Below are 57,671 nucleotides of genomic sequence, written 5' to 3' on the forward strand. Positions count from 1 at the left end.
AGGAGGCGGAACGGCTCGCCCGGCGGCTGTCCGGTGCCTGACCCTCAGCACGGCGCGAGCGCGGGCACGGCGCAGGCGCGCTCGACCGCCTCCTCGAACCGGGAGCGCCAGCGCTCGGCGTCGTCGTGCAGCCGCGGGGTGAGCCCGCAGTCGCCGCCGAGCACGGCGACGAGCCGTCCCGCGATCCAGCCGGCCGCGGGCTCGGCGGGCGCGACGGTGAGCACCTGCAGGTAGCAGGCCGCCAGCTCCGCCCCGGCTCGTCGTCGGCGGGTCGCCTCGTTGGCCGTCCGGACCGCCGCGGCCAGCCGGTCGGCGTACGAGGCGGCGGCCGCCGGGGACGTCGTGGTCACGGCCCGCGCCGCGACCTCCAGCACGGTGGCGCGCTCCCGGGCGGGCGTCTCCGGATCCAGCAGGGCCAGCCGGCGGTGCAGCCGCGGCAGGGCGGCGCCGCCCTGCTCAAGTCCGGAACGGCACAGGGCCCGCACCTCCCGTCCGGCCAAGCCCTTCGTCTCGCGCTCGACGAGCATCAGCGCCGTACAGGTCGTCCTGCGCCGGTACCGGCGGCGGGCCTGCACGAGGTCGTGGCCGCGGGCGCGGGCCAGCGCCAGCAGCTCCGCCGGCCGCAGCCCGACCGGGCTGATCGGCGCGGGCAGCAGGCGGTCCCGAGTCAGGGCCAGCAGCGCCAGCGTCTCCGCGTTGCGGTGCACCAGCGCGGCCGCGGCGCGCAGCCACGGGTCTCCGACGGCCGGTGGCACGGGTTCCGCCGCGAGCAGAGCCCCCTGTGCGAGGAAGAGCGCGAGTCCCGTGCCGGGAAGGGGTTCGTCACCACGCATACCGAACGCCTTTCCGATCTCCCCGCCGGCGATGCCGGGTGCCCGCGAGGCACCCGGCCTGTGGGATCGAGCATGAGCCCGGCCGCCTGGCCGGAGCGCCCATTCCAACAAACGATCTGATCCTTAGAATCCCTGGTGAAGCAGGACCGCTCGGTGGACGCTTTCATTTTCCGGTGAACAGATCATGGGGGCGTCATGTGCGAGGAGCGCTTGGCGGAGATCGACGCTCTGCTGGCCGAGCTTCCGGAAGCGGAGAAGGGACTGCGTGCCCGTTTGCTGCTGGAGGAAGGCGTCCTGCGCGCCGATCTGATATTGCGTCTCCATCCCGACGATCACGCCGACCGCGCTCCCGCGACCGCCGGGTCCGTCGCGGCAGCGATCGACGCGCTGGCCGCCGGGACCGCCGAGACGGTCGACGGCCCCGGTTCCGGCCGCACGGCCGGGCTGCTGCGCCTCGGCGTCCTGCACTTCGTACGGTTCCATGCCTTCGACGGGCCTCCCGGGGACCTCGACCGCGCCGCGGCGGCCCTCGACGAGGTGGCGGACGCCCCGGACGCCACCGAACCCGAAGAGGCTCTGGCCGGGCTTCTCCTCGGCAACCTGCTCATCGCCCGGCACCTCCCCCGCGAGTTGCGGGCGGGCGCCGGCGAGGGTGGAGGGCCCGGGCTCAACGCCATGTTCCCGCTCTTCGCCGGCTTCACGTTCGACGCCGCCGCCGGCGGCTCCGACGTCGAGCGCGCGGTCGAACTCCTGGAGCGCCAGGCGTCGAGCGCCTTCTGGCCGCCGCAACTGCGCGCCACCGCCCGGGTGACGGCGCGCTGCGGCCGGATCCTGCTCGGCGACCTGGCCCAGGGCATCGCGTTGCTGGGCGACATGCTGACCGATCCGGACGCGCTGGCGATGCTGGGCGGCACGGCCGCCGAGCAGGACGCGCTCCGGATCTGGGTGGCCGCCGAGCAGGCGGCGCTGGACGGCCGGCCCGATCGGCTGGAGCCGGTGCTGGCCGAGGCCCGCCGCCTGCTCGGCCATCTGGACCCCGGCGCGCCGATGGCGGCGCCGCTGGCGCATCTGCTGGGCAGCCGGGCGCTCACGGCCGACGCGGCGGACGCGGCCGTCGCCCTCCTGTCACGCGCCTACGCCGAGACCGCCGCAGACCATCCGTTCCATCTGCTGATCCAGGACCTCTACAGCCGCGCAGCACTCCAGGCGGCGCTGGAGGACCCCGGCACGGCACCGGACTTCGCCGGTGTCGACGCAGCCGTCGAACCGGCGGAGCGGTTGCTGGCCGAGACCCTGGAACGCGGTGCCGACGCCCCCGACCTCGGGCGGGCCGAGCTGATGTCCGGAATCGGCCTGGCGCTGCGCTCCATCCGCGCCGGCGCCGAGGCGGACCGTCGCGCGGCGCTCGCCCGGCTCACCGAGGCGCTCGGCCACCTCCCCGAGGACGACCCGGTCCGTCCGGCCGGGGTCGCGATGGCCGGAGCACTGCTCGCCGAGGCCGGCATCGTCCACGGCGCGCTCCAGAACTCCGCCGCTGGACGGGCCTTCCTGGCGGACGCCGAACGGCTGCTCCAGGATCGAGCCGACGACTCACCCGAGGCGCTAGCGATGCTCGGTCCCGCCGTCGTCTTCATCGCCCAGGACGCCTGGGAGCGCGGCGACGCGGACGCGCTCCGCACCACGCTGGGGCAGGCCGCGAGCACACTCGACCGGCTGCCGGCGGGCCACCGTGCCCTGCCCCTGATGGAGGCGGTGGCAGCGCTCGTCCGGCTCCGGTTGGCGCAGAGCACCGGCGACGCGGACGAACTCCGCGCTGCCCTCGACGAGTTCTCGGCCGTCGCGGAGGGGGACGGTCCGGGCGACGAGGAACCGCTCCGCGAAGCGCTCGCGGGACTGGCCGCGTGCGCCGACATCGTCCGCGCCCTCCTCGACGGGGACACCGCACAACTCGAATCGGCGCTGGAGCGGCTCACCGGCACCGCAGGCACGGTGCACTTCGCCGCTACGCTGAGGGCTCCGCTGCTGGCGGCCCTGACACTGGCCCGGCTGGCCGGTGATCCCGCCGATCTGGAGGCCGTGCTCCGCCTGGCGCGGGAGGCGTTGGATCTGATGACGCCCGACTCGGGCACGGCCCTCGCCGGTGACCTGCTGGTCGCCGTCGCCGAGGCGCTGCGCGCCCACGGCCGCTCCCCCGCCGAGCGCGCCGAAGCCGTCGGCTTCGGGCTGCGCGCGCTGCGCGCCCGCGCCCGCGAGGTCCTCCTGCAGGTCGGAGCGGAGGACGGGATCGTCCGGGCCAGGGCCGCCGGCGTCCTCGCCCAGCGGATCGCCGCCTGGGCACTGGAGGACGGCCGCCTCGACGACGCGGTGGCCGCGCTCGAACTGGGCCGCGGGCAGGTCCGGCACGCCGCGCTGTCGTTCGGCACGATCCCGGACCGCCTCCGGTCCGCCGGGCGGCCCGACCTGGCCGACCGGCTCGCCGCGCACCCGCCGCGCCCGTTCGCGCACGTCCCGGCCCTCGACGAGGTCATCGGCGCGATGACCGGCGGCGCCCTGGCCGCCGACCTCCACCGCGAGGCGCTGGACGTCCTCGCCGATCGGCCCGAGACCGACCGGCTGCTGCCGCCTCCTGCGCTCGCCGATCTGCGCGCGGCCCTGGACGCGGCCGGCGCCGACGCGCTCGTGTACCTGCTCAGCGCGCCGGGGACGGGCTGGGCGCTCCTGGTCCCGGCGGACGAGGCGGCCGGGCCGAGCGCGATCCGGCTGCGGCCGCTCGCCGAGGAGGCGCTCGAACCGGTGCGGGCGTTCGCCGCCGCCCACGACGTGCGCCGCGGCGACCGGCCGGACGACGGCGCCTGGCACGGCGCCGTCGGCACCGTCTGCGACTGGGCCTGGCCCGGGCTGATGGAGGAGGTGCTGGCCGGCTGCGCGGGCGCGGCGGGCGGCCGGATCCCGCGGATCGTCCTCGCGCCGACCGGGATGCTCGGCCTCGTCCCCTGGCACGCGGCCCGGTACGCGACGGACGGCGGGCCGCGCCACCTCTGCCAGGACGCCGTCGTCTCCTACGCCGCGTCAGGGCGGCAGCTCGTCGCGGGCGCGGCGGCGCGCCGGCCGGCGTCGGCCCCGCGGACGGTGCTGGTGGGAGACCCCGACGACAGTCCCGGACGGGATCTCCGGGACGCGGAGACCGAGGTGCTGGAACTGCGCCGCGCCTTCTATCCCGGTGCGCGGGTGTTCGGGCAGGTGGACGTCCCGGACGGGGAGCGGGCCTCGGTGCCGGCCGTCCGCGCCGCGCTCCGGACCGCGACGCGGGTGCACTGCGCCTCCCACGCGGTCGCGCTCGAAAACCCGACGGACTCGGCGATCCTGCTCGCCCCCGACGGCACGGGCGACGGCCGGCTGCGGGTGGCGGGGCTGCTCGACCCGCTGGAACCCGGTTGCCCGCACTGCGCCCTGCTGGTGCTGAGCTCGTGCGAGTCGGACCTGGCCGCGGCCCACTACGACGAGGCGCTCACCCTCGCCACCGCGTTCCTGGTGGCGGGAGTGTCGGAGGTCATCGGCTCGCGGTGGCTGGTCGGCGACCAGGCCACGGCGGTGATGATGTTCGTGCTGCACGAGGAGATGGCCTACGGACTGCCCCCCGCGGACGCGCTCAACGCGGCGCAGCAGTGGATGGCCGACCCCGGGCGCTGCGTGGAGCGGCTCCCTCCGGCGCTGCGGAGCCTGCTCGCCTGGCAGCGGGCGCCGCTGGACTCGCCCGGGCACTGGGCGGCCTTCACCCACCAGGGGCTCCCCGCCGCGACGGCCGGCTAGAGCCGCCGCGCGATGCGGCCGGCCGCGCCCTTCCAAGAATCCGGAAACGGCGTTGGAACGACTCGAAGCCTTCCAAGAAGTGCCGCATAATTTGGAACAATCCCTCGCCGCACGACCGGGGAATCATGCCTCGGCAATGGATGCGTCGAGTATTCTCAATTGAAATTGCCTATCGGTGCCCGGGACGATGATGTTCTGTTGGAAAAGCCTTGCGAGAACCGCCGGAGACGCCGAGTTCGATGGGGACGCGGAGCTGCTCGCGCTGCTTCCGCCCCGCTCGCCGGTCTCCGGGCCGTTCCGCTTTCCCGCCGTCGCCGAGTGGATCGGGCCGCGCACCGGCCCGATGTTCGCCGATCCGCCTCCCGCCATCTCGCCGGACGTCCCGCGCCTGCCCCCTCGGGTGACGGCCGGGCCGCGGTTCATCGCGCGTCCCTTCGGACGCCGGCTTCTGGACGAATCCGCTCTCCAGGCCCGCCGGGCGGGGCTTGGCACGCACGACAAGGAGCACGGCGATGGCTGAGCCGACACCCCGCGGCCGAGCACCGCACACCGATCCCCGCGGGAGCGGGCCGCCCCCGCGGATCCGCACGCCGCTGATCTGGTTCTCCGGCGCCGATCCGGAGATCCTGGCGAAGTCCCCGGGGGACCGGGCGCGCTACACCGGCATGGGCAGCGCGGTGCTGTTCACCGCCGCGATGGGCGGCCTGTCGATGTGCGTCGCGATGCGGATGGCCCTGCACCTGCCGCTCGCCGCCGCGGTGCCGGTCGCCGCCGGATGGTTCCTCGGTATCGCCGGCCTGGACCGCTGGCTGGTCAGCTCGATGGACAAGCCGTCCGGCGACACGGACGACTCGGACACCTGGGACGCGCCGGCCCCGGCACGCCACCCCGCCTGGCTCGCCGTCCCGCGGCTCGTCCTGGCGATGCTGTTCGGCCTGGTGATCTCGACCCCCCTCACGCTGCTGATCTTCGACTCGGAGATCAAGCCGGAGATCCAGAAGATCCACCAGCAGGAGTGGGACGAGCACACCCACGTGACGCAGACCGGCTCGTCCGGCGTGACGATCAAGAATCTGCAGGCGCGGAAGGCGCAACTGCAGGAGGTCGTCAACAGCGGGGGAAGGAGCGGCGACCCCGCGGTCAGCAACGGTGACGTGCTCGCCTACGACAGGCAGCTGGGCGACCTGCAGCACCGGTACGACGGTGAGATGATGAAGGCGGCCTGCGAGAGCGACGGCGAGAACAAGGGCGGCGACTGCTCCGGCACCTCCGGCAGGAGCGGCTGCGCGAGCCTGTGCCAGTCCCACCGGAGCGCCGCGGCGCGGCTGCGCTCGCAGATGGAGGGCATCAAGAAGCAGCGCGCGGCCCTCGTGAGCCGCCTCCGGCGCCAGGACACCGCCACCGTCAAGGAGCGCCTCGACCAGGCCACCCGGGACCTCGGCAAGGTCGACCAGCAGTTGACCGCGCTCCAGCAGGGCCAGGCCGACATCGACGCGAAGTGGCGCAAGGAGAACCAGGACAACGAGGGCCTCCTGATCCGCATGGAGGCGCTGGACCGGGCGGCCAAGGGGCACGGGACGCTGCAGGCGTCCAGGGCCGTGCTGTTCCTCTTCTTCACCGCGATCGAGTGCCTGCCGGTCATCGTCAAGCTGATGATGAGCGGCGGGGCCTACGAGGCGCTGGCCCGGGAGCGCAGGAAGCGCGACGAGGTCAACGGCAAGCGCGAGATGAAGGTCCGCGACCGCGTCGACGCCCAGCGGTACGAGGACGAGATGTACCACGCCGACCGGCTGCGGGCGGCGCGGCGGTCCATCATCGACGATCTCGTCGAGGAGACCTCGGTGCTGGAGAAGGACGTCGCCCGGCGGCTCCTGCACTGGTGGCACCTGCGGGCGACGGGCCGGCTGCCGGCCCCGCCGGCCCAGGCCCTGCCCGGTGGGCCGTCACCCGCGCCGCCGCTCGCGCCGCAGGCCGCCGACATGTTCCGGCCCGCGGCGCCTCCGGGCCCGGCCCCCGCGAGCCCGGCGCCGTTCGCCCCCCAGGCCTACCCTCCGCCGCCGTCCGGGCGGGCGGAGCACTCACCGAGCACCATCCAGGTGCCGTCCACGAACGCCCCGGCGTCCGACGCCGGGCAGGGCGCCGCTCCGGGCATCGGCGGGCTGCCGCACATGGACGTGGTCCCCTCCGGGGCGGGGGCGCCGGGTTCCGCTCCGGCCGCCGGGACGCCGGGCGGCCGCGGAGCGGCGACACCGGACCATGAGAACGGCCGGCGCCGCGGAGGCAACTGAGACCCGGATCCGAGCAGGAAGGCGGCGCGCTGACGCCATGGACGAGACGCACGAGATGCTGAACATCGCGGAGACCTGCACCGGCACGCGGGCCCTCGGCCCCGGGCTGCGGGCGGTCGCCTGGACCCAGGGCTGCCCGTTCCGGTGCCGGGGCTGCCTCGCGCCGGACTGGATCGAACAGAGGCCGGCGCGGGCGATGACGCCCGCAGGCCTCGCCGCGGAGCTGCTGACCGACCCGGACGTCACCGGGCTCACGTTCTCCGGCGGCGAGCCGATGGAGCAGGCCGCCGGGCTCGCCGAGACGGCCCGGCTCGCCCGTGCGGACCGCGACCTGACGCTGGTCTGCTTCACCGGATACCGCCTGGAGGACCTGCGCGGCAGGCCCGGCCCGGAGGCGCTGCTGGCGCAGGTGGACGTGCTGATCGACGGCCGGTACGTGGACGTCCTCGACGACGACCGGGGGATGCGCGGCAGCTCGAACCAGCGCGTCCACCGGCTCACCGGGCGGATGGCCGGATTCGACTTCGCGACCGGCGCGCGCCGCGCCGAGATCAGGCTGCGGACCGCCGACGCCCTGCTCGTCGGCGTGCCGTCCGAGACCGTACGGGGCGCCTGGCGGCGGATCGGGCGCCCATGAGCTGCACCGGCCACATCGCGAGAGGACTCACCGTGAGCGGAGCCAAGACGATCAGCGTCGACCAGGGCGCCTGGCGGCAGGCCCAGCGGGCCGCCAAGGACCTCGCGCAGGTTCGCCGCGACATGCCGCGGCTGCTCGACAACGTCCGGCAGCAGACGCGGGCGGACCTCGATCGCGCCGTGTCCGCGGTGAACCGCCGCCAGGACCGGACGGACCGCACGCTGCGGGCGCTGAGCGACCACACCCGCGACCTCGAACGGCGCACCAGCGCGCGGCTCCGCGAGCAGGCGGGCCAGATCCGCGCGGTGAAGGCGGAGACCAAGCGGCTCGGCCGCGAGATCGACCGGGAGCGGGCGGAGCGGCGCCGCGAGATCGGCATGCTCGACGCGCGCATCACCGACATCACCGAACGCCGCGACCGGGCGTCCCGGCAGGCGCTCGCGCTGTTCGAGGACGCCAAGACCATGGCGGCCGCCATCGGGGAGCTGCCGCACGAGCGCTTCGCGCCCGGCCGCCTCCGGAAGCTGGAGCAGCGGCTCGCGCAGACCGTCTCCACCCTCAACGAGCAGGACCCCGCGTTCTCGCTCAGCCTCGTGCACGACCTCTACTTCGACCTCAGCGACCTGCGCGTGGACGTCGAGGAGGCCGCGGCCGAGTGGAACCAGGCCCGCTTCCAGGCGCTGGAGGCGCTGCGCGCCGCCGACGGGGCCGCGGGCTCGAACGCGCGGGTCCCGATGCGCGGTACGGACGGCGCCGAGCTCCAGGGCGCCGACATGGACGTCGACTTCTGGACCGACGGGGAGCTGGTCGGGCTGCTCGACCGGATCCGCGCGCAGGCCGGTGTCGTCGTCGACGACGACTGCCCGCTGACCGTGGACCAGTTGCGCGAGATCGTGCAGCGGGACGCGCCCGCTTACGAGCAGGAGCTCACCGGCCTGCTGGAGCGCGCCTGGACCCGGGTGCTGGCGTCGCAGCAGCGCGCCAACACCGCGGAGGTCGCCATCGCCGCGTTCGAACAGCAGGGCTACAGGCTGGACGACGAGACATGGGAGGGCGAGGACTTCCGGGGCGCCCACTACAGCAAGATGGTGGCGCCGCTCGGCGGCAGCGAGATCGTCGTCGAGATCGCTCCGGACGGCGACGACGGCATGGCGATCAAGCTGCTGTCCTACGACCAGGACCCGTCCGAGACCCGCCGCCACCAGCGCACCGACGTCCTGCTGGGCGTCCTGCGCGAGTCCGGCATCCCGGTGGGCGCGCCGCGCGACCGCGGCACCGAGCCCACCCCCGCGGAGGGGGACCTGGACGCGATCCGCAGGCGGCAGCGGCGTGCCGGCTGAGGCTCCGGTCGTCGCCGCCCGGCTCGGCCCGCTGCACCGGGCGGCCAGGAACGGCGACCCGACCTTCCTGCTGTACGGGCCGGGGGTCCAGGACGTCTTCGTGGACGCCGCCCTGCGCCGCAGCGACCTGTCCCAGGCACTGCACGAGGCGCTGACCGCCGCGGGCTTCGGCCGGGTCGTGTTCTTCAACCTGGACACGATGCTGACCGTGCGCGCCGAGTCGTCACGGCTCGCCGGACGGGACGCGTCGCGGGCGCGCGGGGACGGGGAGGACGCCCCGGCGGCCCGCGGCGGCAAGCGCATCCGGGGACCGATGGGCTTCTACCAGGTGAGCACGCGTCCCGCGGCCGGCGACCGGGCGGCGCCCCCGCCGTCGCGGTCCGCGCCGGTGGCGATGACCGACGAGTCCGCCCTCGACGCGATCACCGGCCTGATGCGCGACGCGACGCTCCGCACGGCCATCGTCCTGGAGAACGTCGAGGTGCTGGAGCGGCATCTCAGCGGGCTCCGGCAGCTCGCCGTCTCGCTCGACTCGTGGCTCGGCGGCAGGCACGGCGCCGGCAACGCCTGCGTCCTCGTGTTCGTCAAGGAGCATCTCGCCGACGTCGAGCGGTTCGCCGCGCAGAGCCGGAACCTGCCCGGCCTCCTGCAGTCGGCGATCGCCGCGGAGAAGGGGCGCGGCTCGCCCGGCCTCATCGGGCCGCCGGAGGAGGCCGAGCTGGCCGGGCTGGTGCACCGGGCCAGGCTGCTGGAGAACCTGGAGATCGGTGACTGGAGCGCGCTGGCCCAGACGGTGCGGCTGATGGCGCGCGAGCGCGGCCCGCTGCGTGCCTGGGAGAACACGCTGGCCCGGCTCGCCGCCGACCGCGTCCCGCTCGACACCGCCCGGCTGCGCGCCGAGGGCCGGATCACCGGCCCCGACCTCGGCGCGGGCACCGTATGGGACCGCCTCGCGGAGCTGCGCGGCCTGGACACGGTGCGGGACGCCCTGGAGGGGCTGCGGTGGCGTCCGCCGCAGGGCAGGGAGAAGAGCGCCCTCCACATGGTGTTCACCGGCAACCCCGGCACCGGCAAGACCACGGTGGCGCGCCTGGTGGGGGACATCATGCTCGACCTCGGGCTGCTGCGCAGCGGTCACGTCGTCGAAGCCGACGCCGGCCGGCTGGTGGGGCAGTACGTCGGCGAGACCGCCGTGAAGACGAACCGCGTCATCGACGAGGCCCTCGACGGCGTGCTGTTCATCGACGAGGCGTACGGCCTGAGCGACCAGGCCGAGGGCGGCTTCGGCAGCGAGGCGATCACCGTGCTGCTGCAGCGGATGGAGAACGAGCGGGACCGGCTGGTGGTCATCGTCGCCGGCTACACGCGGGAGATCGGCGAGTTCCTGCGCACCAACCCGGGCCTGGCGAGCCGGTTCCCGCAGGAGTTCCGGCTGGAGTTCCCCGACTACGAACCAGGCGTCCTGCTGGAGATCGCACGGGCCGGGTTCAGCGACCTCGGGCTGAGCGCGGGCGAGGAGTTCGGACCGGCGCTCGAAGGGGTCGTCGCGCGGATGCACCGGCACCGTTCGGCCCGGTTCGGGAACGCGCGGGAGATGCGCGCCCTCGTGCAGGACACCGGTGCCCGCTGGGCCCGGCGGGTGCGCGACCAGCGGGACCTGCCGCTGCTCCCCGAGGACCTGCCGCCCGAGCACCTGCGGGCCGCCGGGGCACCGCCCCCGCTCGCCGACCTGCTCGGCCCGCTCGAGGCGATGACAGGGCTGCGGCAGGTGAAGGACGCGATCCGCGGCATGGTGCTCCGGCTGGAGCTGAACCGCAGGCGCGGCCAGGGCGAGATCGTCGCCCCGCACATGGCCTTCCTCGGCCCGCCCGGCACCGGCAAGACGACCGTGGCGCGGGAGATCGGCACCATCCTGCACCGCCTCGGGCTGCTGAGCCGCGGCCACGTCGTCGACGTCGGGCGCTCGAAGCTCGTCGGCGGTTACGTCGGGCAGTCCGCGATCCGCACCGAGGAGCGGATCGAGGAGGCCGACGGCGGGGTGCTGTTCATCGACGAGGCCTACAGCCTGGCGCAGGGCGGCGAGAACGACTTCGGGCGCGAGGTCATCGACACGCTCGTCCCGGCGATGGAGAACCGGCGCGGGCGCTTCGTGGTGATCCTGGCCGGCTACACCGCCGACATGCAGCGGATGATGGCGCTGAACCAGGGCCTGGCGTCCCGGGTGACGCTGCACGTGGAGTTCCCGCCGTACGAACGCGAGGAGCTGGTGGAGATCTTCACGGCGCTCGCCGGGTCCCGCGGCTACACGCTCGGCCCCGGCGTCACCGGGCGCTTGCGCACCTGGTTCGGCACGGCGATGGCGATGCCCGACTTCGGCAACGGCCGGGCCGCCCGGGTCCTGCTCGACGAGATCGAGACCCGGCTCGCCGAACGGGTCGCGGCCGCCCCGGACACCGACGCCGACCTGATCCTGCCCGAGGACGTGCCCGGTGACTGAAGCCCCTTCCGGCCCGCCAGGGACCGCCGTCCGCTGCCCCGTCTGCTGCCTGCCCGCGGGCACCGGCGACGCCTGCGGCGACTGCGGCTGGATGCTGCGGACCCCGTGGAGCCTCGGCGCGACCGACCGCGCGGACTTCGAGTCCCGCCTCGGCGCGGCGCGGCTCGCCGTGGACCTGCGGGCCGCGGCCCGGCTCGGCGGCGACTGGCGCGACCGCGCCGCGTTGCTGCGCGGCGTCCCCGACGACGCCGCCTGGGCCGCGGCGCGCGACGCCGTCCGGGTCGAGCACCGGCCCGCCGGACCGGTGCTGGCGGACGGGCTCGCCCGCCTCCCGCACGGCGAGCCGCTGGCCGTGATCGAGGTCACCGCCGACGGGGTGACGGCGAGGCTGGTGGACGAGCGGGCGCAGGCCGGGGAGCCCGTCCGGAGCCGCCGCTGGACGGAACTGCTGCCCATGCTCTCCGCCGACCCCGGCGAGCGGGAGTTCCAGCTCGCGGGCGGCACCCGCGGGATGGACCGGTCGGCCGTCGAACCGGAGCTGGCGGCGGCGCTGGCGACGTGGGCCGCCCCGCTGCCGCCCGCCCGGGCCGCGATCTGCCGGCTGCCCGGCCTCCCGCTGCCCGAGCTCGCCGCCGGGCTGCTCGCGGACGAGACCGCGGCCGAGCCCGGCGACCTCGCCGCACAGCTCGACGAGGTCGCCGCGGTACTGCCGATCCGCACCGGCTACGGCCTGCTCGTCGCCCACATCGGCCCCGCGCCCGAGCAGGTCACGCCCGCGCTGAGCGAGATGCTCGCGGCCGGCTCGCACCGCGGCGACGCCGCCACGCTGACCGTCTACCGGGCGCCGGGCACGAGCCCGCCGACCACCCTGGCCGTCTGCACGGTCGAGTCGCCGCCGCGGCTCGTCGCCGCCTGGCGGGCGACCCTGCCCACCGGCCCGGTCGCGGTCCGCGCGGAGCTCGACGGCCCCGCCCGGGTGCGCCTGACCGGTCCCACCGGCCTGGCCCCCGAACCGCGGGAGCTGGACGGCATCCTGGACGGCCTGCCGACCTGGTTCCGGCCGCCGCCGCCGCGCCTGGAGCTCGTCTGCCTGCTGGAGCTGAACGGCCCGGCCGCCGCGGTGGCGGGGCGGCGGGAGCTGCTGGACGGTCTCCTCGGCGTCCTGGCGGAGGAGACGGGAGACCGCGTCGAGACGGCCGTCATCGGCTACGCCGACCACTACGTCCGCGGCCGGACGAACCTGGACGTGGTGCACGGCACCGGCCTGAAGCCGCCCGCGGACACCCGCACGGCACTGGCCCGGCTCCCGGCGCCCGTCGAACCCTACGACCGCGCCGCCGCGCCGCTGGAGGACGCGCTCGCGCTGCTCGCCGCCCAGGACCCGTCCAGCACCGCCCCCCGGATCCTGCTGGTCGTCGCGGGCCGCCACCCGCATCCGGTCGGGACCGACCGGGGCGGGCGAGGCCCCACCGCCTGCCCCGGGCACATCGACGCGTCGGCGGCGCTCGCCCGCGCTCCCGCCGGCCACCGTGTCGCCGTCCTGGACACGGTCCCCGACGGGGAACCCGCCGCGATCTGGCGGGCGCTCGGCGAGCACGGGCTGCTCGGCCTCGCCGACACCACGCCGCGGAACCTGGCGGTGGTTCTCGGCCTGCTGCCCGCCTCCCCGATCCCGTTCTCCGTCCCGCTAGCACATCCGCTCTGAGAGGCGGCGCGCCATGACCGTCCCACCGCAGTACCAGCCGTTCCCGGACGACGAACCGGACGAGGAGGCCGTTCAGACGCCGGGGGACAGGTTCCCCGCACCGCCGCCCTGGGGAGGCGGCAGTGCCGGCACGGCCGCGCCGCCCGGTCCGTACATGCCTTCTCGCGCGGGGTATCCGCCCCCGGAGACCGCAGCGGGACGCGGCCGTGAACCCCAGGCCGCCGAGGCCGGGGGCTCACCGGAGCAGAGCATCGAGCCGCGCGACTCCGACGAGGTCCTCGCCGGCCGCATCGGCATCCTCGGCCCGACCGGCTGCGGGAAGACGACCTTCCTCGGCGCGATCCGCGTCGCTCTGGAGCAGCGGCAGGCGGGGCTCATCCTCGGGGCCGACGAGGAGTCGCGGAGGTTCCTCGCCGAGGCGGCCGACCGGCTCATGCGCCAAGGGATCTTCTTCAACTCGACCCGCGGGCTGTCGCCGAACTACTCGTTCCAGATCCGGATCCAGCGGAAGAACATGCTGGTCTCCACCCCCTGGCGGCACAAGCGGGTGGCGAAGACGGCGTTGGTGTCCCTGGACGTCCTCGACGCCCCCGGAGGCATGTTCAGGACCGATGTCCGCGACGCCGAGCCGAGCGACCCGAACGGGCGGCAGCCGAGCAGCTACTCGACCGCCGACCGGGAGCGGCTGGCGGCCCACCTCGCCGCCAGCCGGAGCCTGATCCTGCTGGTCGACCCCGTACGCGAGGCGACCGAGAACGACTCCTACGACTACTTCCAGCAGATCATCCTGGAGATCGCCGCGCGGGCGCGGTTCCGCAAGAACGAGCTGCACCTGCCGCACCATCTGGCGGTCTGCGTCACGAAGTTCGACCATCCGCTCGTGTACAACACGGTCGACCAGCACGGCCTGCACATCGAGTGGCGCGGCGAACAGGAGTGCCCCTGGGCGCCGCCGAGCACCGCGCGGGAGTACTTCGACGTGCTCTGCGAGGAAGCCCGCCCGAACACCCTGCCGGGCGACCTCAACAGCACGCGGCGGCTGAGGGACATCATCAGGCAGTACTTCAGCCCGGAGCGCACCAGGTTCTTCCTGACGTCGGCGGTGGGCTTCCGCACCGACCCGCGGACCGGCCGGTTCATGTCGACGGCGCCGGAGAACGTCACCTACCAGAGGTACGAGGGCGGAGACCGCGAATGGCTGCTCGGCACGGCGCGCCCGGTGAACGTCCTGGAGCCGTTGATGTGGCTCGTCCAGCAGCAGTTCAAGGACCAGGAGAAGGGACGGTGACCGGCGTGCCCGTCGCCTGGGCCGTCCTCGGCAAGGACAAGGGCAGCTACGACGACTACAGCATTACCTCGGGCGGCGGCGGCCTGTCCGGCAAGCAGCTTCCCGTGGTCTTCGCGGAGCTGTCGTCGCTGGGGGAGCCGTCCGCCGCGGAGGCCGGCCCCGGCGCCCTCCCGTGGATCGTGTTCACCGCCGTCCGCGCCGGCGGGCGGGACTACATCGGACTGGGCGTCCAGCACTGGACGCCGGACTGCGACGCGATGGGCCGGCCCATCATGGCCTGCGCCTTCTACTACGTGCCGTATGAGGAGGCCCGCAACCGGAGGGTGTCCTACCGCGAACTGCTCTCGGCGGTCCAGGGCGCTCCGCTGCCCGACGACGGCTCCGCTTTGCGCGCCGGCCTGGCGGGCACCGCTCCGGAGAGGCTCGCCGAGACCATCGGCCTGCTGGGCTTCGATCGGGTCGCGGCCGCGGCCGCCCTGCTCCTGGAGCGGCCCGTCACGGTGACCCGAGCCGAACACCTGACCACCGACCAGCGGCTGTCGTTCATGGACGCGGTGGCCGCCCTGCTGCCGCACGGCTGGCGGACCCGGTTCTCCGCCGCGACCTGGAACGAGGCCGCCGAGGTCCGGATCGGGCTGGCGTTCGGCGCGTCCTGCCGGCCCGGCTCCCTCGAACTGGACTGGCAGGACCCGGGCGCGCCGCCGCCCGCGGCCGCGCCCCGCGCCGCCGCCTACCTCGCCTGGCTGCACGAGCTGGTCGGGCCCCGGGCCTGGACGCACGCCCGGCTCGTCGCGGCGCTCGCCCGCCGCGGGGCGCCCATGTTCGACGACGAGCCGGAGACGGCCGTCGCGATCCTGCGGGACCTGGACTGGCCGGAGACCGTCCACCGCGCCGTCCAGGCCGGGACGGCCGCCCACGGCGACATCGTCGCGTTGTTCGCCGGGAGACGCCACCGGGAGTACGCGGACTCCGCGACGACCATGCGGATGTTCGACGCGCTCGTCGACGCCGCCGACCCGGACGAGCTCCCCCTGGTCGCCGAGCTGTGGCACGAGTGCGGCGGCGGACAGGCGGCCCTCGTCCGCAACGCCCGCAGGCGGCTGTGGCGGGAGCCCCCCGGAACCGACCTGGACGCGTATGCCCGGACGGCCGACCGGATCGGCCTCACGGACGCCTTCCTCGCCGGGCTGATCACCGCACCGGACCCTCCGTACGAGAGCACCGGTGGAGAGGCCGTCCTCGCCGCGCTGCTGAAGAAGCACCGCCCGCCTGCCACAGGCCTCGTGCCGAAGGCGCTGGGCGCCCACACGTCCGTGCTGGCCGAACTCCTGCTCGCGCTCACCCCCGCCTTGCCCTCGAACCGGCAGGCATGGCTCGCCGCGGTCGAGCCGTACGCGCCGGAGACGCTGCTCGGCGCGTTCCGTGCGCTCTGGGACGGACGGCCGCCCGCACCCGCGGCCTTCGACGAGCTCGCACGGTCCGGTGACCTGTGCGTGCCGGCCGTCCTGCGGACGGCCGCCCGGTGCCGGATCCTCGGTCCCACGCTGGAGGCGTTCGGCGACTGGCTGATGGCCGGCGTCGGCGGCACGGCTTCCGGCCAGGGAACCAGCGGCTGGACCGCACTGCTGACCGGGCTGGAATGCGCGACGCCCGCGGAGAAGGGCACCATCGACGGACTGCTCATCTGGCTCGGCGACGAACCCCGCCACCTCGCCGAAAGCGGGAGCGAGTCCACCTACTTCGCGGCCTTCCACACCGTATGCTCCGCGCCCGCCGGCCTGGACGGACGCCCCCGGATGTACGGCGCCCTGCGCGCCTTCCTCGCACGGTACGCGTGGGTCGCCGACCAGGCCCCCGCCGTGGTCCACCTCGTGCGGAACACACTCGACGGCGATCCGGCGATAGCCCGCACCGTGCTGCTTGGCCGGTCGGTGGCACCGCGTCTCGACGGCATCGCCGCCTTCAACGAATGGCGGGAAGGCATCCTCACCGTCCACCCCACGCTCCGCGAGGAGGAACCCTTGCTGCTCGTCCGCAACGTCCGTCCCGACGCGCCTCCGGAGGTCGTCGGCGAAGTCTGTGCCGAGGCACTCCACCGAGGGCTCCAGCCGGCCCAGGTGTGCGATGAGGTCATCGCCGCGGGATGGCGGCTGAGCGGGGACCGGCTGATTCCGATGCTGGACCAGGTCGCCAGCACCCTGATGAGATCCGGCCGTTCGCGCGACGCGGCGACCTCTGCCGCGTTGGAGCTGGGCCGCGGCCTCCTGCTGCGGTGCTCTCCGGAACTGGCCCGGGAGATACGGCAGCACGCCGTCTGGTACGCCCTACGCGAGACCCACTACCGGCTGGAGACGGTTCGCGCCCTCACCGAGATTCCGGGCCGGAGGCGCAGGCACCCGATCGAGCGCGGCGCCCGTCGTGAACTCCGCCGGCTGGCGCGCGCCGGCGGCCGCCTCGCCAGGCCGGGCCTTCCCCTCCGGCGGCGCGCATGACGGCGGACCCGCCGAGCCTGAGCCGCGCCGCGGTCCTGGACCTCGATGAGGACACGACGACGCTCGTCGACGGCGCCTCCCGTCAAACGTGGCCGACGCCCGGTCCCCCCGGCGCCACCGACCGGCCCACGGTCCTCGTGCGCACACCGCACGGGCCGAGCCCAGAGCAGCTCGAATCCCGGTACCGCACCACGCATCGCAGCGTGTACGGCGTAGGCCGGTTCGCGGCCTGCGTCGCGGCCGCGGCACGGCGCGGCGTCACCGGCGATATCGAGATCTGCGACCTGAGCTGGACGTCCACCCGCCTCGCGCGCGCCGGTACGGACGGAACGCAGATCACCGTCGGCGCGCACCGCGAAGTGCCCGAGCTCAGCGGTGACGCCTTCACCGACGGCCTCGTCACCGACTCCGCGGCACGCACCGGAGTGCGCGACGCGCTCACCACCGACACCGCGTTCCTCGTGGAGGCCTGCGAGCAGGCGGCCACGGATCCGGTGTTCCGCGACGTCCAGGTGGTGGCCGTGGCCGGGACGGCGATCACGGCCGGTGCCCTGCTGGACGCGCTCGCCGCGTTCCGCAAGGGACTCGGTCCCCTGCTGGCCGCACCGGGCGAGGCCGCGCACACGATGCTCGCCGGTGCCTTCGCCGCGTTCCCGCCGCTCGCCCGGATCGTCGCCGAGGAGACCGGGCGGATGCCCCTCGTCGTCCCCGGCGCCGTCGTGGAAGGCGCCCTCCTGCTCGCGGCGGGCGCCTACACCGGACCGGACGGGCCGCGCGCGAGCGTCCGGCTCCCGCTGCACCGCCGCGAAGCCGGCCTCCCGGTGGACCTGCTCGTCGCGCTGCCCCACGACGTCGGCGAGTACGCGTCCCTCGACGGCACCGACCTGTACGTGGCGAAGGGCGGCGCCACGGACGGCCTGCCGCTGGGGAACGCGCTGCAGTTGCACGTGGACGGGACGCCCCTGGAGGTCGACGTCGCCGACGTCCCCGCCGGGCGCTACCGCCTCGGCGTGCGGCACGCCCCCGGCGGCGGGCCGTTGCTGGCCCTGGCCGGCGACGGCGCGACCGCCCCAGTCCTCCTCCCCCTCACCGAGCGGAGCGCACGGCGATGACCGATGCCATCACGACGTCCGGCACCGAGCGGCTGCGCGCCCTCGGCGCCCTCATCACCGAGATCGCCGGCCAGGCCGAGGCGTGCGGCGACCGCGCCGCCGGGCTCCGCTTCGTCGGCGAGCTGAACAAGGCGCTCGGCGACCTGCCCGCCCTGCTCACCGCGAGCCGCGCGCTCCTGGACCGCACCGACCTCGGGCCGGTGCTCGCGTCGCGGCTCACCGGCATCTGGGACGAGGTGGCCGAACGGCGCGCGGAGCTGGCCGAGGCGGAGAAGGTCATGGCACGGCTCGCGCCGGCGCTCGCCGAACTGGAGGAGGTCAAGACGCGGCACGCCGAGCTCACCGCCCGGATCGCCGACGTCCGGCGGCTCGACATGCTGAAGGACGAGGTCGAGTCGCTGCGCGCCGGGCAGCGCGACCTGGAGCGCCGCCGGGACGAGCTGGCCGGGGTGGCCGCGGCCGAACGCGACCTCGCCGAGGCCGCCGCCGGCGCCGGAACCCGGGCCGCGCTGCGGCTGGCGGAGCTGGACGAGGAGACCCGGCGGGCCGTCACCCGGGCCGACCGGCTCACCGCGGAGATCACCGAGGCCGAGGACCGGCTGGCCGCGCAGCGCGGCCGGAGCGCCACCCTGGAATCCGACCTGGCCGCCCTGTACGCGCAGTTCGCCGAGCTGGAGAACGCCGCCGAACAGGTGATCCCCCGCATCGACGCGCACCGCCGCGCCGATCAGGACCTGTGCGCCGCCCTCGGACTCGGACCGCTGACCAAGGGCCCCGCCCTGGACCACATCCGGACCGTGCTGGCCGAACTGGCCGAGCGGCTCGACCAGACCGACCAGGCGCTCCGCGAGGCCCTGCGCGCCCGCGACGACGAGCACGCGGCGGCCCGGAAGCCGGCGAGCCTGTTCTGAGCGGCTCTAGGGATAGGCGACGCGGCGCCGGTCCTGATCCACCCAGCGCAGGTAGGTCCACAGCAGATGCAGAAGGCCGACCGCCCCAGGGATGAGGTACGGAAGCCAGCCGGTCACCAGCGACAGGACGAGGACCACGAACAACAGCAGCATCCCCGCCCGGGCGAAACCACGCGTCCGGAACGCCTCGACAGGCGCCAAGACCAACCGGGCGACCCTGGGCAGCAGCGCGCAATCGGGGTGGTAACGGCGTCCCATGGAGAACGCCAGCGCGCACTCCGCCGCCCATTCGGCCAGGCAGACGAACCCGACGACGAGCGACACGGACCCACGCTGCTCGTCGGAGACCAGAAGGACCAGCAGAAAAGCCCACCACAACAGACTGACCACCGACATCCCGGCGACCGCCCAGAACATCGCCCCGACCCGCCCCTGCTGCGGTGAGCCAAGCGCCGGACGGGCCTGCCCGCGCCGCGTGCGAGGCGGCATGACTCCCCCCTGCGCGTTCCCGACCGCTTCTTCGCGACCTTCCTGCGCCTCCCACGTCTGCCGGACCCCCTCAGCCGCCCGCTCGGCGTCAGCCCGCGCCTCGGGAAGCGACATCAGCGCGGCCAGCAGAAGCAAGGGATCGGTACCGGCCGCCCGCAACTGCCGCTCGAACCAGGGAAGCCGGACCGGCAGCCCGGACAGCGCCGCCCCGAGCTCCCGATCGAGCCGCCGCGCCGCCCGCGCCTCGTCCACGGCGATGTTCAGCAGCTGGACGGGAAGCATGCGCTCGTCCTCCAGCGCCCCGGCGAGCGCCGGCCGCTCGCCGGTCAGCCGATGCCGCACGTGCTCCCAGCGCCGCTCCGCGTCCAGCCGCCTCTGCTCGATCTCGGCGAGACCCTCGCCGCCCGGAGCGCCGGTGAACCGCCTGAGCACTCCGTGCTCGACGATCTCCATCACCCAGTCGTGAGCCACCTCATCGTCCCGGCCCCGGCCCCGCAGCGCGTGCCGGGTGAGATTCCACAGCTCACCCGGACCGAGCACCCCACCCCCATAGACCGGCTCGGCACCAGGCGCCATATAGCGAAGGACGGCCAACAACCGGACATTGACCGGATCCTGCGAGGCAAGCTCCGACAGCGCGTCCTCACGCCTGGGATCGAACCGTTCCCGAGACCGCGCCTCGATGAACTGCCTCAACAATTGCGCGGGCTGCCCCGCCGGGTTCCGGAGTTGCCCAGCGGCGTCAGCCCAGTTCGCCGTGAAAGCCGTGGCAAGAGCCGACGTTTCGGTATAGACCTCGCCCCGGAACGGGAACACGATCTGGCCCTGGCTTCCCGCCCGTCCGTCCTGGAATCCCACAGCACCGCTCTCGCTCCCGGGCTCCTGGTCAGGATCCTGTGGTGTGCCCACACGTGCCCCCTCGCCGGGCTCTGGGTTCGCGCCCGTCCCGCAACCGGCAGATCCCCCGAGTATCTGTCCCTGCGCTCCGCCGTCCCCCGCATTCCACGATTCCGGACACACACTTGGAGCGAATGACCGCCCCCACGCGCTCAAGGCGGGGAAATCTCGGCATCGTCCGTCCGTGCTGCCTGGCCGGATAGCGGAGGGTCGGTGGGAATCGCGAGCTGAACGCTCGCGGGATCAGGACGACGATGCATCGCTCCCGCGTAGGCGGCGAGGGCCCGGATGATGTTGGGTCTCTCCGCCGACGGCGCGTCCCGAAGAGCCATGAAGGTGATGGCGATATCGCGGACGCATGTGAAGGCATAGCGGATCGCTACAGGAGCGGTGATGAAGGCGGCTGCGTAGAACCACTCTGCGCCGGAGAGCATCGGACGGACGTCCCTCTCTCCTGATCGAGGGAGGGCATAGCGCCTCAGCTCGACCAGGTGATAGCCACATCTACCTGTTCGAACCGAGTCGCCAACCGGTACGTCCTTCGGTCTGACTTCCTCTGACGATGAGCTGACCCTGCTCACGCCCTTGGGACCAAGATATGGCTCCCGTTACGCCCGTTGGGCCCTCCCTGGGACCCCTAAGCCGCACTCGCGCCGGTTGACTTGAGTCCGACCACCCCGAGACAGGCACTCACTCTGATTGCCTCGCTAAAGACGATACGCGACCCCTCCGTCCCCTGGGAGAGCTGCTTCAAGATTCTTGAGCGTGCCCCCAGAACAACGAGCGACACCACCCGACTCGACACCGCCAAGGGTGGAACCGCAGGCACGCCACGCTCTCGCGGGTGACCGACGGGCGGCTCGCCGACGGTTCCGGTCTGGCAGCGCGTTCCCGTGTGCCTGCTCACCACCGACCGCGCCTCCGACAGGCACGGACGATGGCCCTGCTGTACCTGCCGGACGGCGACCACATCGTCGCCTCGCGGGCCGGGACGAGTGGTACCTGAACATCTGCGACGGCCCCAAGTGCGGGTCCAGCCGGCCCGGCTCCCGCAGCCGATAGTGCGCACACCGCCAAGGGCGAGGAGCGCGCCGATCTGTAGCGTCGGAGCCCTCAGCCTTACGCCAAGCCGAAGGCGAGGGCAACCACCTCACTAGCGGCCCAACGAGGTCCTCAGCCCTACCCGCCAACCGCCACCGCCGCTCCGAGGAGGACTAGGACGTCGACAAGATCGCTGCCGGCACCACACAACGCCCGAGGGCGTGCGGCGATCGACGGACCGGTGCTGCCACCGATCCGCTCCTACGGCACAGCACGGCCACGATGGCACACACGGCTGGGGTGACGAACATGCCCAGGCACTCCGCCGAAGCGACCAAAGCGACTTCCATGCGGTCCTGTCGAAGGAGTAAGCGAAGCAGGCCGCCGAGCCGACCTGCGGGGCTCCTCCTGCGTCACCACCACCGGAGCCTCCAGACGGTGGCCGAGGAGGCGACCGCCGAGGACACACAGTGTGCTTCGTGCAGCCACGGCTTCGAAACGCACCTACGGGGATGCGTCGCGCGACACATCCCCGCAGGTAGATGGCGGAGGATCGGGGATTTGAACCCCGGATGGGCGGTAAACCCAAACCGCATTAGCAGAGCGCCGTAACCCGTCCACAGGGGGTGGCCGCGTGCCACAAAGTCCACTGAAAAGCGGACATGCGGCCACCCCATCCACCAAGATCCAATGCACTTCCAGGCCGTTTGGCCACACCATGGCCACACCAGCGAGCCTCAATTCCGGAACCACCACCCGATCACATGACCACGAAGCGATCAGTCACTCACAGTCACACGTGAGAGGCGTCTCAGGAACACCACGCGGATCCCGCTTGCACGCGAGATCAGCAAGCTTGGCGACGTCGAGGGACCATCCCCGCGTGCGCGGGGAGCAGCGCGTCTACGGCGGCGGCGTCTCCGACGCCAAGGGACCATCCCCGTATGCGAGGGGAGCGGTGATTCGCTTGGCTTGCCATCTGCGGGCCTCGGGGACCATCCCCGCGCGCGGGGAGCAGTGGAACGGGAGCTCATCCCCTTTTGCGTGGATGGGACCATCCCCGCGTGCGCGGGGAGCAGCGCGACCGACAGCTCGGTCAGCATCGCCAGCCGGGACCATCCCCGTGTGCGCGGGGAGCAGATCGGGATGCGGCAGGACATCACCTACAAGATGGGACCATCCCCGCGTGCGCGGGGAGCAGTTCGGGGCAAGGGCGGGAAGATTCCGGAGATCGGGACCATCCCCGCGTGCGCGGGGAGCAGATCGACCACCGCGACTCGCACGTGGCGCGGACGGGACCATCCCCGCGTGCGCGGGGAGCAGGTCGTGCCTCATTCGAACTCGACCTTCTCCTAGGGATTATCCCCGCGTGCGCGGGGAGCAGTGCTGCCTGACCGCCCCCGCCCCGCCAGAATGGGGACCATCCCCGCGTGCGCGGGGAGCAGTCACAACGAGAGGAAAGACAGATGACCGACCTGGGACCATCCCCGCGTGCGCGGGGAGCAGCGTGTGGAGGTGTGGGCCTGCCCGCGCGTGCAGGGACCATCCCCGCGTGCGCGGGGAGCAGGTCTGGGCGTCGCCGCCGCCCCACTGGCAGGCGGGACCATCCCCGCGTGCGCGGGGAGCAGCTCACCATCACCCTGGGCTGACCGTGGCCATCGGGACCATCCCCGCGTGCGCGGGGAGCAGTACGTGCCCCGCGACCTCACCGAGAAGATCGTGGGACCATCCCCGCGTGCGCGGGGAGCAGAGGGCAATTGAAGATGTGGCTCTGCCGCAAGAGGGACCATCCCCGCGTGCGCGGGGAGCAGCGTCGGCGGGACCTCACCGCGCAGGATCCCCGGGGACCATCCCCGCGTGCGCGGGGAGCAGTACGCCACCGCCCGCGCCGCCATGGACGCCCTGGGACCATCCCCGCGTGCGCGGGGAGCAGCGGGTCCCATCCCGTTTCCGCGAGCGCGTACAAGGACCATCCCCGCGTGCGCGGGGAGCAGTCGACCTCCGCGACCGCGCCGATCTCGGGGACGGGACCATCCCCGCGTGCGCGGGGAGCAGTCCCGCCAGCCGTCCTCCCCGCGCTCGCGCGGGGGACCATCCCCGCGTGCGCGGGGAGCAGGACGGGCGCGGCGTGCCGGTCAGCGGCGGCACGGGACCATCCCCGCGTGCGCGGGGAGCAGGAGTCCTGCACTGGGCATTGGCCGATGTACCCGGGACCATCCCCGCGTGCGCGGGGAGCAGTTCCGTAGCCGGTAGTCGCGGAGGCGATGGTTGGGACCATCCCCGCGTGCGCGGGGAGCAGTTCCTCGCCCGCGACCACGACCCGACCGGCCCGGGACCATCCCCGCGTGCGCGGGGAGCAGACTCTTTGAACTGGGCTTTCCTGCGGCTGAAAGCCCGGAACAGAGCACTTCTTAAGATCCGGACATCTCGGACATGGATGCCTTCTCGCAAGTGATTGCGTCCTTCCTGATGCCGCTCTGCCGACGAGAGAAGCATGTCATCTCGTTTCTCTGCGACGACGGCGGCTGTCGTCGCTCTCCTAGCACGTTCGCGTGCGGTCGGTAGTGGGTTGTCCGGGTTCGGTCCGGGTTGGTCAAGGAGCCTTACGGCTCCGGGTCAGAGGAGTTGGATGCCCGTGTGCTGGATCTGATGGCAGGGCTGGCGCGGCTCGGGTCTGGGTTGTCTGTGGCTGCGCGGCAGGTGTGGGCGAAGCATGATCGCGATGAGGACGACTGGCTGCCGTTGTGGCGTCATCTCGCCGATAGTGGTGCGGTTGCGGGGTTGTTGTGGGACGAGTGGCTCCCAGCCCAGGTGCGGGATGTGATCGCTGCGGCTCTGCCGGGCGGTCTGAAGGATGCGCGGCGGTTGGTGGTGTGGTCGGCGGCCACGCATGACATTGGAAAGGCGACGCCGGCGTTCGCGTGTCAGGTGGAGTTGCTGGCCGAGGGCATGCGCAAGGTCGGCTTGGAGATGCCGCTGCGCGGCCAGATGGATGATCGGCGGCTGGCTCCGCATGGGCTTGCCGGGATGGTTCTGCTCCATGAGTGGTTGATGGAGCGGTATGGCTGGCGGAAGCGGTCGGCGTGGCAGTGGGCGGTTGTCGCCGGTGGTCATCATGGTGTTCCGCCGTCGCCGTCGGACATCAGCGAGTTGGCCGCGCGTCCGCGGTTGTTGCGTTCTCCTGGGAGCGCAGGGGCGTGGCGTGAGGTGCAGTGGGAGTTGCTGGACGCGTGCGCCGCGGCGTGTGGTGTGGACGAGCGGCTGCCGCAGTGGCGTGAAGTGAAGCTTCCGCAGCCGGTGCAGGCGCTGCTGACGGGCGTGGTGATCGTCGCTGACTGGATCGCCAGCAACGCCGACTTGTTCCCCTATGCCCGCAAGGCCGGGGACAGCAGTGAACGCGAACGGGTCGAGGCGGCGTGGCGGGGCTTGGCCCTTCCCTCGCCCTGGCAACCCGCCGCCCCCAACGTTGATCCGGCGGAGTTGTTCGCCTCCCGGTTCGATCTACCGCTCGGTGCGCGGATCCGGCCTCTGCAGGAGCGGGCGGTGCAGGTCGCCGACGGGATGGCGCCGGGTCTGATGATCATTGAGGGGCCGATGGGGGAGGGCAAGACCGAGGCCGCGCTCGCGGTGGCTGAGATCTTCGCGAGCCGGTCGGGTGCGGGTGGGGTGTTCGTGGCGTTGCCGACGATGGCGACCAGTAACGCGATGTTCTCCCGGGTGCTGCGCTGGTTGCTGCGTCTGCCCGATGCGCGGACCGACGCGGGTGCCCGGTCGGTCCAGCTCGCTCATTCCAAGGCGGCGCTGAACGAGGATTTCCGGGCGCTGACGTGGGCTGATCTGCGGGCAACGCGCGGGGTGCAGCCAGATGAGGACAGCTCGGACGGCGCGACGGCGGAGCTGGTGGCTCATCAGTGGCTGCGGGGCCGTAAGAAGGGGATGTTGGCCTCGTTCGGCGTCGGGACGATCGACCAGTTGCTGTTCATGGGTCTGAAGAGCCGGCATCTGGCGCTGCGGCATCTGGCGCTGGCGGGCAAGGTTGTGATCATCGATGAGGCGCACGCCTATGACGCCTACATGAACTCCTATCTGGATCTGGTGCTGTCCTGGCTGGGTGCTTACGGGGTGCCGGTGGTGGTGTTGTCGGCGACGTTGCCGTCCGGCCGCCGCCGCGAGCTGGTAGAGGCGTACTCGGGGACCTGCGACGCGGACGCTGTCGGTGACGCAACCGGATATCCGCTGATCACATCGGCTGTGCGGGATGGGGCGAGCGCCGTCCACGAGGTGCCGGCATCGGGGCGGCGTACCGAGGTGCAGGTGGAGCCGCTCGATGACGATCTGGAACTGCTGGCCGACCGCCTCGACCGCGAGCTGGCCGCGGGCGGCTGTGCGCTGGTGGTGCGCAACACCGTCGATCGCGTGCTGCAAACGGCCGCTTACCTGCGGGAACGCCTAGGGGAGGGGAACGTCAGCGTCGCGCATGCCCGGTTCTTGGATCTGGACCGGATGCGCAAGGACGCCGATCTGGTGGAGCGGTTCGGTCCGCCCGAGGCAGGCGGGCAACGTCCCGATGGCCCGTGCGTGGTGGTGGCCAGCCAGGTGGCTGAGCAGTCGCTGGACATCGACTTCGATCTGCTGGTGTCGGACTTGTGTCCGGTCGACCTGCTGTTGCAGCGGATGGGGCGGCTGCACCGGCACCAGCGCGGCGCCGGGCAGAGCGAGCGTCCCGAGCGGCTGCGGCAGGCCCGGTGCCTGGTGACCGGGGCGGATTGGGGCGCTGTCCCGGTGGAGCCGGTGGCGGGTTCGCAGCGGGTGTATCAGCGGTCTGTGCTGCTACGCACGGCCGCGGTGCTGTGGCCGCATCTGACCGGGGCGACGCCGGCGGAGCGGTCGGTGCGGCTGCCCGAGGACATCAGCCCGCTGGTCCAGAGCGCCTATGGTCCGGCGCCGGTGGGTCCGCCGTCGTGGCAGCAGGAGATGGACGCCGCCCACGCCCGGTACCGGGTGCACATCGAGAAGCAGCGCACCAAGGCCGAGAGCTTCCGGCTGGCGGCTGTAGGGCGGGACGGTAGCGCGCTGCTCGGCTGGATCGAGGCCGGCGTGGGCGAGGCCGATGACACTCCCGCCGGACGGGCGCAGGTGCGTGACGGTGTGGAGTCGCTGGAGGTGCTGGTCGTCCAGCGGTTGGCGGACGGCACGGTCCGGACCGTGCCGTGGCTGGACGGCGGCAAGGGCGGGCGGGCCCTGCCCACCGATGCTGTGCCCGAGTCGCAGCTGGGTCGCATCGTCGCAGCGTGCGGCCTGCGGCTCCCGTTCCAATTCACCATTCCGCAGATCGCCGATCAAGCCATCGCAGAACTGGAGGAAGAGGTCATTCCGGCGTGGCAATTCAAGGACAGTTCCTGGCTCGCCGGAGAATTGATCTTGTTTCTGGACGAGAACTGTCGTACCCGGCTGGCAGGTTACGACCTGACTTACCACCGCGACGATGGCCTGGAGGCCACCCGTGTCGAATGAGACCCCGTCCTTCGACCTGACGAGCCGGCCGTGGATCCCGGTCCTGGGCACGGACGGCACGAATGATGTGTTGTCGTTGCGCGACGTCTTTGCCCAGGCGTACACGTTGCGTCGCATCACCGGGGATCTGCCCACGCAGGAGTTCGCGCTGATGCGGCTGCTGCTGGCGATCCTGCACGACGCGGTCGAGGGCCCCCGAGACCTGGAGGAGTGGGAAGAGTTCTGGGACGGCGACCTCCCACTCGACCGCATCGGCAAGTACCTGGACGAGCAACGCGAGTGTTTCGATCTCCTGCACCCGCAAACGCCGTTCCTGCAGACGCCGTCGCTGCACACCGCGAAGAACGAGGTGTCCTCCCTTAACAAGATCGTCGCTGACGTGCCGAACGGTGCCGCGTATTTCACGATGCGGGGACGCGGCGTGGATCGGCTCGATTTCGCCGAGGCCGCGCGGTGGCTGGTGCACGTGCAGGCGTTCGACACCTCGGGGATCAAGTCGGGAGCGGTCGGCGACCCGCGGGTCAAGGGCGGCCGAGGCTATCCGCAGGGGGTGGCGTGGGCGGGCAACCTCGGCGGTGTGCTCGCCGCCGGTGATGATCTGCGGGAGACGCTGCTGCTCAACCTCATCGCCTTCGACACCCCCAACCTGCAGATCGACCCGGACAAGGATCGACCGATCTGGAGGCGGGAGGTTCCGGCCGCCGCGCCGATGGACGAGGTCGAGGCCGTCCGCCGGCCGTATGGGCTGCGGGAGCTGTACACCTGGCCGTCTCGGCGCGTCCGGCTGCACTTTGACGAGCACGGGGTGCACGGCGTCGTCCTGGCCTACGGGGACGCGCTCGCCCCGCGTAACCGGCACGCGCAGGAGCCGATGACGGCGTGGCGGCGCAGCCCGTTTCAGGAGAAGAAGTTCAAGCAGGCGCAGGTCTACCTGCCGCGCTCGCATGATCCGTCCCGCAGCGCCTGGCGGGGTCTGGGCGCACTGGTCGCCGGAAGAGTCCAGGGCGCCGAGCAGCGGCAGGAGGCGGCGGAAATCGTGCGGCCGCGGATCCTGGACTGGGTGGCCCGGCTGACCGTCCAAGGCCCGCTCCCGCTGGGGTTCCTGCTAAGGGCCCGGCTGATCGGCGCGGTGTACGGGACCCAGCAGTCGGTCATCGACGAGGTGATCGACGATGAGATCCGGATGCCAGTCGTGCTGCTGCACGAACAGGACACCGAGCTGGGGATGGAGGCGATCGACGCCGTCGCCGACGCTGAGCACGCCGTCGGCATCCTGGCTGACCTGGCCGCCGACCTCGCCCGGGCCGCAGGCGATGCGCCCGAGCCACGGCAGGACGCCGCCCGCGACCTGGGCTTCGGGTCGCTGGACGGCCCGTTCCGCGACTGGCTCGCCGACCTGAAACCCGGCGATGACCCGCGGACGGTCCGCGCTGCTTGGCAGAAGACCGCGCACCGCACGATCCGCGCCCTCGGCAGCGACCTGGTCGACGCCGCCGGCCCGTCGGCCTGGGAGGGCCGCGTCGTGACGGCCAAGGACGGGCGTGCGGTCTGGCTGAGCTCCACCCGCGCCGACCAGATCTTCACCGCGCGGCTCGCCAAGGCCCTGCCCGGCGCGCGACCCCAAAACGCCACGACGGAGGTCCCGGCATGACAACGGCACCCGAAATCCAGCGGCCCACCGACTTCGTGGAGCACACGGCCAGCCGGTTTATCGCCGAGGTGCAGCAGGGCTACCTGGCGGACCGGTCTGCTGCTGTCGGCGCCCTGGCCCAGCTGCGCCGTGGGGCGGGCAAGCTCCCTCAAGACGTTCCCGACCTGTGGGGAGTCACCGGCGCGGAGCGATTGTTCGAACATCCGCTGCTGTCGCGTGACAACCAGCAGGCGACCCGCGCCGAAGCGGCCTACTTCCTCGCCGTCACCCTGTACGCCCTGCATCAGCAGTCGCAGAGCCGCCCAATGCACAAAAGGGGCGTTGACTTGGGTCAGGCGGTCCGGAAATTGATGCCGCCGAACGACATCGACGAGCCGATCCGGCGGCGGTTCGTCCGGGCCGGGACCGCCGCAACCCCCGAGATCCTGGCCTACCGGCTCCGCGAGGTGGTCTCCCTGCTGCGCGGAGACGGGATCCCGCTGGACTACGGCCGGCTCGCCCGCCAGCTCTATCGCGCACAGACCCCCGGCGGGATGAGCGAGGTCCGCCGCGACTGGGGCCGCAGCTTCCACACCTACAAGGCCGACACCGGCGAGACCACCCCCACAGACGACGCCTCCGCAGACGGCGCCCCCTCCACAGACAAGGACAGCGCATGACCACCCCCCGGACCATCGTCGAGGTGCACGTCCTGCAGACCGTCCCGCCGAGCAACCTCAACCGGGACGACACCGGCACCCCGAAGTCCGCCGTCTACGGCGGCGTCCGCCGCGCCCGCGTGTCCAGCCAGGCGTGGAAGCGCGCCACCCGCCGAGCGTTCCACGACATCCTGGACCCTCAAGAGCTCGGGGTCCGGACGCGTCGGCTGGCCGAACTGCTCGGCGGACACATCCACGTGCTGGACGAGTCCATCCCCCAGGCCGAGGCATGGGCGCTGGCGGCCGAGACCATCACGGCCGCCACCGGCGCCAAGATCGAACCGCCCAAGCGCAACACCAAGGACGACAAGCCGGAACCGGCACCCGAGGGCAAGTACCTGATCTTCCTCAGTGCCCGCCAGCTGGACGCGCTGGCGGAACTGGCGGTGCGGGGCCGCGACGACATCAAGGCCTTCTTCAAGGACAAGGAGAACAAGGCTGCGGCCAAGCAGCACGCCAACAGCCGCCACTCCATCGACATCGCCCTGTTCGGCCGGATGGTCGCCGACAACACCGACATCAACGTCGACGCCGCCGCCCAAGTCGCCCACGCCATCAGTGTCCACCGCGCCGAGGTCGAGTCCGACTACTACACCGCCGTCGACGACCACAAGGAACGCGAGGAAGACGACAAGGGCGCCGGCATGATCGGGACCGTGGAGTTCAACTCCGCGACCCTCTACCGCTACGCCGCCCTCGACGTCGACCTGCTTCGCACCAACCTCGGCAAGGGCTTGCGCAAGGAAGAGCCGGTGGACGCGCCCGTGCGCCGCGCGGTCGAGGCGTTCGTCCTCGGCTTCACCCAATCCCTGCCCACCGGCAAGATCAACACCTTCGGGCACCACACCCTGCCCGACGCTGTGGTGGTGAAGGTCCGCTCGTCACGCCCGGTCAACTTCGTCGGCGCGTTCGAACGGCCCTGCCAGGCCGACCAGGACACCGGCGGCCACGTCCGCGAGGCCAGCGAGCGGCTCGCCAAGCAGATCCCCGCGATCGAGACCGCATTCGGGGTGGGCGAGGACACCCTCACCTGGGTGACCCGCGTCGGCGACGACACCCAAGCCCTAGCAGCGCTGGGCACCGAACTGCCGCTGCAGGACGCGGTCACGGCGGTCGGCGCGGAGGTCGAGCGGCGGCAGAACGGCTCGGCATGAGCGTCCTGCTCCTCCAGTTCGCCGGCCCGCTCCAGGCCTGGGGGTCCTCGGCGCGCTTTGCCAGACGCACCACCGAGCCGGCCCCCACCAAGAGCGGTGTCCTGGGACTGCTGGCCGCAGCACTCGGCCGCCCCCGCACCGCCGACCCCTCTGACCTGGCCGCGCTGCAGTTCGGTGTCCGCGTCGACCAGCGCGGCACGCTGCTGCGCGACTTCCAGACCGCCCACGACATCGACACCGGCGACGCCTTCCCCGTCTCCGAACGGTTCTACCTGGCCGACGCCGTCTTCGTCGCCGCCCTCCAGGGACCACACCAGCAGCTATCGGAACTACTCCACGCGCTTCGGCAGCCCGGCTACCTGCCCTACCTGGGCCGCCGGTCATGCCCGCCCGCACGACCGATCGACCTGGCTCTACGCGAGGACCTCGACCTCGAAGCCGCCCTGGTAGCCGAACCGTGGCGGGCGTCGGAATGGCACCAATGGCGGCGCCGCAACGAGCCCGAGATCACACTCGAGGTGCTCATCGAGGCGACCGGCGCAACGGGGCGCGTCGACATGCTCCGCGATCAGCCGCTCAGCTTCGACCCCGCACACCGCCGGTACGCCTTCCGCGGCGTCCGCACCACCACGGCCACCGTGCCCAACCCGCGCGCGACCCAGCCCGTCTCACACGACCCGACGTCCGTCCTGAGGAGCGAGTGACATGTACCTGACGCGCTTCCGCATCAACACCGGACGCGTCGGCGCCCGCAAGCTACTGGCCTCCCCCCAGACCATGCACGCGGCCGTCATGACCTCCTTCGCCGAACCACCGGCACCCGGCAGCAACGGGCCCCGGGTCCTGTGGCGGCTGGACCGCGACGGCAACGCCGCCACCTACCTGTGCATCGTCAGCCCCATGCGACCCGACCTCACCCACCTGGTCGAGCAGGCAGGCTGGCCGACCACAGCCCGCTGGGACACCTTCGACTACACCCCCTTCCTCGAACGCCTCGCCAAAGGCGACAGCTGGAGCTTCAGGCTCACCGCCAACCCCGTCCACAGCATCCGCCGCAACGCCGACGAACCCACCAAGGTCACCGCGCACATCGGCCCCACCCACCAACTCGGCTGGCTCCTCAAACAACAGGGGAAAGCGGGCTTCAGAATCTTGGAGAAACCCGCCGAAAAGCAGCTGATCCCCGGCCACGACACTCACGACCTCATCGTCCACGGCCGCCGCCAGCTCCGCTTCACCAAGAAGGGCAACGGCGGCCAGGTCACCGTGGTCGCCGTCACCTTCGACGGACGCCTGGAAGTCACCGACCCCGACGCCTTCCGCGCCACCCTGACCCAAGGACTCGGCCGCGCCAAGGCCTACGGCTGCGGCCTGATGACCCTGGCGAAAGCCTGACCGATGTCGACCGTCGGCAAACGCGGCGCGTCCTCACCCCGCGAACTTACCCGGATGAGCGACCGGCTCTCCTTCATCTACCTCGAACGCTGCACCCTGCACCGCGACGACAACGCCATCACCGCCGAAGACGCCGAAGGCATCACCCACATCCCCTCCGCCACCATCGGCACCCTGCTCCTAGGCCCCGGCACCCGCGTCACCCACCAAGCCATGAGCGTGCTGGGCGACAGCGGCGCCGGAGTCGTCTGGGTCGGCGAACAAGGCGTCCGCTTCTACTCCGGCGGCCGCTCCCTCAACCGCTCCTCCGCCCTCGTCGAAGCCCAAGCCACCAAATGGGCCAACCGCCGCAGCCGACTCGATGTCGCCCGCGCCATGTACCGCATGCGCTTCCCCGGCGAAGACCCCACCGGCCTCAGCCGCCACGAGCTACTCGGCAAAGAAGGCCAACGCGTCAAAGAGCGCTACCGCTACGAAGCAAACCGCGTCGGCCTGCCCTGGACCGGCCGCCAGTACCAGCCCGGAGCCTTCGACCTGGGCGACGCGGCCAACCAAGCCGTCACCGCCGCAGCACAATGCATGTACGGCGTCGCCCAGACCACCGTCTCCGCACTGGGCTGCGCGCCCGGACTCGGCTTCATCCACTCCGGCCACGAACTCGCCTTCGTCCTGGACATCGCCGACCTCTACAAGACCGAGATCGCCATCCCCGTCGCCTTCGAAGTCGCCGCAGACAGCCCCGACGACATCGGCCCACGCACCCGCCGCGCCATCCGCGACCGCGTCAACCAGGTCAAGCTGCTTCAACGCTGCGTCACCGACATCAAGCAACTGCTCCTGCCCGACGACACCCGAGGCGACCCCACCGCAGACGACACCGACCACGTCACCCTGCAAAGCGACCACGGCATGGACGTCGCCTCCGGCCGCAACTACGCCGAAGACTTCAACTGGTGACCATCATCATCCTCACCAACTGCCCCGCCGGCCTACGCGGCTTCCTCACCCGCTGGCTCATGGAGATCGCCCCCGGTGTCTTCATCGGCGGCCCATCAGCACGCATCAGGCAAGCCCTCTGGGACGAGGTCCACCAATACGCCGACACCGGCCGAGCCCTCCTTGCCTACAGCACCAACAACGAACAGGGCTTCACCTTCGAGTCCCGCGACCACAAATGGCAACCCATCGACCACGAAGGCCTCACCCTCATCCGCCGCCCCAAGAACCAACCCACCATCACAGCCACACCCCCACCGGCCGGCTGGAGCAAAGCCAGCAAACGCCGCCGCTACGGCAAACGCTAACCACCGAACGCACGCCTCTCAGCGCCCACGAGCATCCGCATCCTCTCCTGCTGCGACCGCTCCACGACCCGTCTACGCCACCCATGCGGATGTTTGATGCGATATGACCGGATCGCAAGAAGTGCTCAAAACGAGACGTCCCCGCCGATAGACCCGCAGGTCAGGAAGTCTGCTCCCCGCACGCGCGGGGATGGTCCCGCGTCCGCAGGCTGTGCAACCTGACGATCGCGCTGCTCCCCGCACGCGCGGGGATGGTCCCACCTCGGGCTGCTCGTGGCCGCGGAGGAACCCCTGCTCCCCGCACGCGCGGGGATGGTCCCAAGCCCGCCGCGACGTCGAACGATTCGGCGGACTGCTCCCCGCACGCGCGGGGATGGTCCCTCGACTACGAGGCCCGCCTGGAGCGCGCGGACCTGCTCCCCGCACGCGCGGGGATGGTCCCAACTCCGCAGCCCCGAGCTTCATCTGCGGATGACTGCTCCCCGCACGCGCGGGGATGGTCCCCGGGACGCGCCTGCGGACGGCTCAGCGGACGGCTGCTCCCCGCACGCGCGGGGATGGTCCCCACTGGTCAGTGGGCCGACTGGTCCATCGACTCTGCTCCCCGCACGCGCGGGGATGGTCCCGGGGCGCCGTTCTGATGGGCGCCTGGCACGAGCTGCTCCCCGCACGCGCGGGGATGGTCCCCGGGACCTACGCCGCCCCTCCTCCCCCCGGGGCTGCTCCCCGCACGCGCGGGGATGGTCCCCGGGACCTACGCCGCCCCTCCTCCCCCCGGGGCTGCTCCCCGCACGCGCGGGGATGGTCCCCGGTAGCGAATAGGAAAGGAGGAAGGACCATGCTGCTCCCCGCACGCGCGGGGATGGTCCACTCCAGCCCAAGACGGCGGGTGAGGAATTCCTCTGCTCCCCGCACGCGCGGGGATGGTCCCCTGCGGGCCGCGCTGCTCCAGCAGACCGGGAGCTGCTCCCCGCACGCGCGGGGATGGTCCCGAGCGCGTGCTGACCAGGCCGTTCCCGCACCTCTGCTCCCCGCACGCGCGGGGATGGTCCCGCGTTCGCCGATCGCCTGCGCGACCTCGCTGGCTGCTCCCCGCACGCGCGGGGATGGTCCCCCGAACAAGACCTTCTCGATCGCCGCGGGCGGCTGCTCCCCGCACGCGCGGGGATGGTCCCACCGTCACGGTGTACGGCTCTGGCGTCTCGGGCTGCCTCCGCACGCGCGGGGATGGTCCCGGGCTGCTCCGCTTCCTCGTCGGAGGCTCCCACTGCTCCCTGCACGTGCGGGGATGGTCCCGGCGGGTACCTGTCCTCGACGACGCTCGCGGCCTGCTCCCCGCACGCGCTGGGATGATCCTGGCCACCTGGCGGGGGGCGCGATGACGACGGCGCTGCTCCCCGCACGCGCGGGGATGGTCCCGTCAAGGCCCGTGCCGAGGCGATCGCCGAGAACTGCTCCCCGCACGCGCAGGGATGGTCCCGAGTTCTGGAACGGCAACAGCGGTAACGCCGTCTGCTCCCTGCACGTGCGGGGATGGTCCCCGGCGGGTCGCTACCAAGATGGTGGCGGACGACTGCTCCCCGCACGCGCGGGGATGGCCCCGGTGTGGGAACGCAGCTCTTCCGCACGCGGTCTGCTCCCCGCACGCGCGGGGATGGCCCCAGGTCGAGCATCCGGTCCGGGTGCTCCTCACCCTGCTCCCCGCACGCGCGGGGATGGTCCCGTGATTGCGGTCATGACGATCGCCCGCGCGCTCTGCTCCCCGCACGCACGGGGATGGTCCCGACATGTCGATCTACCGGAACGGCACCGACCTCTGCTCCCCGCACGCGCGGGGATGGTCCCGCGCTGAGCAGAGCCGCACGGGCGGCCGGGGTCTGCTCCCCGCACGCGCGGGGATGGTCCTGACAAGGCGGACGTCACGACCTCGCGGCCTGGCTACTCCCCGCACGCGCGGGAATGGGCCCAGCTCCAGGGCTCCGCACCGGATGAGGTCGCCCTGCTCCCCGCGCGCGCGGGGATGGTCCCTGCGCCGGGTACAACCGCCGGGGCTGGGTGTTCTGCTCCCCGCACGCGCGGGGATGGTCCCCGAGAGGACGAAGTGATGGGGAAGCACGACAACTGCTCCCGGCACGCGCGGGGATGGTCCCAAGTAAGACAGCCGGCGAGGCCGGGTCGCCACCTGCTCCCCGCACGTGCGGGGATGGTCCCGCGGGTGCCGGACCACGACTGGGCATTCGGCCTGCTCCTCCGCACGCGCGCGGGGATGTCTCGCGCAGGGGATCTCGGCCAACAGGTCCGGATTAACCGTTGTGGTAACGCCCGGAAGGGCACGCGAGCGCTCGTTGGCGAGGCAGTTGCGTGCAGTGGTGACGTATCAGTCGGTTCGAGGAGGGTGGTGCGGGGTTGGGCGTGTCTGGTGCCAGCTGTGGCGGTAGCAGTGACGTCCCAGGTAGGGGCTGGTGAGGATGTGGTGGATCTCTGTCCATTGCATTAGTTCTCGCCATGGGACGACCGGTAGCGGATGTGGTGCTGCGGTGAGGGCGTGGTTGTAGGCGGTGAGGGCGTCGCCGATTGTCACTGGTCGAAGCGGGCCGTGGGTCATCGCGAGGCTGACGATGAGTTTCGCGAGGTCGTATCCGAACGGTGCGAGGGTGAGGCAGTCGTAGTCGACCATGGTGACCCGGGAGCCATCGACCAGGAGGTTGCGGAGGTTGGCGTCGGCGTAGATGGAGGCTGGGGCGTCGGCTGCCGCTTCGATGGCCTGGACGGCTTGGTCTGCCGTCAGGGCGGGGGCGGGGACGCGGCTGTTCTTCAAGTGGGCACGGATGCGGTCTCGCCGTGCGGCGATGAAGTCGGGGATGGAGAGGTCGGGGTCTGCACGGAAGGGTCTGTCGAGCCGGGCTTGGTGAAGCGCGGTGCGGTGCACGGCCTGGTGGAAGTGCCCCATCGTTCCGGCGATCATGACGAGGTCACGAGGACGGGCGTGGTGGCCGAATACGTAGTCGAAAGTCAGCTCGCGGGGGTTTGTCTGCTGGAGTCGGGCTAGCTGCATCGGCGTGCTGAGTGCGCGCATCTGCTGGGTCAGCCACTGATGGTTGGCGGCAGCCGTTCGGCGAGTCTGGAGGTCGGTGTAGGTCTTGGTCCAGGTGGTGGTCATGGTGATCGCCGCCGGGCTAGGACGTAGGTGATCGTGGATGTGGCGGTAGTGGGGCCATCTCCACGACGGTGCCTGAGCTCGGCCGCTAGAGCCTCGGGGGCCCCTTGCAGGTGGCCGAGGTGGTATTTGGGGATGGTGGTGAGGTAGTCGGCCAGGTGGTTGGCGTCGCGGAAGCGGAAGACGTGCCGGTCGTGGAGGACTGTCGTCACGTCCAGTGCCGTGGCCGTGAGCGTGGGCAGGTTAGCGCTGTTGGCGGACGCGTACAGGCTGGGGCGGCGGGTGGCATCGGTGTCCAGGCCGGTGTGAGCGAGGAGCTGGTCGAGTTCGCGGTAGCTGTCGGCGGACTTGGTGATCAGGAGCGCGGTGCCGGCTGGTTTGAGGGTGCGGGCGATCTCGGCGATGGCGTCGGCGGGGCGGGTGGAGTGGTAGAGGCAGAAGATGGCTGTGGCGGCGTCCAGGACGTGGTCGGCGAGGGGGAGCTGGTGGAAGTCGCCTTGGACGTACAACAGCTCGTTGCGGTGTGGTCGTTTGGCGGTGAGATGTTCGCGGGCTTCTCGGAGCATTGCGGCTGAGGCGTCGATGGCGAGAATCCGCAGGTGTGGGAAGCGGTTGAGCAAGGCGTGCGTGGGACGTCCGTTGCCGCAGCCGATGTCGGCCAGTAGGGGCGTAGCGCCGAGCTGGGGCGTGGCGAGGTCGGGTGCGGCGGAGTCGAGCAGGTCCGCTGCTGTTCGACCAACGTGGGATCCGTGGATCTTGGCGCTAAGTAGCGCGCTGCTGCGCCTGCTGACGCGGTCCCGGTCGGCGTACAAGGAGGGGACGACGGCGGGATCGGTGAACGGCTGCTCGCGGTGATCATGCGGCGGTGGCATCAGGCCACCGCCCGGGGGTGGGTCAGCGGGCGGCGCGCTCCAGTTCGTCGGTGAGGCGGTTGGCTGCGCGGCGGGACGTGGCGATGAGGATCTGGGCGTCGTTGCCGTGCTCGGCGAGCAGAGTCCTGACCCGGGGTGCCATGGTCTTGCGGTAGCCCCAGATGTACTTGATGAAACCCCAGTTGATGGTGTCGTACACACCGTTGTCGTGCTGACCGCCTCGGTATCGCCATCTGCGCTGGGCGATGCCCCATAGGCAGGTGGTGGCGGGCAGGTCGAGGAAGATGACATGGGTGGCGCGATGGAGCCGGATTGGCAGCGTGCCGGCGTAGTTGCCGTCGATCACCCAACGGTCCGCGGCGACCAGCTCGTGCTGGATCTGGGCGAACTTGTCCTGGGACAGCTTGTTCCACTCGTCGTCGTAGTACACGGCGTCCAAGTGCGTAATGGTGGTGCCGAGGGCGGCGGCGATGCGGCGGCCGATGGTGGTTTTGCCGCTGCCGCCGCAGCCGATGATCGCTACGCGCTTGACGGGTTCGTTGAGGCTCACGTGCATCGAAGGTAACGACTGTCGGGGGGTGGCGCGGCCATACACGCGACTGGCCGCTACTTGGTCGAGGTCGAGGCGATGTCGCCGCATGGGCGCCGAGGGACAGAGTGGTCATGGCGGTCACCGCCGCCGTGACGATGCGGTGGCTTGGTCGAGGAGCCGTTCCAAGGTGCCGAGTTGCCGCGAGAGGCGGAACGGGGCCAGGTGGGTGATGCAGCGGCCGATGAGGTCGGCGTGCCGACCACTGCCGGCTTGCTTGACCAGGGCCGCGAGTACGGACGCGGCGTGTGTGGCGTCGTCGATGATCAGATCGCCGGGAATGATGAGGTCGACGGACCGTAGCTGGGAGGGGGCGAGGGGCAGGCATCCGGCGAGGACGGCTTCGGGGAGCCGCTGGGTGAACTGGCCGCGGGCGGCGAGCCGGTCCGGAGCCAGCAGGACCGTGGTGAGCGATCGGCGGTAGAGCGGCTGCACGGCGGTGAACGGGATGCGTCCGGTGAAGTTCACCTTCGGCCAGCGGTTGGTGGACGTCCATTTCCCGGCGACCTGGTGATCGAAGTCGGCGGCGAGCGGTGCGAAGTACTGGTCGAAGGCCTCGTCGCGGTCGTACTGATTGCCGATGTAGACCAGCGGTAGATTCCGCTGCTCGTCAGCAAGGTCGAGCGGTTCAGCGGCATCGATGGCTTGATCGGCTACCGGGAACAGCAGGCTCTCAGTGCCGGGCCAGGGGTGCAGGGCCGCCTCGCACACGGTGACATGGGGGATGGCGCGAAGCGGGTGCGCGGCGGGCAACTGTAGGTCCTTATCCCACAGCAGCGTGGGAGTGTGCCGCCGATAGGTGTAGTGGTTCAGCAGTTCTTCTTGGCGATGGAGGTCGCAGGTGTGGCCGGGGCTGTCGCAGGTGGTGGTGTTGCGGCGGGGAATCGGCCACCGCCATTCGCAGAACAGCACCTCGATGTCGGGAAATTGGAGATCCCAGGTGTAGCGGCCGCCGAGGTCGTCGCCGGCCTCGTCCAGGTCGCGGTTGGCTTGTAGGAACACCATGTCGTGACCTGCGTCGAGGAGGCCGTTGATGAGGGTCGCGCGGTGGCTGCGTCCGCCGTCGGGGGTGTCGGTAATGCCTGCACCGAGGAATCCCCAGAAGCTGTAGCCGATTCTCATGATGTCGACTCCGCCTCGGTGGCCGGCTCCGCCGCGGGTTCCTTGGTGACCCACCAGTTCTCGATGAGCAGGGCGTCCAGGCCGGATTCGGTGAGGCAGTCCAACGCTGCGTCCGGGGTGCCGCAGATCGGTTTGCCCTTGATGTTCAGGCTGGTGTTGATGAGTAAGGGGTGTCCGGTGATCGCGGCGAACGCGGCCAGTACTTCGGCCAGGAATGGGTTCTGCTCGGGGGTCACCGTCTGGATGCGTGCGGTGCCGTTGACGTGGACCACAGCGGGAAGGGCCTGGGCGGCGCGGGCGGTGACTCGCGATGCGATCGACATGTACGGTGAGGGCTGCCTGAGCGTGAAGTACTCGGACGCGCGGTCGGCCAGGACGATGGGTGCGAACGGCCGGAACGGTTCGCGGTACTTCACCGTCATGTTCAGCCGGTCCACCACACCCGGGTCCAGCGGGGAAGCCAGGATCGACCGGTTGCCCAGCGCGCGAGGTCCGGCCTCCAGGCGTCCCTGGAACAGCCCAATGATGTGCCCCTTCGCCAGCCGCGCGGCGATCGTCGCGGCTGGCGAGGCAAGCCGAACCGCGGTCAGCCCGCGCCGGGGCCGTGAAGAGAGCTCCAACCCGGGATAGCCGGGTCCCAGGTAACAGCTACCGGCCCCGGCGGGAAGCTGTCCGGTCAGCCGATGGACGACGGCCAAGGCGGCCCCGGCTGAGGTACCGGAGTCACCGGGGGCTGGGGGAACTACGACCTTGGCGAATCCGGCCTCCTCGCAGATGCGGCCTATCGCCACGCAGTTCATCGCCACGCCTCCCGACACCGCCAGGTGCTTGGCTCCGGTCGTCTCACGCGCGTGGCGGGCCAGATGCACCATCACCTGCTCGACGCGTTCCTGTAGCGCCGCTGCGAGGTCCATGTGGATCTGCTCGACGGGGTCGCTGGCAGATCGAGGCGGGCAGGTCGCGGCGATGAACGTACTCGACACGCGCGGCCAGCGATGTGACAGGACGCGCAGCGGGAACAGGTACGTGTCGAGGGCGAAATTGCCAGGGCCGATCGGGATCGCGCGGGCGAAGAGCGTCCTGAAGCGTCCTGGGTCTCCGAGGGCGGCCAGCGCCATGACCGTGCCTTCCTCGTCGCCGCGCCGCCATCCCAGATGCTCGGTGACCGCACCGTAGACGTAGCCGAGCGAGGCCGGGTCGCCGATATTGCACACCCGCCTCAACTCGACACCGAGGGGAGTGCAGCGGGCCCGCGAGATGCTCGTGGTCACCCGCTCACCGAGGCTGTCGACGACCAATACCGCCGAATCGCCGGGATCCTCGTCCCGACCGTCGAGCCCGGCGGCCAGCGCGTACATGGCATGGGCGCGATGGTGCTCGACGCCGACTACCCGCGCCGAGGGAAAGCGTTCACGGAACTGGCGGAAACGGGCGCGGCCGTTGCGATGGACGCGGGCGAACGAGTGCGCGCGTGGAAGCGCTCGCCGGGCGGTGGAAGGCAGCAGCAGGTAGGGCACTGCCAGAGGGGCTGCGGCCAGATAGCGGCGCGGATCGAAGTTGTACGCCACATGGGTCACCGCGCCGGGAGTGAGCGCGGCGCGCTGCAGCAGCCAGTCGACGGCCTGCTCGGGGTAGGCGTTGGTGTGCTTGACGCCGTTGAGGCGTTCCTCCTCGACCAGGCCGATGAGTCGGCCGTCGCCGATCAAAGCGGCGGAGGAGTCGTGGGTGCCCGAGCACAGCCCAAGCACGACCGGCGACCCGCTGGTTTTCCCGGCTGAGGGCATCAGGCAGGCCCTTTCATCTGGGCGTCTGGCTGGAGCAGGCCAGCGGCGCGGTCCAGGTGGTCGTACCAGGCGTTCAGAGCTCGCCCGAGCGGTCCGTCGATGTTGCGTGCCTGCGCGCGGCCGTCGGTGGTGTCGCCGGACTTGTAGCTGCGGTAGCTGCGCATGACCTCGGCCATCTCCGTCCAGCCCGGGTGCCGGCAGTTCTCGCCGTTGATCACCGCGTGGAGCAGTGGGTCGAGGTCTTCCCAGGGCACGGTGAGCGGTGCCATCTCCACGCCGTGCACGTCATCGATGGCGGACGGAGCGCTGACGAGTTCGCGGGCGTAGGGCATGTGCTCGTCATAGAGGTGAAGCGAACCGATGTGATGGTGATAGACGCCGAGCTTCGCGCCGACCCAGCCGGCCACCAGTTCGTGCACGATCGTGTCGACGTAGATGTCGTAGCAGAACCCTAGCCACAGATCCTGGCTGCGCATCGCGGTGTGCATGTCGAGCCGGCCGTCGCGGAGACAGAACCAGTATCCGAGGGTGCAGGGCACGTCTCGATGTCCTGCATGGTCGCGGGCCGGATCCCACAGCTGGACGACCGCGCGCCGGGAGGACGGTTCGGCGAGCAGCTCCCGGCGGACCAGGTCCAGCTGGTCCACGCCGTCCGCCCAGGACCGCAACCGGGGCCCGTAGGCGCCGCGCAGGACATGGCCGTCGGCGAACCGCTTGAGCCGCTCGTTGTAGGTGTAGATCCAGTCGTCATCGACGCCGGCGATAATCCACACGGTCTCCGCCGCGGCGAACGCCGCGTTGATGACGCGGGTGGGCGGCGCGTACACCAGCCGTTGCCGCGGCCGGGTCAGCGAGAGATGCGCATCGGTGACCTCCCGAGTACCAAGCCCTCGCGGAGCACACGGTGCGCCGTCCCGGACGACGGCGTTGATGGCGGCCACCCACAGTGCGGTGGCCGAGTCGGCACTCACATCGATCATCGGATTCCACTCCGTGCCGCCGCGGTCGAGGCTTCGGTCGCCGGTCTCAGATTGGAGCCGTGCGACATGTGCTCCCACAGGCGTGCCAGGCCGTCTTGCAACCGCACTTGCGGAACGAAGCCGAGGATCTGGTGCGCACGGGTCAGGTCGGCACGAGTGCCTGCGGCGTCGCCGGCGCGTCTCCCGGCGGGTTCCAGCGGCACCCGCCGTCCGGTGAGCTCCCCGATCAGATCGGCGACCTGGATCAGCGACGCCTGGTCAGCGCCTGCCACGTTGACCACCTCGGCGGACCCGACCTCCATGGGGATCTCCACCGCACGCATCGCGGCGTCCACCAGGTCGCTGACGTAGGTCCAGGTGTGCAGCGCGCTACCGTCACCGAACAGCGGCATCGGCTGCCCGGTACGCGCCGCGGTGAACATGCGCGGCACCACCATGGCCGGATTGCAGCCCGGCCCGAACGCGGTGAAGAACCGCAACGCCACCGCACTGAGCGTCGAGCCGGGACGACGGGCGTAGGCGAGCGCGAGTCCCTCGGCGGCGAGCTTGGCCACACCGTACGGAGAGGTCGGCTCCACCGGCCGGTCCTCCCGGGCGATCGCGGCACTCGCCGGGCCGTACACGTGCGAGGAGGACGCCACGACCACGCGCGGGACCTGCTGCTGCACACAACCGTCCAGGAGCCGCTGCGTCCCCAGCACGGAGGCGGCATGTGCCGAGAACCCGGCTCCCCACGAGGCCGCAACGTCAGTGGCGGCGGCCAAGTGGATCACCGCGTCCACACCGCGCAGGGCCCCAGTGACCGCCGGGTCCTCCACCCCCGCCGTCAGGATGCGGAAGCCGGAGTAGTCGTAGAGCCGACGCAGCTGGTGGGCGGTGCGGGCACAGGCGTTGACGGGCCTGGTGTCCACGCCGATCACCGCAACGCCCTCGCGCAGCAGTGCCAACGCCAGATGCGATCCGATGAAGCCGCAGACGCCCGTCACCATCACTGTCGTGGTACGGGCATTCGGCAGGGGCTCATCGACGTCCCGCCACGAGCCGGTCGGCGCGGCGCCATTGGAGAGCTTCGAGGAAGGGGATGAAGGTGTAGGCATCGTGTTCGCTTTCTCCCGGAGGCAGGGCCTGGTGCACCTGGGCGGCGACCAGGAGGTCACGGATTCAGCGAACTACTTCGGCAGCTTCCTGACTGCAGTGCGGACAGTGCGGTGAAGAGCCGATGGTGCGACCGGTAGCGGACCAGTGCGAAGTGGCCGAGACTTAGCCCGCGCCCCTACTGTTCTTGACAGGCGGCATCCAGGAGGTGTCATGACCGCCGCGTCCCCGCTCGGAGAGCTGCTGGCGGTGTTCGGACTGCGCGCCGACCAGCTCGCGCGACGGCTGAACGACATGTCCGAAGCCCTCGGCCGGCCCGAGCGGGTCCATACCAAGACCCCCTACAAGTGGCTTCGCGGCGAGGTGCCCCGTTCACCATGGCGGTCCCTCACAGCGCTGCTCCTCGAACAAGAACTCGGCCGTCCCATCAGTGTCGCCGACCTCGGCTGGCCCCCCGACGATCTGGAGTGCGCACCGGCGACCACAGGGCTGCAAACCGCTTGGACGACCGCCGGGACCTTGCGCGCGATACGCGCGGTCGCTGACGCTGGCTATATGGATCGTCGTAGCTTCCTGCTGATGCTGGGGGCCTCACTCACATCCCCGGCCCACGAGTGGCTTGTCGCCCACCCGACCACGAGCCTCGCCCAAGCCGTCGGTACGGCCGTCCCCGCCCAGATCGTCGACGACTTGGACGCCATCACAGCCCGGCTGCGACACATGGACGACCAACTCGGCGGAGGACCCCTCCTGCGGCTGATCCACGAACACCTGCGCTACGTCACCACGCTGCTCACACAAGGCCGCTACGACGACACCACCGGCAAACGCCTTCACGCCACCGCCGCCGAGCTACTACGCCTGGCCGGATTCACCGCGTTCGACAGCGGACAGCACGGACTCGCGCAGCGTTACTGGGTGGCCGGCCTCCACGCCGCCCACACCGCTGGCGACCGCGCCCTCGGCGCCAACATCATCGGCTTCATGTCATGCCAGGCCAAAGACCTGGACGGCGGCCGCGAAGCCGTTCTGCTCGCCCAGACCGCCCGCACCGGCTACCCCGGAGGCAGCGGTCGGGTCACCGCCATCCTCGAACTACGGGCCGCCGAAGCCCACGCCAACGATCAGACCGCCACCACCACCCGACGCGCCACCGACATCCGCCGCGCGATCGACACCGCCTTCGACGCCCTTCAGGACCCCAGACCGTCATCGGACGACCCGGGCTGGAGCTACTGGATGACTGACACCCACGCCCACGGCCAAGCCGGCTACTGCTACCTACGCAGCGGCGACCATCAACGAGCCCGCCACCACCTTCGCCAAGCCGTCAAGACCGACACGGACTCGCGCGAAGGAGCGCTACGGCAGATCCTGCTCGCCACCACCTACATCCAGCAGCCCCAACCCGAACTCGAACCCGCCCTGTCCTACGCCCACCGAGCGCTCGGCACGCTGTCCGGCCAGGTCGACTCCGCGCGATGCCGCAGCCACCTATCCCGCTTCAGCGAACATCTGGCCCCCTACCGACGCAACACCAACGTCCGGACGTTCCTCGACCAAGTAAAAGCAGCCAAGGAACCCAGCACCCGCCAGCACACCTGATCAAGACCCCGTAGAGAATCGAACGGCATGAACTCGTCCAGGCCAGCGACCTCGAAGACCAGACCGCCCCCGCGCGGGGATGAACCCGGCCCGCAGCCTGCGGGCAGGAGTGCGTGGTGGCAGTCCCGCGCTGCGGCAGTGTGCCGGCAGCCACGGGAGCTTCCCATGGCCGCCGTCAATCGCCCTCCTGCTGCGGTCGCTCCACGACCCACCTAGGTCACCTATGCAGCCGTTTGATGCGATATAGCCGAATCGCAAGAAGTGCTCAAAACAGGCGTCCCCGCCGATAGACCTGCAGGTCAGGAAGTCTGCTCCCCGCACGCGCGGGGATGGTCCTAACTACGGTCTACGAATCCTCGGCAACTACGACTGCTCCCCGCACGCGCGGGGATGGTCCCCGGCCATCACGTGCAGGTCATGGGCATGTCTGCTGCTCCCCGCACGCGCGGGGATGGTCCGGAGACGTCGGTCGTCGTGACGTGGGTCGTGATCTGCTCCCCGCACGCGCGGGGATGGTCCCCGCCGGACGGTACCGAGACGCGTGGGTTGAGATTGCTCCCCGCACGCGCGGGGATGGTCCCCTCCCCGGCGGCGGCGGAGCCGTCCAGATGAACTGCTCCCCGCACGCGCGGGGATGGTCCCACCTCCGTGCCGTTCTCCATGGCGGTGGCGCACTGCTCCCCGCACGCGCGGGGATGGTCCCCCCGACCCCGTGATGATCCGGATCACCAGCGGCTGCTCCCCGCACGCGCGGGGATGGTCCCACCGCGAGGCCCGCGTCCATCAGCTTGCGGAGCTGCTCCCCGCACGCGCGAGGATGGTCCCTCGAAAAGCACCAGCGATCCCTGCCCGACTCCCTGCTCCCCGCACGCGCGGGGATGGTCCCGAGAAAGGGACGTCCACCTGGTTCCGGTTACACTGCTCCCCGCACGCGCGGGGAAGGTCCCTCCGCGACCTCACCTGGCGCACACCCGCCGAACTGCTCCCGCACGCGCGGGGATGGTCCCCCGAACGGCTGCCGGCCGCCGAGCCAGACACCCTGCTCCTTGCACACGCGGGGATGATCCCGACTCGTTCATCGCAGAGCTCACTCGCCTGTGCTACTCCCTGCACGCGCGGGGATGGTTTCAAGCCCGCTACCGCGTCGACACGCCCGCGGTAGAGCGATCCCTCACCGAACTCCAGAACTACCTGCGCACCTGCTGCCCGCCCACGGATGGGGACGCAGCCGACGCCTGAGTGCACGATGGCCGTCGGCATCCGCGCCAGGAAAGCGCTGAAGCACTTTGCACTCCTCGGGGCGAGCGGTGCAGGCTCAGGTCACGTGACATGTGCGCTGCCCGTTCGGAGCGCTTGTGGGAGTGAGGAAGGCGGCCCCAGGCGGGACGGGACGTGGATACGCTTCATGTCCTACAGACGTGACAGTCGGTGTTCGGGGACATGAGGTGAGTGTGATTAGTCCGTACGTGCGCCGACTGCGGCTTGCGGCGGAGTTGCGCGAGCTGCGGGAACAGGCCGGGGTCTCAGCGCAGGACCTTGCCAAGCGGTCGGGCGTCTACCGGCAGATGATCAGCAAGCTGGAGAACGCGCACGTCGCACCGAACCAGGAGGATGTTCAGCGACTGCTGGACGTCTTCGGCGTCGAGGGTGACAAGTGGACACAGCTCGTGCAGATCACCGCCGAGGCGGCGGCGCATGGCTGGTGGGAGTCGTCGGGGATCGGTGAGCGCCAGGCCAGGTTCGCCAACCTCGAGGCCGGTGCGAGCGTCATCCGCGAGTATCAGCAGAACCTGATCCCGGGGCTGCTGCAAACAGAGGAGTTCATCGCCACACGCTTGACCAACACAGAGCTGCCCTTGCCGCCTGATGCCGAGGTCGCTGGCGTGCTGAAGGGGCGGGTCGGACGGCAGCGGATGCTGCATCGTCCGGCTGGCCCGTCCTATGAGGTGATCCTGGACGAGGTGGTGCTGCGTCGCCGTTCGGTCCCGGAGGAAGTGTTCCGTCGGCAGCTCGGCCACATCGTCGACCTGTCCCGGCAGGACGAGCGGGTGACGGTGCGGGTTCTGCCTGTGGACGCCGAGATCCCTGGGTACAACATCCCTGAATGTTCGTTTTCGATGTACACCTATCCCGACGACGGTGATCCGGATGTAGTGGCATTGGAGACGGTGACCACCGACCTCGTGCTCACCGATCCGCAGCACACCGCGCAATTCGAGATGGTGTACGGAGGTCTCATCCGCGCGGCGCTGTCGGCCGAGCGGTCACGCGAGATGCTGACGGACGTCGCAGACTCCCTCCCGTCGCACTAGGAAGATCCCATGACCAGTCGTGAACGCTTTGTCGGATGGCGCAAGTCGTCGTACAGCGGAACGGGCAACAACTGCGTCGAGGCCGGGCGATCCGGCGGGCACCGGATCGGCGTCCGGGACACCGCGTTTGGCGACGCCGGCCCAGTGCTTGAGTTCGGGATGAGCGCCTGGGCGATCTTCTTGGCGGAGGTCCGCCGGGGAAGACACTGTCTGCCGTAGCCCATTCAGCCAGGGAAGCAGGGGTCGAAGTGTCGCACTTCGACCCTTTTCTTCGTATCTGGGTAACGAGAGAGATGCGCACTGTTACAAAAACCCTTGCGGCTGATCAAAGACAATCACATACTCGTGACTGTCACCCGACAAGGACAGTCGGAACAACGATGTCTGTCTAGCGACCTGAGAGCACAGGTCAATGGACTCCCGAGAACCGGCTGTCGTCCCCCTGCAGGCTCACAGTCAGGAGCGACAACGATGTCTGTGCCATCGACCGCACCCCCATGCCGCGACACTGCGACGCCCGGCACAAGGCCCCCGCTGCACGACGGCGGCGACTACAGGGATGTCGTGGGGTTGGCCGCTCTGCCAACCTCGATCCCCCTGGTGCGCGCGTTCGCCCGAGCCAAGCTGTCGGCGTGGGGACTGGACGCCGATCATGGCTGGGACTGCCAACAGGTGCTCTCTGAGCTGGTCACCAATGCCTTCGACGTCACGGGTGAGCTACTCCCCGATGATCTGGTCGCCCTGGACGAACTCGCGGTGATCCTCATCCAGCTCCGGATATCGGCCAAGCACCTCATCGTCGAGGTTCGTGACTCTGGGGCCGGCCGTCCGCAGATCCCGGACACGGGGCTCAACGACGAAGGAGGGCGCGGCCTGCGGCTGGCAACGATGCTCGCCGGTGCCTGGGGCTGGTACCCCGTCACAACACCCAAGCAGGGCAAGGTCGTTTGGGCGTCGTGGGCGCTCGACCGGAAAGCCGCCTCGTGAGGCCGCGCCCAGCGCTTCGCCTGCTCGTCCGACGACGTTCCGCGGTTCCGCCACCTCTCGCATTCATCGTCCCGGACGAGATGACTGGGCTCGAACTAGCGAACGGGGTCGGCTTGGCCTTCGCCCGCTCACGCGATGCCATGGCGGAGGAAGCGAAGCAGGCTCGATACCGAGCCTCCGAGGAGAAGAATCGACGGCATCGCGCCTACCTGGCCGGGCGAGCAGATGCCCTGAGTGAGGCCGTTGCGCGGACGGACACCGCGATGGCCGACCTGTTCGCCAGGTGAAACGCTGAGGGCGGGCGGCTCCCCTTCAGGCGAGGGAGTCGCCCATCACCTCTGTGCTCTGAGTCGGACGCTCGATTCAACGCTCGACGAGGGTGCGAGCGTCCGCCCCTTGCCGCCGAGCCAACCCTTGAGCTGCGCCGGGCAACTTCCTACGGCAGGTCGAGCGAAGACCATGGCGATTCAGGAGCGCCAACACGATGCTTTCAAACAACAGTGCGCCACGCCGACGCTTAAAGTAGTCGACTGACGTGAGATGAGGGAAGCTGGGACGCAGGTGGCCGGAGTGGCCGCTGAAGCACTCAGTCGAACCGAGCAGAGAGGAGTCCGCAATGGTCCGGATTCAGGCAACGCTGGAGAGCACCTCGCATGGACGCACTCGACACTCACACCGACGGGGCTACTGAGCGGCTCACCGTCAAGCTGCACGACCGACTCTGTCTGCATCCGCGACAGGAAGCTCAGACGCTAGGGCACACCCCCAGCCCGGGGCCCCAGTACGCCGATACGAGCAAGCGAGCACAGATCTCTCGGGCGAGCTCGTTATCCACAACACTGTGGACAACCGGGCGGAGTTCCGGAAGGCGTGGAGCTACAGCGCTCGAAGAGGCCGATCGAACAGCATTAGAAATCGCGTACCGCCCGCGACACGTGACCGCACAAGGGAGCTCGGAGCCTCTGACCTGTGCAGGTCCCCGATGGTCACTCTGGACGCAGGCTCGGCGGATGGCATCGAGACGCTCGGCGTAATCGGCGGCGAAGAGATCCGGCAGTGCCTTGTCCAGGATGCCCGCGATTCGATGAATCGCGGGCCAGACGGCTGAATCGCCAACGACACGGTCGAAATCCGTCATCTGCAGCCGCTCCAGCCACTTGAACAAGACGAGCGCTTCTCCCGCGTAAGCCGGATGACGACCTCTTGCATGCCTGCAGACCTAGCCCTTTGTCGAGTGCGGTCTCAGACATGTCCCGAGGGATCTTCATCAAGCTCCGCTGACGCAGGGCAAGAAATGGAGAACACAAGCGTTATCGGCTGTGGACCGGGCGCGGTCCACAGCGAGGAACGGGATCGAGCGCGATCCCAGGTGAGGAGGCCAATGGCCGAAGACGGCAGCGACGAGTCCGCATCGAGCATGGTCAAGCGGCGTAACCGCCGAACCCGCAGCGAGGGGAAGCGAAGGCGGGTGCTGTACATCCTGTTGTCGGACGAAGAGCACGCGGCGGTGTCCAAGGCGGCCGAGCGGGAACGCCTGGCGACTGCGGCGTGGGCAGCGCTGACGTTGCTCGCCGCAGCAACCGGGAAGCCGCGAGCGGAGAACAGCGAGCTGCGCGAGATGCTGCAGGCCGTCATGCAGGTGCGCGGTCAGGCGCACCGGATCGGCGTCAATCTCAACCAGGCGGTCGCCGCGCTGAACTCAGGAGAGGTGCCCTGGACGATCCAGTGGTACGCCCGCGCCGCCGCGCAGACGATCCGCAAGCTGGATGAGCTGGCCGACGAGCTGAGGAAGCGGCTGCCATGACAGGAGCCGTCAGCGGGCCGAAGACCTCGGCGCTGAGCGTCGCAGGATGATCGGGAAGGTTATGCGTATTGCCCGGGTCCAGGGGCTGCTGCGGTACCTCTACGGGCCGGGCACCAATGGTGAGCACCGCGACCCGCGCATCGTCGCTGGCTTTGGGGACCTGGCCGACTTGGAACCGGCAGTACGCCCCGATGGCCGCCGCGACTTTCGCCATTTGGAGGGTGTGCTGGTCCAGCCGCTGGCGCTGCTCGGTGAACGCAACTACCACAAGCCCGTTTGGCATTGCGCCGTACGGGCCGCTCCAGAAGACCCGGTCCTGACCGATGAGCAGTGGGCGCAGATCGCCGGCGAGATCATGCAGCGGACTGGTCTGGTCCCGGAGGGGGACGTTGACGCCGTCCGCTGGATCGCTGTCCGGCACGCCGACGACCACGTTCATATCGTGGCCACACTGGCGCGGCCGGACGGCGTCCGCCCCGAGGTATGGAACGACGGATACCGGGTGCGGGACGCCTGCCGGGCGGTGGAGGCACGGTTCGGCCTGCGGTCCACGGCGCCGGCCGACCGGACCGCCGCCCGCCGTCCCAAACGCGGTGAGATCGAGAAAGCCGTCCGCCGTGGCCGGGCAGTACCTTCCCGTACCTTCCTGCATCACAAGGTGCAGACGGCGGCCGCCGGCGCGGGTAGCGAAAGGGAGTTCTTCGAACGCCTCCAGGCCGACGGTGTCCTGGTGCGGCGGCGGTTCAGCGAGCGGACGGCTGGCGAGCTGACCGGGTACGCGGTGGCCGCGCCCGGCGATGTCAACGCGGACGGACAGCCGGTCTGGTACGGGGGCAGCAAACTCGCCGCCGACCTCACGCTGTCCAAACTCCGCCAGCGCTGGACAAGCGCGGACGGCTCGGTCCGCGGCCCATCCGCCGTCCGTCCGCTTTCCGGACGGCATCTATCCGCGCGGACAAGGCAGGCCCTACTGCGGACAACCGTCCGCAGCGCCGCGGACAAGACCCGGACGATCACTGAGTTCCTTGACCGGCTCCAGGACAACGGCCTCATGGTCAAGGTCCGCTACAGCCAGTACGTCCCCGGTCAGATCACCGGTTACGCCGTCGCCCTTCCCGCCGATTCTGGTGACGAGGAATCGACCTGGCATCCAGGAAGTCGGCTCGCAGACGACCTCTCTCTCACACGCCTCCAGCAGCGTTGGGCATCACCTGGGGCGCGTGACATGCCAACCGCCGTCGTTCGCGACCTCACCGTTGAGGATCGGCAGGCGTTCTACGACGACGCGGCTCGCGCCGCGTCCTACGCCACTGCCCACATTCGTCGCTACCTCGCCACCAATCCGTACACAGTCCAGGACGCTTGCTGGGCCGCCTCCGATGCCCTTCGCGCCGCTGCGCAAGCCACCGGCAACCATCACCTCCGCCGCGCCGCCGACAGCTACGATCGCGCCGCTCGCGCACCCTACGGTCGCATTCCACGGCCCACCCCTGCCGGCAACGCCCTGCGAACCGCAGCCCGCCTCCTCGCGCTCACCGGCTCCGTCAAGAACCGGGCGACCGTGTCGACCATGCTGCTCGTCGCCAACCTCATCACGCTGCTCGACACCATCGCCGAGCTGCGCCGCCTCCAGCACCGCCACGCCCAAGCCGACGCCGCCCGAAGCGCCGGCGCACAGGTCCGCGAAGCGCAACCCGAGGCACCCGTCAGCCCGCCAGAACCAACCGCACAGGTGGCCATGTCCTCACAAGCACGCCTGACCATGGCCGCCTTCCCCAACCCGTGGGCGCCGCTGCACCCCACGGCCCCGACTAGACCCCCACCATCGAGCCCTTCCCCACCAACCCGGCCAAGCCGACAGCACCGGTGACAATCCGTCATGACGAAGACTTCAACGCATCCGCCACGAACCCAAACACGGAGGCATCCGAATGCAGACCATGCGGCACGAAGACCTCGACACTCTTCCCACGGTCGTCAGTATCATGACCGCCGCTCGCGCTCTGAAACTCTCCCGTACGTACGCCTATGAACTGGCGAGACGCGGAGACTTCCCGTGCCGCATCATCCGAGTCGGTACCGCCTACCGGGTGCCGACCGCAGAACTCCGCAAGCTGCTCGGCGTGACCTAGCCGACGGAGAGCCGCGCTCTTCCCTGGATGGCGATGGAGATCGCCATCCAGGGGTTAGGGCACCTGACCTGGGCGTTAAGCCTCAAGGTTCCCATTGAAATGATCTAACAGCATGTAGTTGACTCTCCGCGAGTGAGCGATGACAACGCGAAGGTCTGCGATGAGCTCCCTGAGCGCCCGCACGAGCGTCTCGAACGGCTGGTGAGTCTGCTGGCCGAAGGCGTCGATGAACTCCGACGCCTTGAGCCGCTACCCCGTGTGCGTGCGAAGGAGCCTCTCGCCACCCTCGCTCGTGAGGTGATCGGGAGCCTCGCCGCCGTACAGCGGAAGGCGTTCCGCGAAGCCCGGACCGATGGCCTCACGCTCACGCAGATCGCCGACCGACTCGGCGTGAGTGTTCAGGCGGTGCTCCAGGTGCTGAAGAAGCGACCTCACGATTAGACCAACGTCTACGGAGGCGTTCCTCGGCCCTGGCACCGCGAAGTGACCATTCTGAGGAGAAGCCTTGAGAGGTACGACGTTCAAGCGCTGCGGCTGCCGCAACCCCGAGACGGGCAAGAAGTTCGCCTTGGGGACATGCCCGCAGCTGACCAAGCGGACCCACGGTTCGTGGTGGGCCCGCTATGAAGCTCCCCCAGGAGCGGATGGACGCCGAAGACAGCCCTACATCGGTCCGTTCACCACCCAGAGAGCTGCTCAGGCGGCTCTCACGGACGAACTCGCTACGGCGGAACGGCTCGGCCAGCCGGTCGACCGATCCCTGAAGGTCGGCTCCTACCTGGAGAAGATCTGGCTGCCAGGCAAGCGGCGTCTGGCGAAGTCGACCTATGCGGACTACGAGGAGATCGTCCGGCTCTACCTGGCGCCTGGGCTCGGACACCTCAAGCTCGTGGAGCTGCGTGACAAGCATGCACGTGACCTCTACGACGCCATCCTGCAAATCAACAGGCCGCTTCCCGCCTCAGAGAAGCCGAGCGAGCTCCTCCAGCGGCTGTTGGACGCCCGAGCGCTGTCCCCGCGGAAACTCCCTCCTGCGGGCAAGCCCACTCGCAAGCAGACTCAGCCGATCTCACCGGCAAGGGTGAGGAAGGTTCATGCGGTGCTGTCGTCTGCCCTGAACTCGGCAGTCAAGTCCAAGCGCGTCGGACACAATCCGATCGAGCACGTGGAACTGCCCCGGATCAAGGGCAGGCGGGTCAAGCCGTACGTGTGGACCGCTGAACGCGTCCAGCGCTGGCAGGAGACCGGCAAAGCTCCGGGCCCAGTGATGGTCTGGACTCCCGCACAGACCGGCGCGTTCCTCGACTTTGCGGTCGACGAGCGTCTGTACGCCCTCTTCCACCTGGTCGCCTTCCGCGGTCTGCGACGAGCCGAGGTCGCGGGGCTGTCCTGGCAGGACACCGACCTAAAGGGTTCGGGGACGATCACCATCAGGGAAACGCTGTCCGAGGGGGATGACGAGTACGACGACGCCAAGTCGGAGGCCGGCGAGCGAACGGTCGCGTTGGACTCGACGACGATCTCGGTGCTGCTGGCATGGCGCGAGCGTCAAGAAGAGGAGCGCCTCGCTGCCGGAGCGGAGGTCTGGGTCGACTCGGGCCGGGTGTTCACCCAAGCGGACGGCAGACCGCTTCGCCCTCAATGGATCTCCATGCGGTTCGACGACCTCATCGAGAAGCACGGGCGGGTCCGCCGGAGGCATGTCGAGGAGGGCTGGGCGCCGGACCGGATCGCGCGGCGGCACCGCGTCAGCGAGAGGGCCGTGCAGGGGGTGCTACGGGGCGACCCTCTGCCGCCGATCCGCTTCCACGACCTGCGGCACGGGGCGGCCACGCTGGCGTTGCTCGGCAAGGTGGACATGAAGGTGATCAGCGAGACGCTCGGGCACTCGCGTCATTCGTTCACCGCCGATACCTACACCTCCGTCCTGCCGGAGGTGTCGAGGGCCGCTGCTGAGGCCGTCGCCGCTGTCGTACCGCGCATGTCAGCCGACGAGGTGACGTCCGAGCCGCCGACTCCGCGGAACGTGGTCTCGCTGGCGGACCGGCGCAGGAGGCGAACCGAACACGCAGGGTAGTTGTGACGATGATCCACTTCGGGACTCTGACCTGGGCGTGGGACGCCGCCACGGCGTCTCGTGCTCACCACGTGCTATCCAGGGCCAACAAAACGGGCATCTGGGATGCGACAGGGACTTCGTCCAAGATCTCGATCTCGGGCGAAGTCCCTGGTCAGGTGGCGGAGGATCGGGGATTTGAACCCCGGATGGGCGGTAAACCCAAACCGCATTAGCAGTGCGGCGCCATAGACCGGACTAGGCGAATCCTCCAGGAGCCCTCAGGCTCAGGACAGGTTACCGGTTCCGCTGGCCAACCGGCAAAGCCTGGCCCGTGGTCACCGAAGCTTAGCCCGAACCGGCGACGCCCGCTCCCGGGGCCGCGGGAGCAGAGCGTCGGCGATCAGCCGCCCAGGCGGATGCCCGTGTAGCCGCACGCCTTGCCGAGCTCGTTGCCGTGCTGCTGCATCTCGGTGAAGTTGGGCGTCCCGCCGCCGAGGTTGCCGGAGTTCAGGCGCCGCAGCGTGGCGGCGGTGTCGTCCAGGTCCTGCGCGAACTTCGTGGCCGCGACCTCGACGTCGCCGCCGGCGCTCTGGCCTTCACTGCGAATCTTCGCGGCCGTGTCGGAGAACCGCTGGGGGCTGGTCGACGAGCCGCCGCTGCTGGTCGAGAAGCTGCGCAGCTCCGACTCGATGTTCTTGCACGCGGTGTTCTTCTTGCCGCTGCCGGTGATCGTGTCGATCGGCCCGCATGCCGTGGAAGCGAGCAGCGCGCCACCGATGGCGAGGACGCCGACCAGCTTGGTGGCAGACATGCGCATGGGGTGTCTCCTTCAGGGGGTTTGGGCTTCGGACGAGGTTCAACCTCATAGGTCGCACCCGTCTCAATCACCCCTTTGGCGCTGTCTCGTCCCAGCCGGTTCCGTGACCCAGGTCACATCGGCAACCGCTCGGGCCCCAACCGATTCGCGGACAGCCCCAGGGAGCCGGTACAGTAATCCCGGCAGGCACCCGTAGCTCAATGGATAGAGCATCTGACTACGGATCAGAAGGTTAGGGGTTCGAATCCCTTCGGGTGCGCCAGCTCAGAGCCCCCTTCCGATCATGGAAGGGGGCTTTTGCATGGCCGTGGGAGCCACAGAGACCGATCACGCCCCGAAGAGCGCACCGCTCATCGCCTCAGCCGCCGCCCGCTTGTCGTCCACCAGGAGATGCCCATAGACGTCCTTCGTGATCGCCATGGACGTGTGCCCCAGGATCTCTGAGACGACGTGCAGCGGCGTCCCTTGCGCCAGCATCAGCGAGGCACCCGAGTGCCGTAGCTCATGCGGATGCCAGTGGCCGAGACCAGCGCGCTTGGCCAGCTTGGAGAAGACGTGCGAGAAGTTGTCCGGGTCCATCGGCGTTCCGACCTCACTCGCGAAGATTAGCCCGTGATCCCGCTACAGCCCACCGGCCGCAATCTTGGCCTTAGCCTGCCGATCGTGGAGCGTCCGGAGCTTGGTCACGAGCTGAGGAGTGAGGACGAGCGTCCGGCGAGACTTCGGCGTCTTCAAGCCTCCCACCACGAGCCGTGTCTTGCGACCGCTCGCCTTGTCGCGGTCCTTGATTCGCTTCACGGAGTGCGTCAGCCGAATCGTTCCGGCGTCCCAGTCGACCGCCGACCAGTGCAGGCCGAGCACCTCGCCACGCCGTAGGCCGTACGCGAGCGCGAGCATGATGGCGACCTCGAAGCGGTGGCCGGCGACTGTGCTCAAGAGTACCTTCGCCTGGTCGATCGTCAGAGTCCGTCCTTCCTTGGCCACCACGTGAGGAGCTGCCGAAAGAGCGGCGACGTTGCCTTCTCTCTCGGCCTGCGCGAGAGCCTTGCGAAGCACCGTCCACATGATCCGGCTGCTGTTGGCGCTGTAGCCAGCCTCCCGCTTGGCCTGCCACAGCTTGTCGACGTCCAGGACAGTGGGTTTGGAGAGCTTCGTTCGCCCGAGCGCGGGTGCCGGATGCAGTCGCACAGTGTCCTTGTAGTCGTCTTCGGTTGACTCGGCCACCGTGCCCGGGAGGTTGTGGGTCAACCAGCGGTCCAAGAACGCCTTGATGGTGATCTTGTTGTCCCGGGATCGTCCCGGCATCCACCAGCTCTCGCAGCTTGCGAAGCTTCTCCGCCACCTCGGCGCGCGTGCGTCCGGAGACCTTCTTTCGGACGCGTCGTCCCTTGTCGTCGTAGCCGAGGTGGACCGCACCCCGCCAGCTCAAGGAGCGGCGGCGCTCGCGCTGTTGGCGCGGCCCGCCGCCTGCGCGTCCGGGGCGTGCGGCGTGGGCGCCGGTCCCCGGCCGCGCATCGCTGCACGGCCGCGCCAGCCGGTCGCCGGCCCGGTCCGCTCGGGTCGCGCCGCCGCTTGTACGACGTCAGCGTGCAAGGGCAACGATCTCGTCCACGGCCGTGAGCGGAACCATCAAGGCAAGATTCCAAGTCTCGTCATCCTGCCCGATCAGCACCGTCGCCTGCCCATCCTCGGCGAGGGTCCAGAACACCGGCAAGTCGCCACAAGTACCTACCTGAAGTGATCGCCGGTCATCCCAAGTCGCTGAACGGATTTCGCTCAGCCGTGAGAGGTCCGCAAGAGGTGCCCAGACATGCAGCTCCCATGTCTCAGCTTGCAACATCACTAGCGGCATCGGATCGGCGTCCATATCCAACGTCACGTCAACCATACGAGGATGCTCGCATAGAGCCAGAACCCAGAACGGGGCGGAAACCTTGCGTCCGTAGAGCATCTGCGCTTCTGCTGAGCGTGCGCTACTGGGGAATCCCGTGGTTCCCCAGACCCCTCCTGGACCCGGAGGGCACTCCCGCGCGAATCTGCCTGTCACGGGGTGCGCGCCGTTCGCGCGGGAGCACCCTTCGGACAGGCCCGTCCGTCCGTCGCGGTCCGATGGAGACGGCGACGATGGGAGAGCGGAGGAGGTCACGCCGGAGCACTATGAATACTGCGGGCTCTACCTACGAGGTCTGTCCAAGGACGCCGCGGTTGACCTGGTGGGCCAAGCCGCCGCTACCGCCCTTGACGGCGTCGCACACCTCAACGGCCTTGAGATCGAAGTCATGCGCAACCCTGGTTCGTTCCGGACTCAGAGGACTTCCCCGCCTGGCCAATCAAGATCGAGGTCGTCAAGCAGCAGGCCACACCCAGCCAGGTGGTGGACGCGGTCTCGAAACTCGTCACCTTCGCCTGGCAAGCCGGATACGCGGCAATCGCCGCAGGCGACTACGAAGACGAGCTCCCCGCAGACGGCGGGTACAGCCGGTGGCTCCGTGGGAGCCACGGTGGGAGCCACGGGGCCGGATGGTGAGGATCGGAGTGAGCGGGTTCGGACGCGGCGCAGGTCATCGGCCCAGCGTGCGGACGGGTTCGGACGGCGCCAGTGATCGTTTGGGAATCTACGGATCAGAAGGTTAGGGGTTCGAATCCCTTCGGGTGCGCCCTGTTCAGAGGCCCCTCGCGATCATCGTGGGGGCCTTTGTGCTAACGCCTTATCAACAGCGCGGCTTCCGGGCCTACGCCGCGTCCCTACCTGGTGAGCGAAGATCGTGACTGCCTCCACAAGCTGCTCGCTGTCGCATGCGTGTAGGCCCGCAGCCTGACGGACGGGGCAGCGTGCTCGGCCGGGCCGCCACAAGATTGAACAGAACGCCTGCCATCAGCAGCGTCGTCGTGCGGATGTGCCGGAGGTCGTGAGGCCGCGCGTGGAGCAGTGGCTCAGCTGGAGGCAGTCCCGCCATCGGTGCGTTGTGTGCGTCGGTCGGGGTCGTCATGAGGGACGTGGCCGTGTCCGGAGGGATCGGTTCGCCTGATCCGGTGGCGCACACACGGCCGGGCCCTTGATGTAGGTCGAGGCGTCGGTGAGGTCAATGTCTCGCCTCCGCAGGTTGAGCAGCTCACCGCGGCGAGCTCCCGTGTAGGCGACCAGGTGGGAGGACGTGGCCGGCCGCTGCGTCCACATCTCGTCGGGCTCGGGGCGCCGCATCTTGTCAGTAGGGGCTTGGACGCGCGGGACTTCGTTTGTCGGTGACGTGGGCTGGCAGCGGCTTGCCATTGCGGGCGGTGGTGGGGGGTGTTTTGCCG

At 70.5% G+C, this 57,671-nt stretch carries 41 protein-coding genes, 2 tRNA genes, 1 pseudogene and 3 CRISPR repeat arrays; of the genes and pseudogenes, 30 read left to right on the forward strand and 14 right to left on the reverse strand.

From position 1 onward, the window contains the following. Positions 1-44 precede the first annotated feature (44 nt). Positions 45-833 carry a hypothetical protein gene (locus E1300_RS00005; RefSeq protein ID WP_131754745.1) on the reverse strand — a complete coding sequence of 263 codons (789 nt, stop codon included), beginning with the start codon at positions 831-833 and terminating at the stop codon, positions 45-47. A 210-nt stretch (positions 834-1,043) separates the two neighbouring features. On the opposite strand from E1300_RS00005, the gene E1300_RS00010 reads away from it, so the two are divergent. The 11 genes from E1300_RS00010 (at position 1,044) to E1300_RS00060 (ending at position 18,913) form a co-directional block, all read left to right on the forward strand. Further along, complete coding sequence (locus E1300_RS00010) at positions 1,044-4,643, forward strand: CHAT domain-containing protein (RefSeq protein ID WP_131754746.1); 3,600 nt, start codon at positions 1,044-1,046, stop codon at positions 4,641-4,643. A gap of 175 nt (positions 4,644-4,818) precedes the next feature. Next, entirely contained in the window at positions 4,819-5,163 is a 345-nt protein-coding gene (locus tag E1300_RS00015) for a hypothetical protein (protein ID WP_131754747.1), read from the forward strand. Continuing rightward, positions 5,156-6,931 (forward strand): DUF4407 domain-containing protein, encoded by a 1,776-nt coding sequence (locus E1300_RS00020; protein WP_131754748.1) that lies wholly within the window; start codon positions 5,156-5,158, stop codon positions 6,929-6,931. The genes E1300_RS00015 and E1300_RS00020 overlap by 8 nt, the downstream gene beginning before the upstream one ends. 37 nt (positions 6,932-6,968) lie before the next feature. Further along, positions 6,969-7,568, forward strand: coding sequence for a 4Fe-4S single cluster domain-containing protein (locus tag E1300_RS00025; RefSeq protein ID WP_131754749.1), 600 nt, complete (start codon positions 6,969-6,971; stop codon positions 7,566-7,568). Between the two features lie 32 nt (positions 7,569-7,600). Further along, entirely contained in the window at positions 7,601-8,908 is a 1,308-nt protein-coding gene (locus E1300_RS00030; protein WP_131754750.1) for a hypothetical protein, read from the forward strand. Further along, positions 8,898-11,405: an AAA family ATPase gene (locus E1300_RS00035; RefSeq protein WP_131754751.1), complete on the forward strand. Its 2,508-nt coding sequence runs from the start codon at positions 8,898-8,900 to the stop codon at positions 11,403-11,405. Before E1300_RS00030 ends, E1300_RS00035 begins: the two co-directional genes overlap by 11 nt. Next, positions 11,398-13,110 (forward strand): hypothetical protein, encoded by a 1,713-nt coding sequence (locus tag E1300_RS00040; RefSeq protein WP_131754752.1) that lies wholly within the window; start codon positions 11,398-11,400, stop codon positions 13,108-13,110. Before E1300_RS00035 ends, E1300_RS00040 begins: the two co-directional genes overlap by 8 nt. Before the next feature lie 13 nt (positions 13,111-13,123). Continuing rightward, positions 13,124-14,398: a P-loop NTPase family protein gene (locus E1300_RS00045; protein WP_131754753.1), complete on the forward strand. Its 1,275-nt coding sequence runs from the start codon at positions 13,124-13,126 to the stop codon at positions 14,396-14,398. Further along, the gene (locus tag E1300_RS00050; RefSeq protein WP_131754754.1) at positions 14,395-16,890 is read left to right on the forward strand and encodes a hypothetical protein; all 2,496 of its coding nucleotides are present in this window, start codon (positions 14,395-14,397) and stop codon (positions 16,888-16,890) included. The genes E1300_RS00045 and E1300_RS00050 overlap by 4 nt, the downstream gene beginning before the upstream one ends. Continuing rightward, a complete protein-coding gene (locus tag E1300_RS00055) occupies positions 16,887-18,002 on the forward strand; it encodes a hypothetical protein (protein ID WP_131754755.1) in 1,116 nt (371 codons plus the stop codon). Before E1300_RS00050 ends, E1300_RS00055 begins: the two co-directional genes overlap by 4 nt. Further along, on the forward strand, positions 17,999-18,913 hold the full coding sequence (locus E1300_RS00060; protein ID WP_131754756.1) for a coiled-coil domain-containing protein: 915 nt from the start codon (positions 17,999-18,001) through the stop codon (positions 18,911-18,913). The genes E1300_RS00055 and E1300_RS00060 overlap by 4 nt, the downstream gene beginning before the upstream one ends. A 6-nt stretch (positions 18,914-18,919) precedes the next feature. On the opposite strand, the gene E1300_RS00065 is transcribed toward E1300_RS00060, so the two are convergent. Next, positions 18,920-20,260: a hypothetical protein gene (locus E1300_RS00065; protein ID WP_131754757.1), complete on the reverse strand. Its 1,341-nt coding sequence runs from the start codon at positions 20,258-20,260 to the stop codon at positions 18,920-18,922. A gap of 191 nt (positions 20,261-20,451) precedes the next feature. Next, on the reverse strand, positions 20,452-20,733 hold the full coding sequence (locus tag E1300_RS00070) for a hypothetical protein (protein WP_131754758.1): 282 nt from the start codon (positions 20,731-20,733) through the stop codon (positions 20,452-20,454). 1,657 nt (positions 20,734-22,390) lie between these two features. Next, positions 22,391-23,700: direct repeats of the CRISPR family, unit length 29 nt; unit sequence GGGACCATCCCCGCGTGCGCGGGGAGCAG. Positions 23,701-23,989: 289 nt separating this feature from the next. Here E1300_RS00070 and cas3 point away from each other — a divergent pair. From cas3 to cas2e, 8 genes are read left to right on the forward strand one after another with little or no spacing between them, the layout of a single operon-like run. Continuing rightward, complete coding sequence (gene cas3, locus E1300_RS00075) at positions 23,990-26,854, forward strand: CRISPR-associated helicase Cas3' (protein WP_131754908.1); 2,865 nt, start codon at positions 23,990-23,992, stop codon at positions 26,852-26,854. Beyond that, positions 26,826-28,505 carry a type I-E CRISPR-associated protein Cse1/CasA gene (gene casA, locus E1300_RS00080; protein WP_207399401.1) on the forward strand — a complete coding sequence of 560 codons (1,680 nt, stop codon included), beginning with the start codon at positions 26,826-26,828 and terminating at the stop codon, positions 28,503-28,505. Before cas3 ends, casA begins: the two co-directional genes overlap by 29 nt. Then, positions 28,502-29,164, forward strand: a complete 663-nt coding sequence (gene casB / locus E1300_RS00085; RefSeq protein ID WP_131754760.1) for a type I-E CRISPR-associated protein Cse2/CasB — start codon at positions 28,502-28,504, stop codon at positions 29,162-29,164. The genes casA and casB overlap by 4 nt, the downstream gene beginning before the upstream one ends. Further along, positions 29,161-30,357 carry a type I-E CRISPR-associated protein Cas7/Cse4/CasC gene (gene cas7e, locus E1300_RS00090; protein ID WP_131754761.1) on the forward strand — a complete coding sequence of 399 codons (1,197 nt, stop codon included), beginning with the start codon at positions 29,161-29,163 and terminating at the stop codon, positions 30,355-30,357. Before casB ends, cas7e begins: the two co-directional genes overlap by 4 nt. Then, complete coding sequence (gene cas5e, locus E1300_RS00095; RefSeq protein ID WP_131754762.1) at positions 30,354-31,061, forward strand: type I-E CRISPR-associated protein Cas5/CasD; 708 nt, start codon at positions 30,354-30,356, stop codon at positions 31,059-31,061. The genes cas7e and cas5e overlap by 4 nt, the downstream gene beginning before the upstream one ends. Before the next feature lies 1 nt (position 31,062). Then, the gene (gene cas6e, locus E1300_RS00100) at positions 31,063-31,752 is read left to right on the forward strand and encodes a type I-E CRISPR-associated protein Cas6/Cse3/CasE (RefSeq protein WP_131754763.1); all 690 of its coding nucleotides are present in this window, start codon (positions 31,063-31,065) and stop codon (positions 31,750-31,752) included. Positions 31,753-31,755: 3 nt separating this feature from the next. Continuing rightward, entirely contained in the window at positions 31,756-32,709 is a 954-nt protein-coding gene (gene cas1e / locus E1300_RS00105) for a type I-E CRISPR-associated endonuclease Cas1e (RefSeq protein ID WP_131754764.1), read from the forward strand. Next, positions 32,706-33,056 (forward strand): type I-E CRISPR-associated endoribonuclease Cas2e, encoded by a 351-nt coding sequence (gene cas2e, locus E1300_RS00110; protein WP_131754765.1) that lies wholly within the window; start codon positions 32,706-32,708, stop codon positions 33,054-33,056. The genes cas1e and cas2e overlap by 4 nt, the downstream gene beginning before the upstream one ends. A gap of 169 nt (positions 33,057-33,225) precedes the next feature. Continuing rightward, positions 33,226-34,232: direct repeats of the CRISPR family, unit length 29 nt; unit sequence CTGCTCCCCGCACGCGCGGGGATGGTCCC. Between the two features lie 1,201 nt (positions 34,233-35,433). On the opposite strand, the gene E1300_RS00115 is transcribed toward cas2e, so the two are convergent. From E1300_RS00115 to E1300_RS00145, 7 genes are all read right to left on the reverse strand, one after another. Then, positions 35,434-36,216 (reverse strand): phosphotransferase, encoded by a 783-nt coding sequence (locus tag E1300_RS00115; RefSeq protein ID WP_131754766.1) that lies wholly within the window; start codon positions 36,214-36,216, stop codon positions 35,434-35,436. After that, entirely contained in the window at positions 36,213-37,085 is an 873-nt protein-coding gene (locus tag E1300_RS00120; RefSeq protein ID WP_131754767.1) for a class I SAM-dependent methyltransferase, read from the reverse strand. Before E1300_RS00120 ends, E1300_RS00115 begins: the two co-directional genes overlap by 4 nt. Positions 37,086-37,107: 22 nt before the next feature. Continuing rightward, entirely contained in the window at positions 37,108-37,635 is a 528-nt protein-coding gene (locus tag E1300_RS00125) for a P-loop NTPase family protein (RefSeq protein ID WP_242618856.1), read from the reverse strand. 120 nt (positions 37,636-37,755) lie between these two features. Continuing rightward, positions 37,756-38,796, reverse strand: coding sequence for a hypothetical protein (locus E1300_RS00130; RefSeq protein WP_131754769.1), 1,041 nt, complete (start codon positions 38,794-38,796; stop codon positions 37,756-37,758). Beyond that, on the reverse strand, positions 38,793-40,580 hold the full coding sequence (locus tag E1300_RS00135) for a carbamoyltransferase family protein (RefSeq protein WP_131754770.1): 1,788 nt from the start codon (positions 40,578-40,580) through the stop codon (positions 38,793-38,795). Before E1300_RS00135 ends, E1300_RS00130 begins: the two co-directional genes overlap by 4 nt. After that, a complete protein-coding gene (locus tag E1300_RS00140; protein ID WP_131754771.1) occupies positions 40,580-41,560 on the reverse strand; it encodes a thymidylate synthase in 981 nt (326 codons plus the stop codon). The genes E1300_RS00135 and E1300_RS00140 overlap by 1 nt, the downstream gene beginning before the upstream one ends. Beyond that, positions 41,557-42,549, reverse strand: coding sequence for an NAD-dependent epimerase/dehydratase family protein (locus tag E1300_RS00145; RefSeq protein WP_165502607.1), 993 nt, complete (start codon positions 42,547-42,549; stop codon positions 41,557-41,559). The genes E1300_RS00140 and E1300_RS00145 overlap by 4 nt, the downstream gene beginning before the upstream one ends. 319 nt (positions 42,550-42,868) lie before the next feature. Between E1300_RS00145 and E1300_RS00150 the strand changes: the two genes are divergently transcribed. The 10 genes from E1300_RS00150 to E1300_RS00195 all read left to right on the forward strand — a co-directional run bounded on the left by E1300_RS00150 (position 42,869) and on the right by E1300_RS00195 (position 53,572). After that, positions 42,869-44,260, forward strand: coding sequence for an NsdA family TPR-like regulatory protein (locus E1300_RS00150; protein ID WP_131754773.1), 1,392 nt, complete (start codon positions 42,869-42,871; stop codon positions 44,258-44,260). A 308-nt stretch (positions 44,261-44,568) separates the two neighbouring features. Continuing rightward, positions 44,569-45,208: a CRISPR direct-repeat array (repeat unit 29 nt; unit sequence CTGCTCCCCGCACGCGCGGGGATGGTCCC). A 503-nt stretch (positions 45,209-45,711) separates the two neighbouring features. Beyond that, positions 45,712-46,572 carry a helix-turn-helix domain-containing protein gene (locus tag E1300_RS00155; RefSeq protein WP_165502608.1) on the forward strand — a complete coding sequence of 287 codons (861 nt, stop codon included), beginning with the start codon at positions 45,712-45,714 and terminating at the stop codon, positions 46,570-46,572. A gap of 9 nt (positions 46,573-46,581) precedes the next feature. Beyond that, complete coding sequence (locus tag E1300_RS00160; protein ID WP_131754775.1) at positions 46,582-46,791, forward strand: DUF397 domain-containing protein; 210 nt, start codon at positions 46,582-46,584, stop codon at positions 46,789-46,791. Positions 46,792-47,043: 252 nt separating this feature from the next. After that, complete coding sequence (locus tag E1300_RS00165) at positions 47,044-47,559, forward strand: ATP-binding protein (RefSeq protein ID WP_131754776.1); 516 nt, start codon at positions 47,044-47,046, stop codon at positions 47,557-47,559. A 982-nt stretch (positions 47,560-48,541) separates the two neighbouring features. Beyond that, positions 48,542-48,667 carry a hypothetical protein gene (locus E1300_RS53265; RefSeq protein ID WP_278045330.1) on the forward strand — a complete coding sequence of 42 codons (126 nt, stop codon included), beginning with the start codon at positions 48,542-48,544 and terminating at the stop codon, positions 48,665-48,667. A 273-nt stretch (positions 48,668-48,940) separates the two neighbouring features. Then, positions 48,941-49,363, forward strand: a complete 423-nt coding sequence (locus E1300_RS00175; RefSeq protein WP_131754777.1) for a hypothetical protein — start codon at positions 48,941-48,943, stop codon at positions 49,361-49,363. A 46-nt stretch (positions 49,364-49,409) separates the two neighbouring features. Then, the gene (locus tag E1300_RS00180; RefSeq protein WP_131754778.1) at positions 49,410-51,233 is read left to right on the forward strand and encodes a relaxase/mobilization nuclease domain-containing protein; all 1,824 of its coding nucleotides are present in this window, start codon (positions 49,410-49,412) and stop codon (positions 51,231-51,233) included. A gap of 115 nt (positions 51,234-51,348) precedes the next feature. After that, positions 51,349-51,495, forward strand: coding sequence for a helix-turn-helix domain-containing protein (locus E1300_RS00185; RefSeq protein WP_242618869.1), 147 nt, complete (start codon positions 51,349-51,351; stop codon positions 51,493-51,495). Positions 51,496-51,627: 132 nt separating this feature from the next. After that, positions 51,628-51,936: a sigma factor-like helix-turn-helix DNA-binding protein gene (locus E1300_RS00190; RefSeq protein WP_131754779.1), complete on the forward strand. Its 309-nt coding sequence runs from the start codon at positions 51,628-51,630 to the stop codon at positions 51,934-51,936. A gap of 64 nt (positions 51,937-52,000) precedes the next feature. After that, entirely contained in the window at positions 52,001-53,572 is a 1,572-nt protein-coding gene (locus E1300_RS00195) for a tyrosine-type recombinase/integrase (protein WP_131754780.1), read from the forward strand. 159 nt (positions 53,573-53,731) lie between these two features. Here the strand turns inward: E1300_RS00195 and E1300_RS00200 are convergent. Both E1300_RS00200 and E1300_RS00205 read right to left on the reverse strand, forming a co-directional pair. After that, positions 53,732-53,824: transfer RNA gene (locus E1300_RS00200), tRNA-Ser, on the reverse strand. Between the two features lie 130 nt (positions 53,825-53,954). Further along, complete coding sequence (locus E1300_RS00205) at positions 53,955-54,371, reverse strand: hypothetical protein (RefSeq protein WP_131754781.1); 417 nt, start codon at positions 54,369-54,371, stop codon at positions 53,955-53,957. Positions 54,372-54,557: 186 nt separating this feature from the next. Between E1300_RS00205 and E1300_RS00210 the strand changes: the two genes are divergently transcribed. Continuing rightward, positions 54,558-54,633: transfer RNA gene (locus E1300_RS00210), tRNA-Arg, on the forward strand. 65 nt (positions 54,634-54,698) lie between these two features. On the opposite strand, the pseudogene E1300_RS00220 reads toward E1300_RS00210, so the two are convergent. Together E1300_RS00220 and E1300_RS00225 are read right to left on the reverse strand one after the other, a co-directional pair. Next, a pseudogene (locus E1300_RS00220) lies at positions 54,699-55,676 on the reverse strand (tyrosine-type recombinase/integrase). 277 nt (positions 55,677-55,953) lie between these two features. Beyond that, a complete protein-coding gene (locus tag E1300_RS00225) occupies positions 55,954-56,259 on the reverse strand; it encodes a hypothetical protein (protein ID WP_131754784.1) in 306 nt (101 codons plus the stop codon). Positions 56,260-57,671 lie beyond the last annotated feature (1,412 nt).

The organism is Actinomadura fibrosa, from assembly GCF_900659615.1.
GTDB lineage: Bacteria > Actinomycetota > Actinomycetes > Streptosporangiales > Streptosporangiaceae > Spirillospora > Spirillospora fibrosa.

Excerpts from the sequence above, each read along its gene's own strand:
- E1300_RS00160 (WP_131754775.1), top strand. The coding sequence starts at position 46,582 with ATGACCAGTCGTGAACGCTTTGTCGGATGGCGCAAGTCGTCGTACAGC.
- E1300_RS00060 (WP_131754756.1), top strand. The coding sequence starts at position 17,999 with ATGACCGATGCCATCACGACGTCCGGCACCGAGCGGCTGCGCGCCCTC.
- E1300_RS00130 (WP_131754769.1), bottom strand. The coding sequence starts at position 38,796 with ATGAGAATCGGCTACAGCTTCTGGGGATTCCTCGGTGCAGGCATTACC.
- E1300_RS00025 (WP_131754749.1), top strand. The coding sequence starts at position 6,969 with ATGGACGAGACGCACGAGATGCTGAACATCGCGGAGACCTGCACCGGC.
- E1300_RS00045 (WP_131754753.1), top strand. The coding sequence starts at position 13,124 with ATGACCGTCCCACCGCAGTACCAGCCGTTCCCGGACGACGAACCGGAC.
- casB (WP_131754760.1), top strand. The coding sequence starts at position 28,502 with ATGACAACGGCACCCGAAATCCAGCGGCCCACCGACTTCGTGGAGCAC.
- E1300_RS00120 (WP_131754767.1), bottom strand. The coding sequence starts at position 37,085 with ATGCCACCGCCGCATGATCACCGCGAGCAGCCGTTCACCGATCCCGCC.
- E1300_RS00020 (WP_131754748.1), top strand. The coding sequence starts at position 5,156 with ATGGCTGAGCCGACACCCCGCGGCCGAGCACCGCACACCGATCCCCGC.
- cas1e (WP_131754764.1), top strand. The coding sequence starts at position 31,756 with ATGTCGACCGTCGGCAAACGCGGCGCGTCCTCACCCCGCGAACTTACC.
- E1300_RS00150 (WP_131754773.1), top strand. The coding sequence starts at position 42,869 with ATGACCGCCGCGTCCCCGCTCGGAGAGCTGCTGGCGGTGTTCGGACTG.
- casA (WP_207399401.1), top strand. The coding sequence starts at position 26,826 with ATGGCCTGGAGGCCACCCGTGTCGAATGAGACCCCGTCCTTCGACCTG.
- cas6e (WP_131754763.1), top strand. The coding sequence starts at position 31,063 with ATGTACCTGACGCGCTTCCGCATCAACACCGGACGCGTCGGCGCCCGC.
- E1300_RS00145 (WP_165502607.1), bottom strand. The coding sequence starts at position 42,549 with ATGGTGACGGGCGTCTGCGGCTTCATCGGATCGCATCTGGCGTTGGCA.
- E1300_RS00115 (WP_131754766.1), bottom strand. The coding sequence starts at position 36,216 with ATGACCACCACCTGGACCAAGACCTACACCGACCTCCAGACTCGCCGA.
- E1300_RS00205 (WP_131754781.1), bottom strand. The coding sequence starts at position 54,371 with ATGCGCATGTCTGCCACCAAGCTGGTCGGCGTCCTCGCCATCGGTGGC.
- E1300_RS00185 (WP_242618869.1), top strand. The coding sequence starts at position 51,349 with ATGACCGCCGCTCGCGCTCTGAAACTCTCCCGTACGTACGCCTATGAA.
- cas7e (WP_131754761.1), top strand. The coding sequence starts at position 29,161 with ATGACCACCCCCCGGACCATCGTCGAGGTGCACGTCCTGCAGACCGTC.
- E1300_RS00175 (WP_131754777.1), top strand. The coding sequence starts at position 48,941 with ATGGCCGAAGACGGCAGCGACGAGTCCGCATCGAGCATGGTCAAGCGG.
- E1300_RS00225 (WP_131754784.1), bottom strand. The coding sequence starts at position 56,259 with ATGGTTGACGTGACGTTGGATATGGACGCCGATCCGATGCCGCTAGTG.
- E1300_RS00005 (WP_131754745.1), bottom strand. The coding sequence starts at position 833 with ATGCGTGGTGACGAACCCCTTCCCGGCACGGGACTCGCGCTCTTCCTC.
- E1300_RS00055 (WP_131754755.1), top strand. The coding sequence starts at position 16,887 with ATGACGGCGGACCCGCCGAGCCTGAGCCGCGCCGCGGTCCTGGACCTC.
- E1300_RS00180 (WP_131754778.1), top strand. The coding sequence starts at position 49,410 with ATGATCGGGAAGGTTATGCGTATTGCCCGGGTCCAGGGGCTGCTGCGG.
- cas5e (WP_131754762.1), top strand. The coding sequence starts at position 30,354 with ATGAGCGTCCTGCTCCTCCAGTTCGCCGGCCCGCTCCAGGCCTGGGGG.
- E1300_RS00165 (WP_131754776.1), top strand. The coding sequence starts at position 47,044 with ATGTCTGTGCCATCGACCGCACCCCCATGCCGCGACACTGCGACGCCC.
- cas3 (WP_131754908.1), top strand. The coding sequence starts at position 23,990 with ATGGCAGGGCTGGCGCGGCTCGGGTCTGGGTTGTCTGTGGCTGCGCGG.
- E1300_RS00070 (WP_131754758.1), bottom strand. The coding sequence starts at position 20,733 with ATGCTCTCCGGCGCAGAGTGGTTCTACGCAGCCGCCTTCATCACCGCT.
- E1300_RS53265 (WP_278045330.1), top strand. The coding sequence starts at position 48,542 with ATGGTCACTCTGGACGCAGGCTCGGCGGATGGCATCGAGACGCTCGGC.
- E1300_RS00135 (WP_131754770.1), bottom strand. The coding sequence starts at position 40,580 with ATGCCCTCAGCCGGGAAAACCAGCGGGTCGCCGGTCGTGCTTGGGCTG.
- E1300_RS00140 (WP_131754771.1), bottom strand. The coding sequence starts at position 41,560 with ATGATCGATGTGAGTGCCGACTCGGCCACCGCACTGTGGGTGGCCGCC.